49 protein-coding genes and 2 pseudogenes are annotated in these 52,591 nt (G+C 45.9%); 37 read left to right on the top strand and 14 right to left on the bottom strand.

Going from position 1 to position 52,591, the window contains the following annotated elements:
• The first annotated feature begins 216 nt into the window (after positions 1–216).
• On the top strand, positions 217–408 hold the full coding sequence (locus ABIX36_RS22665; protein ID WP_191191081.1) for a hypothetical protein: 192 nt from the start codon (positions 217–219) through the stop codon (positions 406–408).
• Between the two features lie 106 nt (positions 409–514).
• Here the strand turns inward: ABIX36_RS22665 and ABIX36_RS22660 are convergent, their stop codons facing one another.
• On the bottom strand, positions 515–1,009 hold the full coding sequence (locus ABIX36_RS22660; protein WP_348084447.1) for a hypothetical protein: 495 nt from the start codon (positions 1,007–1,009) through the stop codon (positions 515–517).
• Positions 1,010–1,127: 118 nt separating this feature from the next.
• Here ABIX36_RS22660 and ABIX36_RS22655 point away from each other — a divergent pair, with 118 nt between their 5' ends.
• On the top strand, positions 1,128–1,682 hold the full coding sequence (locus ABIX36_RS22655; protein WP_348084446.1) for a GNAT family protein: 555 nt from the start codon (positions 1,128–1,130) through the stop codon (positions 1,680–1,682).
• A gap of 147 nt (positions 1,683–1,829) precedes the next feature.
• On the top strand, positions 1,830–2,042 hold the full coding sequence (locus tag ABIX36_RS22650; RefSeq protein WP_133235335.1) for a hypothetical protein: 213 nt from the start codon (positions 1,830–1,832) through the stop codon (positions 2,040–2,042).
• Positions 2,043–2,094: 52 nt separating this feature from the next.
• Here the strand turns inward: ABIX36_RS22650 and ABIX36_RS22645 are convergent, their stop codons facing one another.
• Positions 2,095–2,577, bottom strand: a complete 483-nt coding sequence (locus tag ABIX36_RS22645; protein ID WP_348084445.1) for a CYTH domain-containing protein — start codon at positions 2,575–2,577, stop codon at positions 2,095–2,097.
• 103 nt (positions 2,578–2,680) lie between these two features.
• On the opposite strand from ABIX36_RS22645, the gene ABIX36_RS22640 reads away from it, so the two are divergent.
• From ABIX36_RS22640 to ABIX36_RS22625, 4 genes are all read left to right on the top strand, one after another.
• Positions 2,681–5,404: a carboxypeptidase regulatory-like domain-containing protein gene (locus ABIX36_RS22640; RefSeq protein ID WP_348084444.1), complete on the top strand. Its 2,724-nt coding sequence runs from the start codon at positions 2,681–2,683 to the stop codon at positions 5,402–5,404.
• Positions 5,405–5,529: 125 nt separating this feature from the next.
• The gene (locus ABIX36_RS22635) at positions 5,530–5,934 is read left to right on the top strand and encodes a DUF1761 domain-containing protein (protein WP_348084443.1); all 405 of its coding nucleotides are present in this window, start codon (positions 5,530–5,532) and stop codon (positions 5,932–5,934) included.
• 194 nt (positions 5,935–6,128) lie between these two features.
• A complete protein-coding gene (locus ABIX36_RS22630; RefSeq protein WP_348084442.1) occupies positions 6,129–6,998 on the top strand; it encodes an aldo/keto reductase in 870 nt (289 codons plus the stop codon).
• A gap of 89 nt (positions 6,999–7,087) precedes the next feature.
• Positions 7,088–7,507: a hypothetical protein gene (locus tag ABIX36_RS22625; RefSeq protein ID WP_348084441.1), complete on the top strand. Its 420-nt coding sequence runs from the start codon at positions 7,088–7,090 to the stop codon at positions 7,505–7,507.
• Positions 7,508–7,548: 41 nt separating this feature from the next.
• On the opposite strand, the gene ABIX36_RS22620 is transcribed toward ABIX36_RS22625, so the two are convergent.
• Positions 7,549–7,842 carry a YciI family protein gene (locus ABIX36_RS22620; RefSeq protein ID WP_348084440.1) on the bottom strand — a complete coding sequence of 98 codons (294 nt, stop codon included), beginning with the start codon at positions 7,840–7,842 and terminating at the stop codon, positions 7,549–7,551.
• 138 nt (positions 7,843–7,980) lie between these two features.
• On the opposite strand from ABIX36_RS22620, the gene ABIX36_RS22615 reads away from it, so the two are divergent.
• From ABIX36_RS22615 to ABIX36_RS22590, 6 genes are all read left to right on the top strand, one after another.
• Positions 7,981–9,156 carry a galactokinase gene (locus ABIX36_RS22615; protein ID WP_348084439.1) on the top strand — a complete coding sequence of 392 codons (1,176 nt, stop codon included), beginning with the start codon at positions 7,981–7,983 and terminating at the stop codon, positions 9,154–9,156.
• A 104-nt stretch (positions 9,157–9,260) separates the two neighbouring features.
• Positions 9,261–9,791, top strand: coding sequence for an RNA methyltransferase (locus tag ABIX36_RS22610; protein ID WP_348084438.1), 531 nt, complete (start codon positions 9,261–9,263; stop codon positions 9,789–9,791).
• A gap of 56 nt (positions 9,792–9,847) precedes the next feature.
• Positions 9,848–13,405, top strand: a complete 3,558-nt coding sequence (locus tag ABIX36_RS22605) for a TraB/GumN family protein (RefSeq protein WP_348084437.1) — start codon at positions 9,848–9,850, stop codon at positions 13,403–13,405.
• A 26-nt stretch (positions 13,406–13,431) separates the two neighbouring features.
• Complete coding sequence (locus tag ABIX36_RS22600; protein WP_348084436.1) at positions 13,432–14,091, top strand: YdeI/OmpD-associated family protein; 660 nt, start codon at positions 13,432–13,434, stop codon at positions 14,089–14,091.
• 168 nt (positions 14,092–14,259) lie between these two features.
• Entirely contained in the window at positions 14,260–14,631 is a 372-nt protein-coding gene (locus ABIX36_RS22595) for a BlaI/MecI/CopY family transcriptional regulator (protein ID WP_348084435.1), read from the top strand.
• Entirely contained in the window at positions 14,628–16,019 is a 1,392-nt protein-coding gene (locus tag ABIX36_RS22590; protein ID WP_348084434.1) for a M56 family metallopeptidase, read from the top strand. The genes ABIX36_RS22595 and ABIX36_RS22590 overlap by 4 nt, the downstream gene beginning before the upstream one ends.
• A 72-nt stretch (positions 16,020–16,091) precedes the next feature.
• On the opposite strand, the gene ABIX36_RS22585 is transcribed toward ABIX36_RS22590, so the two are convergent.
• Both ABIX36_RS22585 and gltB read right to left on the bottom strand, forming a co-directional pair.
• On the bottom strand, positions 16,092–17,573 hold the full coding sequence (locus ABIX36_RS22585) for a glutamate synthase subunit beta (RefSeq protein WP_348084433.1): 1,482 nt from the start codon (positions 17,571–17,573) through the stop codon (positions 16,092–16,094).
• Between the two features lie 2 nt (positions 17,574–17,575).
• The gene (gene gltB, locus ABIX36_RS22580) at positions 17,576–22,099 is read right to left on the bottom strand and encodes a glutamate synthase large subunit (RefSeq protein ID WP_348084432.1); all 4,524 of its coding nucleotides are present in this window, start codon (positions 22,097–22,099) and stop codon (positions 17,576–17,578) included.
• Between the two features lie 250 nt (positions 22,100–22,349).
• Here gltB and ABIX36_RS22575 point away from each other — a divergent pair, with 250 nt between their 5' ends.
• The 12 genes and pseudogenes from ABIX36_RS22575 to ABIX36_RS22520 all read left to right on the top strand — a co-directional run bounded on the left by ABIX36_RS22575 (position 22,350) and on the right by ABIX36_RS22520 (position 33,914).
• A complete protein-coding gene (locus ABIX36_RS22575) occupies positions 22,350–22,841 on the top strand; it encodes an HAD family hydrolase (RefSeq protein ID WP_348084431.1) in 492 nt (163 codons plus the stop codon).
• A 182-nt stretch (positions 22,842–23,023) separates the two neighbouring features.
• Positions 23,024–24,550, top strand: a complete 1,527-nt coding sequence (locus tag ABIX36_RS22570) for a hypothetical protein (protein ID WP_348084430.1) — start codon at positions 23,024–23,026, stop codon at positions 24,548–24,550.
• Positions 24,551–24,975: 425 nt separating this feature from the next.
• Positions 24,976–25,827, top strand: a complete 852-nt coding sequence (hisG, locus tag ABIX36_RS22565; RefSeq protein WP_348084429.1) for an ATP phosphoribosyltransferase — start codon at positions 24,976–24,978, stop codon at positions 25,825–25,827.
• A 103-nt stretch (positions 25,828–25,930) separates the two neighbouring features.
• Complete coding sequence (gene hisD, locus ABIX36_RS22560; RefSeq protein ID WP_348084448.1) at positions 25,931–27,220, top strand: histidinol dehydrogenase; 1,290 nt, start codon at positions 25,931–25,933, stop codon at positions 27,218–27,220.
• Between the two features lie 109 nt (positions 27,221–27,329).
• A complete protein-coding gene (gene hisC, locus ABIX36_RS22555; RefSeq protein WP_348084428.1) occupies positions 27,330–28,376 on the top strand; it encodes a histidinol-phosphate transaminase in 1,047 nt (348 codons plus the stop codon).
• Positions 28,373–29,521 carry a bifunctional histidinol-phosphatase/imidazoleglycerol-phosphate dehydratase HisB gene (hisB, locus tag ABIX36_RS22550; protein WP_348084427.1) on the top strand — a complete coding sequence of 383 codons (1,149 nt, stop codon included), beginning with the start codon at positions 28,373–28,375 and terminating at the stop codon, positions 29,519–29,521. Before hisC ends, hisB begins: the two co-directional genes overlap by 4 nt.
• 78 nt (positions 29,522–29,599) lie before the next feature.
• Positions 29,600–30,190 carry an imidazole glycerol phosphate synthase subunit HisH gene (gene hisH / locus ABIX36_RS22545; protein WP_348084426.1) on the top strand — a complete coding sequence of 197 codons (591 nt, stop codon included), beginning with the start codon at positions 29,600–29,602 and terminating at the stop codon, positions 30,188–30,190.
• 5 nt (positions 30,191–30,195) lie between these two features.
• Entirely contained in the window at positions 30,196–30,945 is a 750-nt protein-coding gene (locus ABIX36_RS22540; RefSeq protein ID WP_348084425.1) for a 1-(5-phosphoribosyl)-5-[(5-phosphoribosylamino)methylideneamino] imidazole-4-carboxamide isomerase, read from the top strand.
• Between the two features lie 48 nt (positions 30,946–30,993).
• A pseudogene (locus tag ABIX36_RS22535) lies at positions 30,994–31,338 on the top strand (DUF559 domain-containing protein); the annotation flags it as partial.
• Between the two features lie 69 nt (positions 31,339–31,407).
• Positions 31,408–32,163: pseudogene (gene hisF, locus ABIX36_RS22530) on the top strand (imidazole glycerol phosphate synthase subunit HisF); the annotation flags it as partial.
• Positions 32,164–32,317: 154 nt separating this feature from the next.
• Positions 32,318–32,905, top strand: a complete 588-nt coding sequence (hisIE, locus tag ABIX36_RS22525) for a bifunctional phosphoribosyl-AMP cyclohydrolase/phosphoribosyl-ATP diphosphatase HisIE (RefSeq protein ID WP_348084424.1) — start codon at positions 32,318–32,320, stop codon at positions 32,903–32,905.
• A gap of 106 nt (positions 32,906–33,011) precedes the next feature.
• The gene (locus ABIX36_RS22520) at positions 33,012–33,914 is read left to right on the top strand and encodes a WD40 repeat domain-containing protein (RefSeq protein ID WP_348084423.1); all 903 of its coding nucleotides are present in this window, start codon (positions 33,012–33,014) and stop codon (positions 33,912–33,914) included.
• 448 nt (positions 33,915–34,362) lie between these two features.
• Here the strand turns inward: ABIX36_RS22520 and ABIX36_RS22515 are convergent, their stop codons facing one another.
• Together ABIX36_RS22515 and ABIX36_RS22510 are read right to left on the bottom strand one after the other, a co-directional pair.
• The gene (locus ABIX36_RS22515) at positions 34,363–35,124 is read right to left on the bottom strand and encodes a C40 family peptidase (RefSeq protein WP_348084422.1); all 762 of its coding nucleotides are present in this window, start codon (positions 35,122–35,124) and stop codon (positions 34,363–34,365) included.
• A gap of 112 nt (positions 35,125–35,236) precedes the next feature.
• On the bottom strand, positions 35,237–35,590 hold the full coding sequence (locus ABIX36_RS22510) for a 4Fe-4S dicluster domain-containing protein (RefSeq protein ID WP_128531484.1): 354 nt from the start codon (positions 35,588–35,590) through the stop codon (positions 35,237–35,239).
• Positions 35,591–35,694: 104 nt separating this feature from the next.
• Between ABIX36_RS22510 and ABIX36_RS22505 the strand changes: the two genes are divergently transcribed.
• The 6 genes from ABIX36_RS22505 (at position 35,695) to ABIX36_RS22480 (ending at position 40,536) form a co-directional block, all read left to right on the top strand.
• The gene (locus tag ABIX36_RS22505; protein ID WP_348084421.1) at positions 35,695–36,717 is read left to right on the top strand and encodes an acyl-CoA reductase; all 1,023 of its coding nucleotides are present in this window, start codon (positions 35,695–35,697) and stop codon (positions 36,715–36,717) included.
• 120 nt (positions 36,718–36,837) lie between these two features.
• Positions 36,838–37,041 carry a fructose-6-phosphate aldolase gene (locus ABIX36_RS22500; RefSeq protein ID WP_128531486.1) on the top strand — a complete coding sequence of 68 codons (204 nt, stop codon included), beginning with the start codon at positions 36,838–36,840 and terminating at the stop codon, positions 37,039–37,041.
• Positions 37,042–37,044: 3 nt separating this feature from the next.
• Positions 37,045–37,728, top strand: coding sequence for an ATP-binding cassette domain-containing protein (locus tag ABIX36_RS22495; protein ID WP_128531487.1), 684 nt, complete (start codon positions 37,045–37,047; stop codon positions 37,726–37,728).
• Positions 37,729–37,936: 208 nt separating this feature from the next.
• Positions 37,937–38,527, top strand: a complete 591-nt coding sequence (locus tag ABIX36_RS22490; RefSeq protein WP_348084420.1) for a nucleotide exchange factor GrpE — start codon at positions 37,937–37,939, stop codon at positions 38,525–38,527.
• Positions 38,528–38,646: 119 nt separating this feature from the next.
• Positions 38,647–39,813 (top strand): molecular chaperone DnaJ, encoded by a 1,167-nt coding sequence (dnaJ, locus tag ABIX36_RS22485; protein ID WP_348084419.1) that lies wholly within the window; start codon positions 38,647–38,649, stop codon positions 39,811–39,813.
• Positions 39,814–39,918: 105 nt separating this feature from the next.
• A complete protein-coding gene (locus ABIX36_RS22480; protein WP_348084418.1) occupies positions 39,919–40,536 on the top strand; it encodes a hypothetical protein in 618 nt (205 codons plus the stop codon).
• A gap of 404 nt (positions 40,537–40,940) precedes the next feature.
• On the opposite strand, the gene ABIX36_RS22475 is transcribed toward ABIX36_RS22480, so the two are convergent.
• Complete coding sequence (locus tag ABIX36_RS22475; RefSeq protein ID WP_348084417.1) at positions 40,941–41,930, bottom strand: nucleoside hydrolase; 990 nt, start codon at positions 41,928–41,930, stop codon at positions 40,941–40,943.
• 89 nt (positions 41,931–42,019) lie between these two features.
• On the opposite strand from ABIX36_RS22475, the gene ABIX36_RS22470 reads away from it, so the two are divergent.
• The 3 genes from ABIX36_RS22470 to ABIX36_RS22460 all read left to right on the top strand — a co-directional run bounded on the left by ABIX36_RS22470 (position 42,020) and on the right by ABIX36_RS22460 (position 45,408).
• Positions 42,020–42,925: an ABC transporter ATP-binding protein gene (locus ABIX36_RS22470; protein ID WP_348084416.1), complete on the top strand. Its 906-nt coding sequence runs from the start codon at positions 42,020–42,022 to the stop codon at positions 42,923–42,925.
• Between the two features lie 3 nt (positions 42,926–42,928).
• Positions 42,929–44,182 (top strand): ABC transporter permease, encoded by a 1,254-nt coding sequence (locus ABIX36_RS22465; RefSeq protein ID WP_348084415.1) that lies wholly within the window; start codon positions 42,929–42,931, stop codon positions 44,180–44,182.
• Positions 44,183–44,460: 278 nt separating this feature from the next.
• Positions 44,461–45,408 carry an exopolyphosphatase gene (locus tag ABIX36_RS22460; protein WP_348084414.1) on the top strand — a complete coding sequence of 316 codons (948 nt, stop codon included), beginning with the start codon at positions 44,461–44,463 and terminating at the stop codon, positions 45,406–45,408.
• Here the strand turns inward: ABIX36_RS22460 and ABIX36_RS22455 are convergent, their stop codons facing one another.
• Complete coding sequence (locus tag ABIX36_RS22455) at positions 45,409–46,131, bottom strand: carboxypeptidase-like regulatory domain-containing protein (RefSeq protein WP_348084413.1); 723 nt, start codon at positions 46,129–46,131, stop codon at positions 45,409–45,411. It lies immediately after the preceding gene.
• A gap of 131 nt (positions 46,132–46,262) precedes the next feature.
• On the opposite strand from ABIX36_RS22455, the gene ABIX36_RS22450 reads away from it, so the two are divergent.
• Complete coding sequence (locus ABIX36_RS22450; RefSeq protein WP_348084412.1) at positions 46,263–48,242, top strand: M1 family metallopeptidase; 1,980 nt, start codon at positions 46,263–46,265, stop codon at positions 48,240–48,242.
• A 178-nt stretch (positions 48,243–48,420) separates the two neighbouring features.
• On the opposite strand, the gene ABIX36_RS22445 is transcribed toward ABIX36_RS22450, so the two are convergent.
• The 5 genes from ABIX36_RS22445 to ABIX36_RS22425 all read right to left on the bottom strand — a co-directional run bounded on the left by ABIX36_RS22445 (position 48,421) and on the right by ABIX36_RS22425 (position 51,076).
• Complete coding sequence (locus ABIX36_RS22445) at positions 48,421–48,993, bottom strand: Maf family nucleotide pyrophosphatase (protein ID WP_348084411.1); 573 nt, start codon at positions 48,991–48,993, stop codon at positions 48,421–48,423.
• Between the two features lie 50 nt (positions 48,994–49,043).
• Positions 49,044–49,565 (bottom strand): HAD-IIIA family hydrolase, encoded by a 522-nt coding sequence (locus ABIX36_RS22440; protein WP_348084410.1) that lies wholly within the window; start codon positions 49,563–49,565, stop codon positions 49,044–49,046.
• 100 nt (positions 49,566–49,665) lie between these two features.
• Complete coding sequence (gene iscX / locus ABIX36_RS22435) at positions 49,666–49,908, bottom strand: Fe-S cluster assembly protein IscX (RefSeq protein ID WP_348084409.1); 243 nt, start codon at positions 49,906–49,908, stop codon at positions 49,666–49,668.
• A gap of 33 nt (positions 49,909–49,941) precedes the next feature.
• Positions 49,942–50,274, bottom strand: coding sequence for a 2Fe-2S iron-sulfur cluster-binding protein (locus tag ABIX36_RS22430; protein WP_128531503.1), 333 nt, complete (start codon positions 50,272–50,274; stop codon positions 49,942–49,944).
• A 19-nt stretch (positions 50,275–50,293) separates the two neighbouring features.
• A complete protein-coding gene (locus ABIX36_RS22425) occupies positions 50,294–51,076 on the bottom strand; it encodes a DUF2520 domain-containing protein (protein WP_348084408.1) in 783 nt (260 codons plus the stop codon).
• Positions 51,077–51,161: 85 nt separating this feature from the next.
• Between ABIX36_RS22425 and ABIX36_RS22420 the strand changes: the two genes are divergently transcribed.
• Together ABIX36_RS22420 and ABIX36_RS22415 are read left to right on the top strand one after the other, a co-directional pair.
• Positions 51,162–52,082, top strand: coding sequence for an alpha/beta hydrolase (locus ABIX36_RS22420; RefSeq protein WP_348084407.1), 921 nt, complete (start codon positions 51,162–51,164; stop codon positions 52,080–52,082).
• Positions 52,083–52,118: 36 nt separating this feature from the next.
• Complete coding sequence (locus tag ABIX36_RS22415; protein WP_348084406.1) at positions 52,119–52,448, top strand: YbjQ family protein; 330 nt, start codon at positions 52,119–52,121, stop codon at positions 52,446–52,448.
• The last annotated feature ends 143 nt before the right edge of the window (positions 52,449–52,591 follow it).

Genomic DNA, 52,591 nt, shown 5'->3' with positions numbered 1-52,591 from the left:
CACAGGCGTAGTATCAGCATTCACCATAGCAACCCCGGTAAAACGCGATACCACCACCACCAAACCAGCTACTAAAAAAGATATTGGCCAGGCTGATACCAAAAAAGATATCGGACAGGCAGACACTAAAAAAGATATCGGTCAGGCTGACTAATTACTCCCCACAACATCATCACAACGAGCAAACAATAACAACAACCCCTAAAAATACAGATCATGAAAAAAGTAATCGTAGCAGCTGCATTAATATTAACCACAGGCGTAGTATCAGCATTCACCATAGCAACCCCGGTAAAACGCGATACCACCACCACCAAACCTGCTACTAAAAAAGACATTGGCCAGGCTGATACCAAAAAAGACATCGGACAGGCAGACACTAAAAAAGACATCGGCCAGGCAGACTAATTACAACGGCCATCTGCAATAGCCTGTAAATAAAAAATGCACCAGGAAGGCCCGGCGCATTTAAGTAATTTGAATAGGTAAGTGGCTGTATTAAAACAGCTATCCGCTATTTGCGAAACTTATCGCAGTTATCCATATTATATATAATAGTATAATCGGCTTTGTTATCCACCTGCTGGCGGCCGGTTTTAGCATCAACAGTAAAAGGCTTTTGTGCCAGTTGCTGCGACGACAGCTTAAAAGCCACAGTCATTGTATCGGTTTGCCCTTCCTGCATAAAACTCCACACCGCTTTTATTTTATCACCATCCAATGTACCCGATAGGGTTCCTTTCCGCCGGTCTTTTTCTTTTGGCAGCCAATTCATTTCTCCGCTTACTTTATTGGCATTTATAACCAAATGCACGGCAGTAGTATCCTGCGCGGCGGTACCATCGGTATGCACAAAACAGTACTCCATATTTTGAGCGGGCGTATTTGCTTTAGTCGCGTAAGAGGTATCTATTTTACCGCTGTCGGTTGCTATCGTATCAGTTCCTTTTTTACCGTTGCCCGCGCATGACGCCAATGCAAGTACACCTATAATAATATAACTCTTCATGGGTATCGTGTTTAATGTTTTACTACTACAATTATAGCTGTAAATAGTTCGGTTTTTTCTTTCGCTCCGGGGCGAAAACTTTTTAAATGCCCTATATTTACCGTATAAAAACACGCTGATGCTTGATGTTAATTTGCAGCCCTTCCCGGTACTTTCTACGCCTCGTTTAACGCTTCGCGCGGTAAATTTTGGCGATGCGGAAGCCATTTTTGCGATGCGTACCGACGCAGAAGTGTTGAAATATATAGATATAGAGCGCCCAAAATCGGTAGAAGCGGTATTTGACTGGATAAAAATGATCCACGGAATACATGAAAAAAACGACGGCGTTTTATGGGGAATAACCTTAAAAGGCAGCGAAGAAATGTTGGGCAGCATTGGTCTCTGGAACATAGAGAAGCTCCATCACCGTGCCGAAATTGGATATATGTTATCCCCTGCCTGGCAGGGCAAAGGAATTATGCAAGAAGCTTTAAAAGAGGCTGTTAAATACGCGTTCGATGTCATTTGCCTGCATTCGATAGCGGCCAGCGTAAACCCGGCCAACCAGGCATCTATAAACCTGTTAGAACGTAACGGCTTTGTGCGCGAAGCCTATTTTAGAGAGAACTATTACTATAAAGACAAAATCGTCGATTCGGCCGTGTATTCTTTAATTACAACAAAAAAATAACAACTATGCATAAAATTTGTTAGTTAAGTATAATTACATAACTTGCCTGCACAAAACCAATTGCCCCACTCTTAACCTAAATTATTATGCGGGGCGCAAAAACAAATTTTAATTAATACAGTTTACACTTAAAAAAACTTAAAAGACATGGCAGCACAATCAGGAGGCATTACCGCCTATTCAGTAAAAACCAAAACCAAAAATGTTCCAATGATCGATCCGGTTATCGATATCAAATCGGGCCGTTACATAGCTACAGGTAAAGATGCCGATGGCAACAAAATGGCAGCTATTATGGGCAAAGCAACTGCAGAAGGTCATATTGCATCAGGCGCAGCTACAAAAGGCTCTGGCTGGTAAATATCAGGTACTATAAAACAAGAAAACCTGCCACGCGGCAGGTTTTCTTGTTTTATATGCTTACGTCTCCCCAATTTTTATGAGGATTAACCGATAGGCTGGCATTACTGTACCGGTGATCATCGGTTACCTCCCGGGCTACCCAGTCGGGTCTCTCAAAGGCTTGGTCCTCCTGTTCCAGTTCTATTTCGGCAACTATCAGCCCATCGTTGTCGCCGCTAAAAATATCCACTTCCCAGGTGTTGCCCGCAAAATCAATTTCGTACCGCACCTTTTCTATGGCCGATACGGTGAGTCCGCTTAATATCTCGTTACCATCCGCAATAGGGATGGTATACTCATATTCGCTCCGGCTGATGCCCGTGGTGCTCCCCTTTAGCGTAAGATAGGCAGCCTCATCGGTTACGCGAATACGTACCGTGCGCTTATCATCGCTTAAAATATAACCCTGTTTAAACAGTTTCCCGGCCGGCTTTGCAAGCGCGTTCCATTTGGCGTGATCCACCAAAAACTTCCTTTCTATTTCTATCGCCATACTATTTATCTAACAATACTGTTATAAAATGTTAAATCACCATTGCTTTCAACACGCCGTAAAGCTAAATGTTTATATTAGCCCGGCTACATTTATATAACAAATGAACTTGAAAAGATCCGTACTGTTTATATTATCGCTGATAGTTTTCTCCCAGGCATTCGCACAACGGGATACCGTGAGTTTAAATACCATTGTTACCAAAACAACCAAGCTAATTACCTCCTACCCCTTCGAAAAAGTATACCTGCATTTAGATAAGCCTTATTACGCCGCCGGCGATACCATCTGGTTTAAAGCCTATGTCACTATCGATCAGCATTCGCCCACCATTTTAAGCAATATTGTTTATGTAGATATCGCTAACAACCAGGATTCTATAACCCGGTTCATCAAATTACCGGTGGTAAATGGCGTTGCCAATGGCAATATAGGCCTCACCCCGGCCGATTTTAAACAAGGCAACTACCATTTGAGGGCCTACACCGCCTACATGCGCAATTACGACCCGGATTACTTCTTCAACAAAAACCTTGTGATAGGCAACCCGGTAGATAAAGATATTGTTACCAATGTATCGTTCAGTTCCGCAGCAGCAGCTGCGCTCACAAAAGTTACGGCAAGCGTAGCCTATAAAGAAGCCCGCGAAAACCTGCCCCTGCTCAATAAAAAAATAAGCTGGACGGTTGTGGCCAATAACGAAGAGCTTTTTAAGGGCAAAGGTAATACCGATGATAACGGCGTTTTTAAAGCCGAGTTCAACGGAGACCCGGCTGCGTTAAAAGGTGCCAGTTTAGTAACCGTGATAGACTTGGGTAACCGTAAATCTGTCACCAGCACCTTCGCATTAAAAACTGCCGCCAGCGGTAAAGACGTACAATTTTTCCCCGAAGGGGGTGAGCTCATCATTGGTGTGCGATCTAAAGTTGCCTTTAAGGCCCTAAACAGCAACGGACTTGGTATTGATGTAAAAGGAACGGTTACCGATAATACAGGTGCCGTAGTGGCTAACCTTACTTCGCAGCATTTGGGCATGGGTGTTTTTGCCCTGACGCCCGAAACCGGCAAAACCTACAAAATAAACGCGGAATTTGCCGATGGCAACAAGGCCGTTTACGATCTGCCCCGCATCAAAGCATCGGGTATCAACCTCTCGGTATTTAACAACGACCCGGAGAAACTCAACATCAAAATATCAGCTAACGACGCTTACTTTCAGCTGAACCAGGGCAAGGTTTATTACATCATCGCCCAAAACGGCGGTGCGGTGTATTTTGCCGGGCAAACCACCTTAGAAAGCCCCATCTATAGCGCATCTATTCCAAAAACCAAGTTCCCCACCGGTGTGGTGCAGCTCACCCTGCTTACCGACCATGGCGTTGCCCTTTGCGAACGGGTAGCCTTCATTCAACATAACGACGCCCTTAACATCTCTATAGCCAGCGCGGCAAAAGCTTACAACATCCGCCAAAAAGTAAGGCTTAATATATTGGCAAAAAACAAGGCTCTGCCGGTTGCAGGTACTTTCTCGGTATCGGTTGTTGATGAAACAAAAGTACCTTTTGATGAAAATGCCGAAACTACCATTCTAACCAGCACCCTGCTTACATCGGAACTGAAGGGGTATATAGAAAAACCAAACTATTACTTCATCAGCAAAGATGCCAACGTTGCCGAGAACCTTGATATCCTGATGCTTACCCAAGGCTATAGGCGCGTATCGTACCGAAACATACTGGCCAACAAAGTGCCGCAAATAACCGTGTTCCCAGAGCAAAGTGGATTGGAAGTCAGCGGCGTACTGCGCAACAACACCGGCATGACGATTGCCAAAGGTTACCTGCGCCTGCAGGTACCATCGCGGAATTTTTATGCTGAAACCACTACCGATATGGTGGGCAACTACAAATTCTCAAAGCTTAACTTCACCGATTCGTCCAAAGTGGTTATCAGCGCACGGAGCAGCGCCAATGGCAAAAACCTTGTTGTTACCGCCAACCCCGAAACTTTTCAGTACCCATCAAAAAACAATATGGCCCTTGATGAAGTGACGAATATTGACAGTGCGTTTAAACCCTACCTCGAAAACAGTTTAAGGCAGTACAAAAACACGCACCAGCTGAAAGAGGTGGTGATCAAAGCCGATCCTATCAAAAAAACGGGGCATTCCGATTATTCGGTATTTACGGGCCTACCCATGCTGGCCGATCAGCAATTCAACGCTGCCAACATGCGTAACTGTACCAACCTGTACCTTTGCCTGCAAAGCATGATACTGGGTACAACCATTAATGAGAATAAGATCTATTTTATGAAGAACTACAACAGCCAGGATAAAAAACCGATCCAAATATTTGTGAACGGTATGCCGGTAGACCTGTTGTACCTTAACGGCGTACAGGTAAGCAATGTAGAATCGATAGAAGTATTTAAAAGCGCCGGCTTAAGCGGCATCGACGACCTGTACGGCACATCGGGTATTGTGGAGATCAACCTTAAAAAAGCGCCAAAGGGAACTAAAATATCCTTTGCCGAATTGCAGGAACTTATCCCTCCGCCAAATATTTTAAGCATAACCCCGGTTGGCTACGCCATAAACCGCGAGTTTTACGCGCCAAAATACGATGTACCAAAACCCGGCACCCTGGGCGGCGATCTGCGCAGCACCGTTTACTGGGCACCAAAAGTTACTACCGATAAAACTACCGGCGCAACTTTTATAGAGTACTACAACGCCGACGGGCACGGCACCTACCGCGCCACCATAGAAGGTATGGATGCCGATGGTAACCTGGGCAGGTATGTATACAGGTATACGGTTAAGTAAGAGATAAAGGCATAATTATAGCTTAAACACTTAGGCGTGCATAGCGAAGCCTCCCCCGGCTTCGCTATTTGCATTTATCCTTTTTTATTGCCTAAATTTATACAAACCTTTAATCCCAATTAATTATGGACATGAACCTCGTAAATTGGCCCGCCGTTGTTGTGGCCGGCCTATCAGCATTCGCCATTGGCGGCATCTGGTATTCACACTCTCTTTTTGGCAAAGCCTGGATGGTTGACAGCGGGCTTACCGAAGAACGAATAAAGGCAGGCAACAAAGGAAAAATATTTGGTTTTACCGCCCTGTTTTCCATCATCATGTCGGCCAACCTCGCTATGTTTTTAGCCGATGCTAAAACAGATCTGGCGTGGGGCGCAACAGCCGGTTTCCTTGCCGGAGTGTGGACATTTGGTGCCATAGCCACCCATAGCCTTTTCGAATTAAAATCCTGGCGACATATATTTATCAATGGCGGGTATAGCGTTGTTTCGCTTACGCTGATGGGCTTGATATTGGGCGCCTGGAGATAGGGCGCAACGAATTGTCTGAACCCGAATTTTAGGAATTAACGAATTCCCAGAAGCCCTTCTTATGTGTTAGCGGCAATTCTATTAATTCTTAAAATTCGAGTTCAGACATAAACAACATAACAGGAATATGTCCCCCACCTGAACAAAACAGCCCCCGGTATTGTTAATTTATACTGATAAACAATAACAGGATCATGAGTAACAAAACCGCATCTTTCCAAAAAACGTTCACCATAGGTGGCGATATCACCGTTAACCGAATTGGCTACGGTGCCATGCGCATCACCGGCAAAGGCATCTGGGGCCCGCCGAAAGATCACGACGAATCCATCAGAGTTTTAAAACGCGCGGTAGCACTGGGCGTGAACTTTATCGACACCGCCGATAGCTACGGCCCCAACGTATCCGAGGAACTGATAGCTGAAGCACTGCACCCCTACCCGACTGGTTTGCTCATAGGCACCAAGGGTGGCCTGCTGCGCACCGGGCCCGACCAGTGGCCGGTAGATGCCAGTCCCGAACATTTAAAGGAAGCGTTGGATGGCAGCTTGAAACGCTTGAAGCTTGATCAGATTGACCTGTACCAACTCCACCGCATAGACCCCAAAGTGCCCGCCGAAAAGACCTTCGCTTTTTTAAAACAGGCGCAGCAGGATGGCAAAATAAAGCACCTCGGCCTATCGGAAGTGGGTATTGATGATATTAAAAAAGCGCAGGAATACTTTGAGGTGGTATCGGTACAAAACATGTACAGTGTGGATAACCGCAAATGGGAAGGCGTGCTGGAATACTGCGAGCAGGAAAATATCGCCTTTATACCCTGGTTCCCGCTGAGTGCCGGTAATGTGGCCAGCGAAGAGATCTTACAAAAGGTGGCGGCAAAACATGGCGCGACCGTACACCAGGTGGCGCTAAGCTGGCTGCTTAACCATTCGCCAAATATATTGCTCATCCCGGGTACCTCCAGCGTGGCGCATTTGGAAGAGAACATGCAAACCGCCGGTGTTGTGCTGGATACCGAAGACATAGATGAACTGGATGGCATATCGCCGCCGGTTGGATAAACACCCATTGAATAAAATGGAAAAGGATGTCGAAAACGGGCATCCTTTTTTGTTGCTATACAAAGTATCCAAGCGTATTTTTGCACAGAATGAAAAGCAAAGAAGAAATACTGAATAACTACTATACGCAAGGTGCCGACGGCATGCCCGAAATTTCTGCAGATGGCCTGTTAAAAGCCATGGAAGAATATCGCCGGCAGGCAGAAGAAGCCGCTTTTAACGCCGCAAAGGAATATGAAGGCGGGGTAATTGGCGGTAAAGAGCTTTTCGAAACTTTTGAAGATTATAGAGCCAGCCTTGTTATCCCGGTTGCAACACCCACCGAGCCGGACGAATTAGCGCAGATCCAATTCATGGCCGATAGTATTTTGGAACTGTTCATCCCGCAGGACAAAACAGTCGAACAGATCTCCTTCGATATCCGTACCAACGGTAAAGAATACACCGTAAGTTACAATAAAACCCCGCAAGGTTACTGGGTTTTTGGCACCTACACCCCCACAGAATAGCTTTCGAGAACTTTTGACTTTTGACTTCTAACTTTTGACTTTTAACTTACCTGCGCTACTTTAAACGGCTTCACATCCACCGTTTCCCATATCTTTTGGGTGATGTAGGGTTCGCTTTGTTTCCAGGCTTCCAGCCCTTCTTCAGTCTCAAACTGCAGCACCATTACCGATCCTATCATTTTGCCTTCGTCATTTAACATAGCACCACCAAGTATATAGTTACCGCCTGCTTTTAGGGTAACGGCCCCATCCAAATGATGCGGGCGAACGCCCATGCGGCGGTCCAATGCGCCTTCGTCGGTATAATCGTATGCGGTTATGAGGTATTGATTCATGGCTGATTTGTTTAGTATAGAGGTAACAAGTATACGGTGGTTCTGTTTAGCGTGCAAATTAATTGTAAATGGTTGCAGATAAGTGTATAAAATAACTGTAAGTTTTACAATATTTGTTGTTGAAACCAATACACTATAATGAGAGAGCAACTACAGCAGGAATTTTTGGCACACTACGGTCATGAGCATCTATTCACTTATTTTTCGCCTGGCAGGGTAAACCTCATAGGCGAGCATATTGATTATAACGGCGGGCTGGTAATGCCCTGCGCGGTTACGTTGGGTACCTACCTGCTTATTGCCCCAAATAATGATGGCGTTTTCCGCTTTAAAAGCATGAATTTTAAGGAAACAGCCGAAATTGCCCTTGGATCGAGCAACGCCAAAAAAGAAGAATTTTGGTTCAACTACCCCACCGGCGTTATAGAACATTTTAATAACGATGGCAAAATTCTGCATGGGCTTGATATGCTGTATTACGGCAATATCCCCATTGCTTCGGGCTTGTCGTCCTCCGCTTCAATAGAAGTAGTTACCGCTTTCGCGCTTAACGATCTGTTTGGCTGCGGATACACTAAGCTTGAATTGGTGAAACTTGCCAAATGGGTAGAAAATAGTTACATCGGCCTGCACAGCGGCATTATGGACCAGTTCTCGGTTGCCTTTGGCGAAAAGAACAAAGCGCTGATGCTGAATTGCGATACGCTGGAATACCAGGCCGTAAACAGCAACCTGGGCGAGTACCTGCTGGCCATCATCAATACCAATAAACCACGCAAGCTTGCCGAATCTAAATACAACGAACGTGTGCAGGAATGCGCTACCGCCCTTGCCGCTTTAAAAACCGAGCTGGACATTAACTACCTCTGCGATATTGATACCGAAACTTTTAATAAGTATAAGCACCTGATAACCGACGAGGTTATTTTAAACAGGGCCACCCACGTAGTAGAAGAGAACGACCGCGTTAAACTGGCGGCAAAAGCGCTGAGTAATAACAACCTGGCCGAATTTGGCAGGCTGATGTACGCCTCGCACAATTCCTTAAGCACCCTTTACGAAGTAAGCGGAAAAGAGTTGGATACCATTGTAAACTTTTGCAAACCCAATAAAGATGTGGCAGGTGCCCGTATGACGGGTGCAGGCTTTGGTGGTTGCGCTATCGCTTTAGTAAAAAAGGATTCCTTTGCAAAATTCAGCGAAGAGGTAGCAGAGTACTATATCAAAGAGATTGGCTACGCGCCATCGATATACAGTTCTTTAATAGGTAATGGTGTTGGGCTTTTAAAAGAAGTGGTAGCGGTATACGCGTAAGTAGTGAGTGGTGAGCATAGGGTGGTGAGTAGTTGTTGATCCGCACCTTCTGCTCATCAATATACAACCACTCACCAGTCAACCATTCACCACTCACCAATCCCATGCGCAAACTTAAATTAGACGAACTTAACAGGCCCAGCATAGCTGAGTTTCAAGAACAGGACAAGCTGCCCGTTGTAGTAGTGCTTGATAATGTGCGCAGTATGCATAATATCGGTTCTATATTCCGCACCTCGGATGCACTTGCGGCAACTGCTGTATATCTTTGCGGCATTACCGCGCAGCCCCCGCACCGCGAAATTGAAAAAACCGCTCTCGGGGCAACCCAATCTGTTACCTGGCAATACTTTAGCAATACGCTAGAAGCGATCAAAGAACTTCGCGCCGATGGTTATAAAATAGTTGCCATAGAGCAGGCAGAGAACAGCATTATGCTGAATGAGTTTACGCCTTTGGCCGATGAAAAATACGCTCTCATATTTGGTAACGAAGTAAACGGCGTAAGCGACGAGGCCATGCAAATGATAGATACCTGTATTGAGATCCCGCAATTTGGCACCAAGCATTCTTTCAATATTGTGGTATCGGCGGGGATCGTTCTTTGGGATTTCTTTGCAAAATTGATTAGCTGAGCGCTCAACTCTGGCAATAATTACCTATTTTTAGCTAAGCCTAAAGCTGCTATCACATGACCACGCCCCTAAACGCCTCGCCGGTACGCCAAAAAAGAGCGACCACCAGCTATCTAAATGCCATCAAACCAATCTTATTAGTTCTTTCGCTGCTGTTTTTATCGGCCATTGCTGCCGTAGCGCAACCCAAAAGCAGTTATAATTTATTGTGGAGGATAAGCGGGAAAGGCTTAACCAAGCCTTCGTATTTATTTGGCACTATGCATGTTAAGGATAAGCGTGCTTTTGGTTTCAGCGATTCGGTAATGCTGGCGATGCAAAACTGCCAGGCTTTTGCGCTCGAAACGCATCCCGATACCATTGTAAAAAAGATGTTTTTGACCATGCACGGGCAGGATAGTTTGCGCAGCGTGCGCCGGCTGCTCAGCAAGGACGATTATGATAAACTCGCCGGGCGTTTCCAGAAAAAGAACGGCTACCCGATGGGCGATATCGACCCCATACAGGCAGAAGCCATGTTACAGCCCGAAAGAGCAAAGCCCGACGATAAGAAAACGTTTGTTGATGCTTACCTGTTTGGCGTTGCAAGGTCGATGAGTAAAAACACCTACGGCTTAGAGGACGGCGCAGGGCAGTTTGATGATTATTTCGGTGCAAACTCTCCACAACTTAAATCAAGGATAACCGAAATGCTGGAAGACGATGACGAAGAAGGACAACTCGACGATCTCGACGAACTGATAACCGCGTACAGCACCGGTAATTTGACTAATATTATTGACCTGTTGACGGATGATAAGCTCAACGACTCGATACTAATAGCCCGGAATAATGTGATGGTGAAAAGTATGCTGATGTATATGGCAAGCCAGCCCCTATTCACGGCTGTTGGTGTGGCACATCTCCCCGGGGATAACGGCATTATTGCCCTGCTAAGGCATGAAGGGTATACGTTAACCCAAGTTGACGCGACTTTTACCGGGGTAGCTAATAAGTTCAATACCGATTATACTAAGCTTAAATGGCAAACATTTACCGACGAGAACAGGGGTTATTCCATGGACCTGCCTTTCGCTCCTATCCAAACGGATGTGCTGTTGGGTATGAATACAGTAATATACCCCGATATAGCTAACGATATTTCCTTCGGATCCTACGCTATCCTCGAAGGATCGGCCACCAAACCTCTATCTGAAAAGGTTGTATTGGGCGCTATGCTGAAAAGGCTAAAGCTGGCGCGAACCAATCGCATTATGATTAACAAAGTGGTTGTGCTAAACGGCCTCAAAGCTACCGACCTAACCGTGTCTACCGGAGAAGGGACCGGGCTGCGTTACCGTATTTTTTTCAATAACAATATGATGTATTGCCTTTATGCAGGCAATACACTGGCCAATTTAAACCAGCCGTATGCTAACCGTTTTTTCAACTCCTTTAAAGCTTTTACCCCGATAGTACAGCACAGTAAGGGCTGGATAACGCTAAAAAACGACACGGCGGCATTTGAGGTAAAGTTACCCGGAAAGCCCCAGTCTATCGAGAAAATGGTGCCGGTTCAAGCCGGCCAACGCAATGCTACTTTGAAGCTCTACATGTCTATCGATAGCGTAAAATTCGAAAATTACCTGGTACGCTATAACGACTACCCCACCGGCATGTTTCTCTCCAGCCCCGAAAAAGCTTTTGAAGCGATAACTGCCGAGCTTAAAACAAAAGAGGTAAAGATTACCAGCATCAAAAATATTGTTAAAGATGATAACGAGGGGCTCGAAATAGATTTTACATTGAAGGGCTACAACTGCCGGGCACAATTATACACCAGGGGGAACCGCGTATATATGCTGCTGAAACAAAACCTGAGCCCCGGGGCACCCATAACAACCGACGACGACTTCTTCACGTCGTTTAAGTTTACGCCCTACCTTGTGCCAACTTTACACCCGTACGATATAGCGAACGGAAATTTCAAAAGTAAGATCTTCGATGATCTTAAAATAGTAAAGGATAGCGTCGCTGACTACAAATCCTTCTTTTACTCTGATGGCACCGTGTATTCGGTTAATCGTACATCGGGCGCGTTGTATGGGATAGAACATGCCAACATCAGCAAATATTACCGTGCAAAAAATGCAGATTCTATCTACAGCAGCTTAATACCGGAGTTTGTAAGCTATGCCGATACGCTGATAAAGGTTGATACAATAAAGGTTAACGGCATAACAGGCAGGGAGTTTATTACCCGGGTAAAAAAAGGCACACAAAAGCACCGCTTCCGCGTATTTATTGATAACGGCGATATATTTTACTTCAACGGCCATCAAAGCAGCCAGGAAATGCATGGCGATATTGAAAATGCTTTTTACAACTCTTTAGTTAAAACGCATGATAACGCCCCAATAGACCTCGCATCATCAAAAGCCCGGTTAATTACAAACGATTTAGAAGCCGCAGACTCGCTTACACGGGTGCAGGCAAAGGGTGCTTTAAGCTTTTATAAGTTCCAGAAAGATGAATTGCCATACCTGTACGCCGCCATTAAAAAACCAATGTCCGATGATTCGACCAGTTACGGGTCGCGGGGCAAGCTGGTGCGGGTGCTAAGTAAGGTGAATGACGGCACCACCACAGCCCAGCTGAAACAACTTTACCTTACGCCGGGCACGCCAAAAGAATTGAAATCGACTATTTTGAGTGTTATTACCGAAGCGGATAAAAAGAGTGGCTACGATACTTACCTGGACCTATTGACTAATTATGATGCGCCTGATCTGGATAACATGTACACGGCTATCAGCCCGTTAACGGATTCGCTTGAGTATGTTACCGCAAATTTTGACAAAATATTGCCATTGTTAAAAAACCCCCGTTACCGAAAAAACGTGTTGAACGTATTCAACAACATGCTTTACAGTGACAATAAAGGCAAATACACCGAGTTTATAAAAACCCATTTCGATGATTTAACTACCTACGCCAACGAAGATTTGAATGCTTATTTTGCACAGCAGGATAGTATCCGCAATAAGTGGTCATCGCCGGTATCTTATTACCTGGAGTTTATGAAAAACGTACAAGGCAAAGCCATAACCGCGCCTTTCACAGCCAAACTATTAAAAGACGACGCTGTAGAAGATAACCTGAGCGATGCCATAATTGCCCGTTTAAAAAACAACTTACCCGTACAACAGCCCGTAATTAACAAAATTTTAGATAGCGTATATTACCGGTACAGCTTCTTGAAAGAACTAAACGAGATAAAACAATTGAGCCGTGCTCCGCTCAAATACCGCACACAGGCCGGCTTTGCGAAATTATCGCTCACAGAGTTTATTGAGGGAAGCGATACGGGCAGCCCCGCAAATGTTGTTTTACTGGGCACTTTGCCTGAAAAGGGAAACACCTATTACGTGTTTAAATTCGCGGTTCCCGATTATGAAGAAGATGTAACCTACTTAGGCATTTGCGGGCCATACAAAACAGGCAGTAACGTACTCGATTTTAAAAGTTACCGCGTTTACACCACTTGGGAAGCCAAAGAAACCAATTGGCAGAAGCAAGCCAAAAAGATGATCCCTGAGCTTAAAAAATCCATAGCCGAAGATTTGAAAGATTAGTACATTTACTTAAAACAGCCAAGTATATGAGCCCTCTTGCCAAAAAACTCCTGATGAAGCCCGGCCAAACCTGGCTGATATTAGATCCGCCGGAAGATTACCTGGCCGCGCTTGAACCCCTGCCCGATGGCGTAACGCTTGCCTTCGAGTTAACAGGCGCGGTTGATGGCATTCAATTTTTTGTGAAAAACAGCGCGGAACTGGCCGCCAGCCTGGATCAGATGGCACCCATATTAAAGCCGGAGACGGTGCTTTGGTGCATCTACCCCAAAAAGAACAAAGGCATTGATACCGACCTTGAAATGATGAGCGGCTGGGAAGTGGCCAAAAAACACGGATTACGCCCTGTTGCCTCCGCAGCCATCAATGATGTTTATACCACCCTCCGTTTCCGCCCCGAAGTTTTGGTGAAGCATTCTGAATCGCGCAATGAAGCCATCAAAACAAACGATTACGCCAATTATATCGACCCGGAGAAAAAAACAGTGATCCTCCCCGCTGATGTTGCCCAAACGCTGGATGCAACACCCGGCACGCTTGCCGCGTTCAACAAGCTGGCCTACTCGCACCGTAAAGAATATGTGGTTTGGGTACTCTCCGCCAAACAGGAACAAACCCGCCTGAACCGCGTGGCCAAAATGGCAGAAATGCTGGCCGCAGGGAAAAAGAATCCGTCGGAAAAGTAAACGTGCAGGAATTTCACAAATCAAAACTTCGTTTTAACCACAGAGGGCGTGGCGTTAAATAAACTTTATTGCTCGACCCCCGCTTTCTAAAAAATATTTTCAGAAATACTTGCACTATTCAATTATTGCTCTACATTTGTAGAATAAAATATATACTTGTAGAGCAAAATGAAGTTATCGAAAGCCGAAGAACAGTTAATGGAGCACTTATGGAGACTGCAAAAGGCCTTCATGAAGGGTATACTGGATTGCTACGCCGAACCAAAACCCGCCACCACCACCATCGCTACCATGCTGAAGCGCATGGCCGATAAAGGCTTTGTATCCTACAAACTCTACGGCAACTCGCGCGAGTATTACCCGCTGATAGCAAAGGCAGAGTATTTCTCCAGCCATGTAAACGGTCTCATTAAAAGCTTCTTCAATAATTCGGCATCGCAGTTTGCGTCGTTCTTTACGCGGGAAACTAACCTCACCGCCACCGAACTGGAGGACCTCAAAAAAATCATCGAACAGGAAATTGATAAAAAGAAAAAATGATAGCATACCTCATCAAATCGGCTCTATGCTTAACGCTGCTGCTGGCCGCGTACCACCTTTTTTTAGAGAAGGAAAAAATGCACCAATTTAAGCGGTTCTTCTTGCTGGCAAGTTTGGTGCTTAGTTCGGTTATCCCCTTGATATCATTCACAACCAATGCGGTGCGATCTCCAATTGCCAATATTGCTCAATTCGAAAACATCGCGGTAGCGGCACCCAATGACAATGTTACCATCCAACCCGCCACCACGGTTGTAATCACCCCATCACCTGGACTGGTTTGGCAGGATTACATTTGCATAGCCTACCTGTTGGGCGCATCCCTACTGCTTATCCGCTTTATGGTAAACCTTGCGGCCATCCTCATCAAAACCCGCAGGAATGAGCGCGTATCTATACAAGGTGCTGTATTAGTTTTGGTTGCCCAAAAGGTTATCCCCAACAGCTTCCTCCATTACATTTTTGTAAATCGGGGCGAATACAACAACAATCAACTGGAAACCGAACTGCTAACGCACGAACTGGTCCACGTTCGCCAAAAGCACTCGCTGGATATCATCCTGATAGAATTGCTTAAGGCGGTGTGCTGGCTCAACCCCGTGTTTATACTCTACAAAAAAGCCATCCAGTTAAACCATGAGTTTCTGGCGGACGAGGGCGTTCTCCGATCTAAAACGGATATTAAAGCATATCAAAACCTGTTGCTCACCAAGGCGGGACTGTATTCCAACTACGCACTGGCCAGCAACTTCAATTATTCTGTAACCAAAAAACGATTGATCATGATGAAACATTCCACCTCCAAACTCAGGGCTGCGCTGACACAACTGGCGCTGCTCCCGTTGTTATTCGCATTGGTTTTTGTCCTCTGCGTTACCGCCGAAGCCCAACAGCAAGCCCCCGCAGGGAAGCCGACACCCGCTGAGTCATCTAAAAAGCAGGCCCCGATCGTAGCGCACCGCGACGGTGATATCTATCCCGATTCGGTGTTTATCCATTTCACCAATAAAGACGGCTCAAAATATATTAAACGCCTGAGCGAATTGCCCAAAAGCGAGCAAAAGGCCTTCCTACCGTTCACCCAAAAAACACCCCTTTCTGCCAGGCGTACCCCAGGCACCAAATTATTTAACAGTTGGAAGGATGGCAGTACCTACGGCGTTTGGCTGAACGAAAAGCATGTAAGAAATGACGTGCTGAACGATTACCAGGCGAAGGATTTTGTGCTGTACTATAGCAGCAAGCTCTACGGTGCCGCCAAAAAAGGCAGGGCATATGCTTACCAGGTAGACCTGTACACGCCCGAATATTACGACAAGATAAAGAAGCAAATTGATGCCGACCATAAGGCACGCACCCACATCAATATCTACTCCATGGTGAAATAGAAGAAATCCACTCAACCAAAAAAAGCGCCTTTTTGAGGCGCTTTCGCATTATGATGGGGTTTGGATTAGGGCTTAGTAAAACACCTGGTCGAACTGGTTCACGGCATCCTTGCTTTCCAGGTTGCTGTGACCCATTAAAAATTCGTCCACTTTACGTGCGGCTTCCCGGCCTTCTGATATAGCCCAAACCACTAATGACTGTCCGCGGCGCATATCGCCTGCAGCAAATACTTTACTTACATTTGTACGGTAAACACCTTCTTTGGCTTTTACGTTCTTGCGTTCGTCCAGGCCAACTTTTAGTTGCTCTAAAGCACCTTCAAACTGCGGGTTAAGAAAACCCATAGCCAAAAATACGCGCTGGCAAGCAATCTCGCGCTCACTGCCTTCCACTTCGGCAAATTTAATAGGGCGACCCATTACATCAATCTCCCAGCTAACATCGGCTACTTTAATAGCTCTTAGCTCACCGTTTTCATCGCCTAAAAACTCTTTTGTGTTAATTCCCCAGAAACGGTCAACGCCTTCCTCGTGGCTGCTGGTGGTTTTCATTACCATAGGGTAAGTTGGCCACGGCATGTTAGCGGTACGCTGCTCTGGTGGCTGTACCATCACCTCAAATTGCTTTACAGAACTTGCACCCTGGCGGTTTGATGTACCTACGCAATCGCTGCCGGTGTCGCCACCGCCAATTACTACTACATCTTTGCCCGTGGTGGTTATTTCTTCCCACTCAAAAGTGGTATTGCTAACACGTTTGTTCTGCTGCTTTAAAAAGTCCATGGCAAAATGCACTCCTTTAAACTCGCGGCCTGGGATAGGCAGGTTACGCGGAATGGTAGAACCACCTGCCAAAATAACGGCATCGTGCGTGCGTACCACCTCATCGGCAGCAATATCTTTACCAATTTCGGTATTGCATTTAAACAGGATGCCATCCTCTTCCATGATCTGGATGCGGCGGTCGATCACCCATTTTTCTAATTTAAAATCGGGGATACCGTAACGCAGCAAACCACCCGGGCGGTCGTCGCGTTCAAAAACGGTTACTTTATGGCCTGCTTTTGCCAGTTGGGCGGCAGCAGCCATACCCGCAGGGCCAGAGCCTACTACGGCAACCTTTTTACCCGTTTTAATAAGCGGGGCAGTAGGTTTAACCATATTTTTCGAATAAGCAACCTCTATAATGTGCTTCTCAATTTCCTCAATGGCAACCGGTGGTTTGTTGATGCCAAGCACACATGCCGATTCGCATGGCGCGGGGCAGATCCTGCCGGTAAACTCGGGGAAGTTATTGGTTGATGATAGTATCTGGTACGCTTCGCCCCAGTTTTTGCGATACACAGCATCGTTAAATTCCGGTATCACGTTACCCAGCGGGCAGCCGCTATGGCAAAACGGGATGCCGCAATTCATGCAGCGCGCGCTTTGCTGGTTCAATTTTTCCTCGGGGTACAAACCAACAAACTCGTTATAGTTTTTTAAACGCTCGGCAACCGGCGCTTTTTGGGGAAGTTCCCTGTTAAATTCCTGAAATCCTGTAGGTTTTCCCATAATTATCCTATAGCTTGTAATTGTTGTTTCTCTAAAACTCGTTTGTACTCTTTCGGGTAAACCTTAATAAAATCTGCCGAAGCTTTGCTCCAGTTTTTAAGGATCCCCTGGGCAACCTTACTGCCCGTTAGGTGGATATGCTTTTTCAGCAAGGCTGTAATTTGCTCCTGGTCAGTTACCGATAGCGGGTCAAGATCAACCATTTCCATATTACAGTTCTCGGCAAAGGTGCCCTTAGGGTTGTAGATCCAGGCTAAACCGCCGCTCATACCTGCCGCGAAGTTTCTGCCTGTTTCGCCTAATATCAGAGCACGGCCACCGGTCATGTACTCGCAACCGTGGTCGCCAATACCTTCTACAACCGTCGTAGCGCCAGAGTTACGCACCGCGAAACGTTCGCCCGCCATACCTCTTACAAACAGCTCACCGGATGTTGCACCGTAAAGCGCTACGTTACCAATGATGATGTTCTCCTCGGGCGCGAAAGTCGCGTTTGCAGCCGGGTAAATGGCTAACTGCGCGCCGGATAAACCCTTGCCCACATAATCGTTACCTTCGCCTTCCAGTTCAAAGGAAACACCTTTAGTGGTGAACGCGCCAAAGCTTTGCCCTGCCGAACCTTTGAATTTGTAGTTGATAGTATTATCCGGTAAACCTGCCGAGCCGTAGATCTTGGAAATCTCGTTAGAAAGCAGGGTACCAATGGTACGGTCTACATTCTTCACATCATAGGTAGCAAATACCGGCGTTTTATCTTCCAATGCGGCTTTCGCGTTTTCCAAAAGTTTCCAGTCTAAAATAGCATCCATACCGTGGTCTTGCTTTTCGCTGTTGTAAAGCGTCATGCCTTTGGTATTGTTTATTGGATGCAGGATGCCGCTCAGGTCAACCTTTTTAGCTTTCCAGCTTTGGATGTTATCTCTTACTTTTAGGAACTGTACGCGCCCAACCATCTCCTGGATGGTACGGAAACCAAGTTCTGCCATGATCTCGCGCAACTCTTCCGCCATAAAACGGAACAGGTTTACTACGTGATCAGCTTTACCGCTAAACAGTTTCCTTAATTCAGGGTCCTGTGTGGCAACACCGACAGGGCACGTGTTCAAATGGCATTTACGCATCATAATACAGCCCCCGGCAACCAAAGCAGCGGTAGCAACGCCCCACTCCTCGGCACCCAATAAAGCTGCTATAGCTAAATCGCGACCGGTTTTCAACTGACCATCCGTTTGTAACACCACGCGGCTGCGCAGTTTGTTACGTACCAAAGTTTGGTGTGCTTCCGATAAGCCAAGTTCCCATGGTAAGCCGGCATGTTTTACCGAACTGATTGGCGATGCACCTGTACCACCATCATAACCGGCTATCAGAATAACATCGGCATGTGCTTTTGCAACACCCGCGGCTATAGTACCCACGCCTGCTTTTGATACCAGCTTAACGTTGATACGGGCAGCGCGGTTAGCGTTCTTTAAATCGAAAATTAACTGCGCCAGATCCTCGATAGAGTAAATATCGTGGTGAGGAGGCGGAGATATCAAACCTACACCCGGTGTAGAGTGGCGTGTTTTGGCTATCCAGTCGTCCACCTTGTGGCCGGGAAGTTGCCCGCCCTCGCCGGGTTTCGCGCCCTGCGCCATTTTTATCTGCAGCTCATCGGCATTGGTAAGGTAATTAGATGTTACCCCGAAACGCCCTGATGCTACCTGCTTGATAGCCGAACGCATGGAATCGCCGTTTGGCATTTTTTCGTAACGTAATTCATCCTCGCCGCCTTCGCCGGTATTGCTTTTACCGCCAATGCGGTTCATGGCAATGGCCATAGTGCTGTGCGCCTCGTGCGAGATAGAGCCGAACGACATGGCACCTGTAGCAAAACGCTTCATGATCTCCTCTGCCGGTTCAACCTCATCAATATGTATGGCTTCGCGGTGGTGGGCAAAATCAAGCAGGCCACGGATGGTGTAATGCTTCTCTGTCTGCTCGTTTATTTTTGCAGCGTAGTTTTTGTAAACAGCGTAGCTGTTGCTGCGGGTAGCGTGTTGTAAAAGGTGAACGGTCTCCGGGTTAAACAAGTGAGCCTCTCCCCTGCGTTTCCACTGATAGATGCCACCCTCCGGCAGTAACCTAACATCAGTTTTACCGCTACCGAAACCAATTTTGTGTTTGCAAAGCGCTTCGCGGGCAATCTCGTCAAGGCCTAAACCGCCTATACGGGTTACACCGCCCGAGAAATATTTATCTACAACCGCTTTGTTGATCCCCAGGATCTCGAACACCTGCGAACCGTGGTACGATTGCAAGGTAGAGATCCCCATTTTTGAGAAGATCTTGAGCAAGCCATCGTTAACCGATTTAACGTAGTTTTTGTAAAGGGTTTTAAGATCGAGATTGGTTTCCAGGCTACCATTATCCTTCAGCGTTTCTATAGTGGAAAGCGCCAGGTATGGGTTAATAGCCGTTGCACCGAATGCCAGCAAGGTAGCAAAGTGGTGTACTTCCCAAACATCGCCGGTCTCTACAACCAAACCTACAGCGCCTCTGCGCCCTTTTTTAATTAAATGGTGATGCACTGCCGATACAGCCAAAAGCATTGGTATAGGCGCGTGTTCTGAGTCCACAGCACGGTCAGACAGGATCAGTACCTCAAAGCCATCATCCACGGCATCTTCGGCATAGCGGCAAAGCCTGGCTATACCTTTTTCCAGCGAACCGGCCATGCCATCGGCATTAAAGTAGGTTTGCAGGGTTTTAGCGTGGAACAGGCCGGTATCAATACTGCGCAGTTTTTCCAGCTGGTGGTTCTTCAGTATCGGGTGGTCTAAAACCACGCAATGGCAATGCATTTTATCTTCGTCAAGCAGGTTGCCGTTGTTACCAATAAAGGTAGCCAAACTCATTACCAAACGCTCGCGAATAGGATCTATCGGCGGGTTGGTTACCTGGGCAAAGAATTGTTTAAAATAGCTTGATAAATGCTGCGGTTTATCTGAAAGGATAGCCAAGGGCACATCGGTACCCATCGAGCCTACCGGCTCTTTGCCATCCAATGCCATTGGTTTAATGATGGTGTCGATATCCTCGCGGCTGTAACCGAATACCTGCTGGTACCGAAAAACAGAATCGGGCGATAAACTGGCGAAAGCCAAACGCGGCTCAGACAGTTCGCCAAGGCGAATTTTATAGTTATCCAGCCAACGGCCATAAGGCTGCTGAGAGGTTACTTGTTTTTTGATCTCGTCATCGGTGATAATCTTACCTTTTTCGGTATCTATCAGCAACATTTTGCCGGGCTGTAAACGGCCCTTGCGCAATACTGTACTTTCATCTATAGCTAAGGTACCCGCTTCTGATGCGGCAATAACGCGGCCATCATTGGTAATTACATAACGCAGCGGGCGCAGGCCGTTCCTGTCCAGCAGGGCACCAACCAGTTTACCATCGGTAAAGGTGATAGCGGCCGGGCCGTCCCATGGCTCCATTAAAGTAGCGTGGTATTCGTAAAACGCTTTTTTAACCGGGTCCATGTGTACGTTGCCGTCCCATGCTTCGGGTATCAGCATCATCATTACGTGTGGTAACGAACGCCCGGTGTGCAGCAAAATTTCGATAATGTTATCCAAACAGGCCGAATCCGACTGGTTGTTATCTATCACCGGTAACAACATCTCCATTTCTTCTGCCGTGAAGTAGGTAGAAACGTATGATTTTAAGCCCGAGTAGAACCAGTTTAAGTTACCTGTAAGGGTGTTGATCTCGCCATTGTGCGCAATTAAGCGGAACGGCTGAGCCAGTTTCCACGATGGGAAAGTATTGGTAGAGAAACGCGAGTGGATCATGGCAAAGCCCGATGCAATACGCGGATCTTTCAGGTCGGCAAAGTACTTACGCAGTTGGTAAGTAGTAACCTGGCCTTTATAGATAATGGTTTTGCAGCTTAACGAGGTGAAGTAAAAATACTCGCTCGCGGCAGGCACCGTTTCGGTAACTGTTTTGTTGATGTAGCGCCTTAATATATACAGCTTACGCTCAAAATCATCGGCGTTGGTAATATGGTGCGGGCGGGAGATGAACAATTGTTCAACGTCCGGCTCGGCCTGGCGGGCTGTTTCGCCAATAGCAGATGAATCTACTGCAAGCTTACGGTAGCCGAGCTTATGCAGCCCCATTTTCTCTATCGCATTAGTAATAATTACGCGGCATGCCTTCTTCAAGGCAGGCTCTTTGGGTAAGAATATCATCCCAACACCATACTCACCCGGTTCGGGCAGGTTGATCTCGAGGTTAGCACATTCTTCCATTAAAAATTCGTGGGGGAGCTGAATTAATATACCTGCGCCGTCGCCTGTTTCAGGGTCACAGCCGCACGCACCGCGATGCTCCATGTTCTCTAACATGGTTAACGCATCATCAATAATATGGTATGATTTATGTCCGTTTATATTGGTTATAAACCCAGTTCCGCAAGAATCGTGTTCAAATTCCGGCCGGTAAAGGCCCTGCTGGTTGCCATCGGTTTGATCCATTTTTTTATCCGATTTTTTGTAATTCGGGTAATAACGAAGTTAACGAATTATAATATTTTTATAATAACGCTATTAATTTTTTCAAATTTATTAAAACAATGCTATTATTAGGTTAATTTATTATTAAGCCGACAAAAAACGTAGGCTTTATATATGAAATTTTTAATTTTATCTTATTGTTTAATATGCACACATAGTAAATAAGCTTATTAAACTATTTTTGCCGAAAGCACATTACATCATATATTTTATGCCTGATAAGAATAAAGCAGTTTTTTTAGACCGAGACGGAGTGTTGAACAAAGAGATGGGCGATTACGTTTGTAAGCTCGAGGATTTCCACGTACTGGATAATTTTGACGCCTTAAAAGAACTACAAAACAGGGGGTATATGCTGCTGGTTGCCACCAACCAGGGCGGCCTGGCAAAAGGCTGGTACGATGTGCCCGAACTGAACAAAATGCACGCCCACCTTAAACAGGTTTACCACGAACAAGGTGTGGAAATAACCGATTTTTTCTATTGCCCCCACCACCCTGACTTTACCGGCGACTGCGATTGCCGCAAACCAAAACCCGGCCTGCTTTTTCAGGGGATCGAAAAATATAACATCGACCCATCGCTATCCTATTTCATTGGCGACCGCGAGCGCGATGTAGAGGCAGGAACCGCAGCCGGCGTAAAAGGTATATTAATAGACAGCGACCAACCGATAGCAACGGTGCTGGACCAGATAGCGTAAACACTGATTTCACGAATTAGCGCCCTAACCGGCATATTTTCGTCTTTAAATTCGCCCTATTCACTTAAAAAAAAAGCAGTTCTGTCAAGATTAACTGCTTAAACTTGGTGGAATTCGCTTTAATTGGTGCAATTCGGGTAATAATTTTAAACAATTTTATCTTTTTATGCTTTTACACGGTAATGGTAAAACCCAAATCCATACACGATTATAGTACCCTGATAGCCTGCGGCCTCGGCTTTTTCCTTATCTGCCTGTACACCAGTTACAGCGGTGTCGGCATCTCTCCCGACTCGATCATGTACACCAGCGCGGCGCGCAGTTTTGCCGCCGAAGGCACGCTAAAAACCTTCAACCACATCCCTATAGTAGATTTTCCGGTGTTTTACCCGCTGTTTTTGGGTATCATCAAAGTCATCAGCCGGGTAGATCCGGTAGCCTTTGGTGCAATGCTCAATTGCATCCTGTTCGCATCCTTATTATATAGCAGCGGCTGGATCATGAACCGCTTTGCACCCTCATCGCAATTATATAAATGGCTAATGCTGGTGGCTATAGCGCTAAGTCCTGGGCTGTTACAGATTTACTCCTACCTATGGTCGGAAACCTTGTTTATATTAGAGGTACTGTTTTTTATCATCGCATTCCGCCAATACTTAAATACGCATGCCGGCAAATGGCTGATAGCCGCGGCTGCCATAGCCGCCATTGGCTGCGTTACCCGTTACGCCGCGGTAACCATTGTGGGCACGGGTGGCCTGCTTCTACTGCTGGACAGGACGTTACCCATCAAAAAAAAGATAGGGCATATATTTATATATGGTGTGATCTGTATCTCGCTTTTAGTGAGCAATCTGGTATTCAACGCGTTTATGTCGGGAACGGTAACCGGCCCGCGCGAGCCTTCTATAACGCCCTTCATTAAAAACCTTTACTATTTCGGCACGGTGATGTGCGATTGGATGGGTCTTACACCAAGCCAATATTTTCTGGCCTTGCCTATTGCTACTGTTATGCTGCTGGGCTTTGTTGCGTCGCTGGCGTACAACTATTACCGCAGGCATTTAAACAGCTACGAGAATTTGGCTATTACTTTCTCGCTGGTGTATGGCTTGTTCATTATCCTGTCGTCTACCTTCTCGCGGTACGAGCGCATTAACAGCCGTTTACTCTCCCCTTTATATATAACCGCGTTGTGGGGTTATACCAGTTGGGTGCTGCTGTGGCTCAAAAGTATCAAACAGAAACGCACCCGATTGATAATAGCAACTATATCAATCCAACTGATGCTCGGCTTCATCGGCAAAGAATTTTATATAGATTATGACCGCTACAACGACCAGGTGAAGGACGACTACGGCGCCCCCGGCTACACCGACGCCAGCTGGCAGGAAAATGAATTTGCCAACTACCTGCGCACGATAGATAAAAAAATGTTCGACCCGGATGTATTGATCTATACCGATGCGCATGAAGCGGTGTACTTCTTCTCGGGTATATCATCTTACCTCGTTCCGCATAAATTCTTTAAAAACGATGTGAAGTTATTTTATAGCCGCAAACGTTTCTACCTCATCTGGTTCAACAACCTGGAGAACTCTGAACTCATTAATATAAAGGATATTCAAAAGGTGAAAACGCTGAAGCTGCTGAAGCAATTCCCGGAAGGGGCGATATATGAGTATGAGGGCGAGGTGACGAAGCCTTAACTAAGACTGCTTCCTCAAACCACGCCCCTATCATCCACACGTCATTGCTGTAAGGCACGAAGCAACCTCAGAACTATGATTATCATTGCATAAGGTTACCAACCTATCGGGAGATTGCTTCGTTCCTACCCATGACGTTTTTTTTAACGCAGGTCAATAATACATAAGCACTTATACATATTGCCACTTTGTTAAGGAACCATCATAAAAATTACTAAATTCCAATTTTTACGACTGAAAGATTTTGATTTTCCGCTCAAGTATCTATATTTGCATCGCTAATCTATAGTATTACTATACAAAAATGGAATTGTACAAACAACATCATCTGCATTTGCACCATCACCGCCCGGTGATGAATAGATAATGTATGTTTCTACGCGAAATAACAGCCCCATTTTATTATAGTACCTTAAACTCATTTTGTGAAAACACTAAAAATAGCGATCCAGAAATCGGGTCGGCTCAACGAAAAATCCGTTGAATTATTAAAGAATTGCGGCCTTAATTTTGAAAATTACAAGAGCTCGCTTATCTCTCCCGTATCAAATTTCCCTTTAGAAATTCTTTTTCTGCGCGATGATGATATTCCCGAATACGTTCAGGATGGCATCGCCGATCTGGGTATCGTAGGCGAAAACGTGATAGAAGAAACCGAAGTAGAAGTTGCCTACCTGCAGCGCCTTGGGTTTGGCAAATGCTCTCTTAAAATAGCGGTGCCAAATAACAACGACATAGCTACCCTTGCCGATTTGAACGGCAAAGCAATTGCTACCACCTACCCCGTAATTTTAGGCAAATACCTTAAAGAGCAAGGCATCACCTCTGATATCCGTACCATTTCGGGTTCGGTAGAGATCTCTCCGGGCCTTGGCCTGAGCGATGCTATCTGCGACCTGGTATCAACCGGCGGCACCTTAAAAAGCAACGGCCTAAAACCTTTTGCCGATGTAATGAGCAGCGAAGCGGTTTTAATTGGCAGCAAAGGCAGCGAAAACAACGACCTGATACAGGAGTTGATACAACGGATCCAATCGGTATTACGCGCTAAGGAAACCAAGTACGTGGTATTGAATGTAAAACGTGATAACCTGGATGCCGTGATCGCATTATTACCGGGCGTAAAAAGCCCATCGGTAGTGCCCTTGGCAGAGGCTGATTGGGTGGCGGTACACACCGTTATCCCCGAGCGAGACTTTTGGGACCGCATCAGCCAGCTAAAACAAGCCGGCGCACAAGGCATTGTCGTAATGCCGATTGAAAAGATAATATTGTAAGCCCCCTAACCCCCTGAAGGGGGAACAGAAGAATATAACGATGGATAACGATAATTTAAAATCAAGCTTTTCAAAAGCTCCCCCTTTAGGGGGCGGGGGGGGCTTGCCGATATTCAATTATTCGGATCTAACTGAAGCAGATATCGCTCGTCTCGTTCAACGCAATGTTGACCCGGCGAATGAGATCCGCGCTTTGGTGGAGGATGTGATAGAGCACGTAAAACAAAACGGCGACAGCGCCCTGGTGGATTACGCCCTTAAGTTTGATAAGGTGGAGCTGGATAAATTATATTTAGGCAAAGCCGAGCTGGAAGAAATTGCCGCGGCGGTATCTCCCGATCAGCAGGAGGCTTTGCAAACGGCTTACGCCAATATCTACAAATTCCACAAGGCACAGCTTAAAACCGAGGATAAGGTGGAAACCATGCCCGGCGTAACCTGCTGGCGCGAGTTGAGGGCGATAGAAAAAGTAGGCTTATATATTCCCGGTGGTACGGCGGTGTTGCCATCTACTTTTTTGATGTTGGGCATCCCGGCGAGGATAGCGGGTTGTAGCGAGATCGTTGTTTGTTCGCCCCCACAAAAAAACGGCAAGGTGAATGCCTTCATCGCATACGTGGCTTTGATGCTGGGCATTGATAAGGTGTATTTAGTGGGCGGTTCGCAGGCCGTTGCAGCAATGGCATACGGCACTGAAAGCATAACTAAAGTGGATAAGATCTTCGGCCCGGGTAACCAGTTTGTAACGAAGGCCAAGACTATTATCCAGTCGACAACCACCACCGCCATTGATATGCCGGCCGGTCCATCAGAAGTATTGGTGATAGCCGATGAAACCGCCAAACCTGCCTACGTAGCTGCCGACTTGCTGGCACAGGCGGAACATGGCATAGATAGCCAGGCTATATTAGTTTGCACCTCGCAAACCATCGCGGAGCAAACCTTAAAAGAAGTGGACAAGCAATTAGCCGTTTTACCCCGCGCCGAAATTGCCCGCCAGGCGATAGATAATTCCTACATCATTATCACCAATACTTTGGATGAAGCGATGGATTTCAGTAATGAATACGCGCCGGAGCACTTAATATTAGCTACAGAAAGCTGGAAAAAGCTCACGCCAAAGATCATCAACGCAGGTTCGGTATTCCTTGGCAATTTAACGCCGGAGAGCGTGGGCGACTATGCATCTGGCACCAACCACACGCTGCCAACCAGTAGTTATTCAAGAGCATACTCAGGCGTATCGGTAGATTCATTTGTAAAAAAGATCACCTTCCAGTTTTTAACAAAGGAAGGCATCCAAAATATAGGCCCGGCGGTAGAGCTACTGGCAGAAATGGAAGGCTTGCACGCGCATAGGAATGCGGTTTCAATCCGTCTTAATAATAAATAACGTCATTGCGAGGTACGAAGCAATCTCCCGATAAGCAGGGCGATATGCAAAGTTCAGAGATTGCTTCGTACCTCGCAATGACGGGTTGACCATTTAGAATACCAAAACAATGTACGACATCAATAATCTCCTTCGCCAAAACATCAAAAACCTAACCCCCTACTCTTCCGCACGTGACGAGTTCCAGGGAGAGGCCAGCGTGTTTTTGGATGCGAACGAAAATGCTTTCGGTTCGCCGCTGCCTGCTGCTTACAACCGCTACCCGGATCCTATGCAGCATGCTATAAAACTACGCCTGAAAGATATAAAAGGTCTCCCCGTTCGCAACATTTTCGTGGGCAACGGCAGCGATGAAGCCATCGATATCCTGTTCCGCAGTTTTTGTAACCCGGGCGTGGATAATGTGATCATCGTACCCCCTACCTACGGCATGTACCAGGTTTCGGCAAATATTAATGATGTGGAAACCAAAAAAGTATTGCTTACGGACGAGTACCAACTCAACCTGGAAGGCATTGCCGAAGCAATAAACGAGCGCACCAAACTCATCTTTATCTGTTCGCCAAATAACCCTACCGGCAACTCCATCAACCGCGAGGATATAGAAACCCTTTTGGCCAATTTCAACGGCCTTGTGGTGGTAGATGAGGCTTATATCAACTTTAGTCGCCAAAAAAGCTTTATACAGGAACTAACCGAATACGCCAATTTAGTGGTGATGCAAACCCTTTCCAAAGCATGGGGCCTCGCCGGTTTGCGCGTTGGTATGGCTTTCGCAAGCGAGGAGATTATCGAAGTAATGAACCGCGTAAAGCCGCCTTACAATGTAAACGAAGCGTCGCAGCAGTTAGCGCTGCAGGCCCTGCAAAACGTGCAGCAGGTAAACGATTGGATTAAAGAGACCCTTATACAGCGGGATAAACTGGTGATCACGCTGAAAACGATGGATTTTGTGCTGGATATTTACCCATCCGATGCCAACTTCGTTTTGGTTAAAACCACCAACGCAACGGGCATTTACAATTACCTGGTAGAAAAAGGCATCATTGTACGTAACCGTACCAATGTGGAACTTTGCGAAGGTTGCCTTCGCATTACCGTTGGCACGCCCGAAGAAAATAAAACACTGCTATCAACTTTACAGCAATACAAATGAGCAAGCTGCAAAAAATACTCTTTATAGACCGCGACGGTACCATCATCAACGAAACACCTGATGAGCAGATAGATTCCTTCGCCAAGCTTACTTTTTACCCCGGCGCGCTGCAATACCTGCCAAAAATTGCCGCTGAGCTTGACTACGAACTGGTAATGGTTACCAACCAGGATGGTTTAGGCACTTCGGTTTACCCTGAGGACAGCTTTTACCCGGTACATAACCTCATCATCAAAACATTTGCAAACGAGGGCGTGCATTTTACTTACGAGGCTATTGACCGCACTTTCCCGGTAGATAACGCCCCTACCCGCAAACCTGCAACAGGGTTGCTAACCCAATACCTCGACGAGACCAAATACGATCTTAAAAACTCCTTCACCATTGGCGACAGGAAAAACGACGTACTGCTGGCCAAAAACCTGGGTGCAAAAGCTATCTGGATCAACAATAAATCCGGTCTGGGCGATGGAGAGTTTCAACCCGAAATTGATAGCGATATTGCCGGTGTGGTCGCCCTGCAAACCCTCAGCTGGAAGGCTATTTATGAGTTTTTGAAACTGGGCGAGCGCGTTATAGAGCACCGCCGTACTACCAAGGAGACAGATATCTACATCAAACTAAACCTTGATGGTACGGGCGAAGCTAAAGTTTCAACCGGTCTGCATTTCTTCGACCACATGCTGGATCAGATAGCCCGCCACGGCGGTATCGACCTGGAAGTTATCGCCAAAGGCGACCTGCATATAGACGAGCACCACACCATAGAAGATACCGGCATAGCACTTGGCGAGGTGATAGCCACGGCCTTAGGCAATAAAATGGGCATTGAGCGCTACGGCTTTTGCTTACCGATGGATGATTGCCTGGCACAGGCAGCCATTGATTTCGGTGGGCGCAACTGGATCGTTTGGGATGCTGAATTTAAACGCGAGAAGGTTGGCGATGTACCTACCGAGATGTTTTACCACTTCTTCAAATCGTTCAGCGATGCCTCAAAAAGCAACCTCAATATAAAAGCCGAAGGACAAAACGAACATCACAAAATAGAAGCTATATTTAAAGCCTTTGCCAAAGCCATTAAAATGGCGATAAAAAGGGACGTGAATAAGATGATTTTACCCTCTACAAAAGGACTTTTGTAAAACAGATACAAGAGCCAAGAATCAAGAGACAAGACATTTGTAGCTCTCTTGATTCTTGTCTCTTGACTCTAAAAAGATATGATTGGAATAATCCGCTACGGCGCCGGCAACATATTTTCTCTTACTGCTACATTAGAGCGGCTGGGCATTGCCTACGGCATGATCAACACCGAGGCCGACTTTGAACTGTACGACCGCTACATTATCCCCGGTGTAGGCCACGCGGGTGCTGCCATGCACAAACTGGAGCACACCGGGCTGGTACCTGCTATCAAAGCGCTCAATAAGCCTACTTTGGGTATCTGCGTAGGCATGCAATTGCTTACCAGCTACAGCGAAGAAGGCGATAGCGATCTGCTCGATCTGTTCCCCATTAAAACGCTTAAGTTCCCGGCCACCCATGGTTTTAAGGTACCGCATACTGGTTGGAACCAGGTTTTCCCTGAAAAAGAAAACCCACTTTTTGCAAATATTCCAACGGGATCACACTTTTACTTTGTACATTCATACTTTATTGAGTATGACCCATTATACACTTTATCATCAACAAATTACGTTAATAAGTTTTCGGCATCAATTTGGCGGGATAATTTTTATGGCGTACAGTTTCACCCCGAGAAATCAGGCGCCTACGGCGAACAACTATTAAAGAACTTTTCAAAAATCTAAAAGCAATGTATATAATCCCCGCCATTGATATTTTAAACAAAAAAGTTGTAAGGCTGCGCGAAGGCGACTACGGCCAGGTAACTGAATATGATGTCACCCTCGAAGAAATGATAGAGCGGTACCAAAGCAATGGTACCAACTTTATTCATATCATCGACCTCAACGGCGCAAAAAACGACTTTAGCAATCAGCAATACCTGTTTGATGTGATTCGCAAAACAGATATGCAGGTACAATATGGCGGCGGTATCCGCAGCATTGATAAGGTAAAAGAACTGATAGACGCCGGCGTACACCGCGTTATTGTTGGTACGCAGGCCATTACCAATCCCCCCTTCCTTCACGATTTGAGCAAAGCCATCTGCGGTCGCGATAAATGCAGCGACCAGGTGGTAATCGCTATCGACGTGTTGGATGAAGTGATAAAATACTCTGGCTGGATGGAAAGCTCACCGCTTAAACTGATGGATTATGTAGATAAGTGCCTCTCTTTAGGCTTCTTCCGCTTTTTATGTACCGATATTGATAAGGACGGCAAACTGGCTGGCGCAGGCATAGAACTGTACGAAAAACTGCTGGACCATTCTCCCTTTATTAAACTAATCGCATCGGGCGGTGTAAGCTCCATGGCAGATATCGAAAAGCTAAACAATATCAAAGTAGAATCGTGCGTGGTAGGCAAAGCCATCTACGAAGGCCATATCAGCATCGAAGAAATAAAGAATTGGAATTTGGAAAGTTTGATGTCGATATAACCCCCCGCCCCCTAAAGGGGGAGCTTTTGAATTGCAACCTAAACTGCTATGAGCAAACGACTGTTTTTAAGCGCCGGGCCAGAAATCTTTGAAAACGCCAAAGCCTTACGATACAACATGACCCATGCCGAAACAGTATTATGGGGATATCTAAAAGGTAATCAACTCGGTGTTAAATTCAGAAGGCAGCATCCGTTGGGCATTTACATAGCAGATTTCTATTGCCATCATCATAAACTAATAATTGAACTGGATGGCAGCATTCACAACCTACCGGAAATAGCTGCAAACGATATACAAAGACAAAAAAACTTAGAAGCTGATGGCATCAGATTTTTAAGATTTACTAACCAAGAAATTTTCAACGATCTCAATAAAGTTTTGACTACCATAAAAGAAGACTTAAATTCCCCCTTCAGGGGGTTAGGGGGCTCAGGCTCCCCCTTCAGGGGGCGGGGGGGGCTTGCCAAGCGCATAATCCCCTGTCTCGACGTTAAAGACGGCCGCACTGTAAAGGGCGTAAACTTTGTTGACCTGCGCGACGCAGGCGACCCGGTTGAACTCGCCTGGAACTATTCCCAGCAAGGCGCCGATGAACTGGTGTTTTTAGACATCACCGCCACAGTCGAAAAACGCAAAACCCTGGTAGAACTGGTAAAAGCAGTTGCAAGGCAAATCAATATCCCCTTTACTATTGGTGGTGGTATTATGGAAATTGCCGATGCGGATGCCTTGCTGAATGCAGGTGCCGATAAGATCTCCATTAACTCCGCAGCGGTACGTAACCCGGCTTTAATAGATGAACTGGCCAAAGCTTTTGGTGTGCAATTTGTCATAGTTGCTGTTGATACCCGCGTGATGGGCGATAAAAACATCGTCCACCTAAACGGCGGGCGTTTACCAACCGATAAACAAACTTTAGACTGGATCCTGGAAGCTGAAAGCCGTGGCGCAGGTGAGATACTCCTCACCTCTATGGACCATGACGGCACCAAAGCAGGCTTTGACAACGGACTTTTAACACAGGTGAACAACGCGGTAAACATCCCGGTGATCGCCTCGGGCGGTGCCGGTTCAGTACAGCATTTTGTAGATGTGTTTGAGCAAACCAATGTGGATGCTGCTTTGGCAGCCTCGGTATTCCACTACGGCGAGATCCTGATACCAGATCTGAAAACCGTTTTAAGGCAGAATAATATTGAGGTGAGGGAAATATAATCCATCTTTACCCACGCGTCATTGCGAGGTATGAAGCAATCTCCCGATAGGCAGGGCGGACATGCAAAGCTTAGAGATTGCTTCGTACCTCGCAATGACGTAACGTTTAAATTACCCGTTGGCGGTGTCCTCACCGCCAACAAACAAACAGAAAATGAACATCGATTTCGACAAAACAAACGGGCTTGTACCCGTAATTATACAGGACGAGCACACGCTTGAGGTGTTGATGCTGGGTTACATGAACCAGCAAGCTTACGATAAAACAGTGGCCGAAAATGTGGTTACATTTTTCTCCCGATCAAAAAACCGCTTGTGGACCAAGGGCGAAACCAGCAAAAACTACCTGCATGTAAAAACCATGCATATAGATTGCGATAACGATACCCTGCTGATAAAAGTGAGCGCCGATGGACCAACCTGCCACACCGGATCGCGCAGCTGTTTCCAAACGGAATACAACCAGAACTTTATTATGCAGTTGGAAGGCATCATTGCCGATAGGTATGCCAACCCGGTAGAAGGCTCGTACGTAAATAAATTACGCGCGAAAGGCCTCAACAAAATTGCCCAAAAAGTGGGCGAAGAAGGCGTAGAAACCGTTATAGCCGCCCTTGCGGAAACGGAGACCGACCTCATCAACGAAGCATCGGACCTGGTGTTCCACCTGCTGGTCTTGCTTCGCGAAAAGAATTTAACACTGGAGCGGATAGCTAAGAATTTAGAGGAAAGACATAAGTAGTTCATAGCTTATAGTTCATGGTTCATAGCAGCTCCAATGTACCGGCAGCGGCTAAGAGCAACACGAGCTACCATGAACTATCATCCATGAACCATGAACTAAACACATGCACGTAATAAAAACCGCAGAACTCACCGGTCACAGCAATCCGATATTTACGCTGGAGCTTTCGCAAAAACCAGGAGTATTGTTTACCGGTGGCAACGATAGGGGGCTGGTAGAATGGAACCTGGCGGATAACAGCTTCATCAAAGTGATGTTCCCGGTGCCTGCTTCTATTTATGCTATCCATTGTCCCGAAGGATACCCGCTGCTATTTGCCGGGTTGCGTAGCGGCGATGTGCTGGTTTTCGATTTTATTGAGCAGAAGATCACACATCGGTTACGCAAGCATATCAAACCTATTTTCGATATTAAATCCATCAGCAAAAAAGATGAGTTGCTGATTGCTTCCGAAGATGGCACCGTATCCGTTTGGAGCCTTAAAACAATGGATTTATTGCATACCATCACGGTTTCTAATGACACGGTGAGATGTATCAGCGTAAATCCTATTGCAAACCAGGTTGCCTTTGGCTGCCGCGATAATAGGGTGATGGTTTACGATTCGGAAGATTACAGCCCCATCAAAGCACTTATCGGGCATACCATGGCGGTTTTTTCGTTGCAATATTCGCCTAATGGAGAGTACCTCGTTACGGGTGCAAGGGACGCACAGGTAAAAATTTGGGACAATAAAACCTATACCCTGATACAGAATATCCCTGCGCATCTGTTCGCAGTAAATCATATCGCCTTCCACCCTACCCGGCCTTATTTTGCTACGGCAAGTATGGATAAAAGCATCAAAATTTGGGATGCCGCCGATTTTAAATTACGCAAGATCATCAACCGCGAAAAGGGCTACCCATCGCACCGCCTTTCTATCAATAAGCTGGCCTGGAACAGCGACGAATTGCTCTCCGTAAGCGATGACAAAACCATAATGCGCTGGCAAGTGGATTTTTAGATCAGCCCGGTTATTCTGACTAATTCCCTTTATTAATTATTCTGTAATTTTTTTTCAAAAACCGTCACCTTCACACAACAAATTACGTATAAAGTATGTTAAGTTAATATAACAGCGAAGTAAATTGTCCATTATGCTTTTGCTGATAATAACCAATTGTAAGCAGTAACTCATTAACTGCATTAGAGCTAAATACCGGGGAGATGAAAAAGATGCGATTTATTAAAAATGAGCCTAAGAGGTTTGTTTTTTTAGTTCTGGTCATATTAAGCTTATGCTTATCTACACAATACACTTTTGCGCAAGGAAACACTGGAAATATATACGCCGGGAAACTGGCTTTTATAAATGCATTCGAGGTGTTTTTAATAGTAGGCGCATTAATGCTTATTAATTTCGTTTTGTTTCACAGCAATAAAAACACCGACCGAAATACAGAATTATAGGCTTAGAGGAAACGTTTGATCACGTTTAGCTTGTGGGTGTACCGCTTCAACTCTTCCGACCAGATGCCCTCGCTATCCAGCAGATCAATTTTTACTCTGCCCGATGCGTGTATAATTTGCCCATCATTAAGTACAATACCCACATGCGTTATTCTCCCTTCGGGGTTATTGAAAAAGGCGAGGTCGCCCAGTTTGGATTGCGCCAGGTTTTCAACCAACTGGCCTTTGTTAGCCTGCATCGAGGCATCGCGCTGCAAATTCAACCCGCATAACCGGTAAACTACCTGGGTAAAGCCAGAGCAATCTATACCGAAATGCGTACGGCCACCCCATAAATACGGCGCGTTTAAAAAAGAGCAGGCAATGTTGGCAATACGGTCGGTTTCGCCAATTTCGCCTATGATCTCAAATTTTTGGTTGCCTATATAACAGGTGGTTCCCTTCAAAAACGCCAGTGAACTGCCTGCAGAAAGGTAAATTATCGAGTTATCTGCTATTTTCCAGGCTTGGGTAACAGCCCGGTAGGTAAGCGGCGCAGGGTTACGCTGCAGATCTTTATACGCAATATGCCCTAACGAAACAAACTGCAGCTGGTCTATCCAACCGGTGTAGCTATCAATGGCGGTTGTTATTTTGGCCCATTTATTACCATATTCTGTAACCTCAAACGCTTCGCCAAACAAAAGTTGCGACACCAACTCGCTACGATCGCTGGGTTCAGCGCGCATAGGTACGATAGCAATATTGCAAATGCCGTATTCCATTTTTTTACAAGAAGTAGTATGATGTTCTCAGGTTAATAACGTGTCAAGGTAACAAAAAAAGGGGAAGCTTGTTTTGCTTCCCCTTTTGTAACAATATTGTTTCTTAATATTGTTACCCGTTAGCGTGCAGCCAATCTTTTTTGGCGTGTAATTCCTCTTCTGTCTCGCGTACATCCTCATCATCCACACAGCAATCAACCGGGCAAACCGCGGCACATTGTGGCTCATCATGAAAACCAACACATTCGGTACATTTATCGGGCACTATGTAATAAATATCATCAGAAAGGGCAGCTTGTGCTTCTTCTGCATTCAATGTATTACCATCGCCAAAATCAATAATTCCTTTTAAGTCCGTCCCGTCAGAAAAGCGCCAGGCGGCACCAGCGTCATAAATAGCATTATTGGGGCACTCTGGCTCGCAGGCTCCGCAGTTTATGCATTCATCGGTGATTATAATCGCCATATTTTTTAAATAATCTTATATTCTCAATTAACTTTGCCCCCGCTATGGAAAGCACGCAAATATAACAAAAAAACACTTTAAGGGTTTAGCTCCTTAACATATATATGTCAAAATTAGAGATAAATAATACCGTAAATACATTTTCTGAACTCGGAAAACGCCTTGCGGCACCCAATGAGGCCTTGATGGAGGTGATCAACACCGAGCGCCAGTACAATGCCTGGTTTACCCCAGAGAGTGTTTTAGAAGCTGTAAAGGCCAATGGCGGGATGCTAAACAGCAGCGATCTAACAAAATGGCTCGGCACTTACAACATCACCGAAGGCAAAGGTAAAAAGATTGGTTTGGTACTTGCCGGCAATATCCCGCTGGTGGGTTTCCATGATGTACTCAGTGTATTGGTGAGCGGCAATCACGCTTTAATTAAAGCCTCATCCCAGGATGCCCGGCTCATTAAATACGTGCTGAATTTACTGGTGGAGATTGACGAAAGCTATCAGGATCAGTTCAGTTTTGTAGAGCGACTGGTTGATTTTGATGCCATCATCGCCACCGGTAGCAACAACACATCGCGTTATTTTGAGTACTATTTTGGCAAGGTGCCCAACATTATCCGCAAGAACCGTAACAGCATTGCGTTGCTTACAGGCAATGAAACAACGGAAGAACTGCACAGCCTGGGGCGTGATATATTTGATTATTACGGACTGGGTTGCCGTAATGTATCTAAGGTGTTTGTGCCCGAGGGTTACGTGTTCAATAAATTTTTTGAATCGATAGAGGATTTTAACCCGATCATCAACCATCATAAATACAACAACAATTACGATTACAATAAATCCATTTACCTGGTAAACCGCGATGAGCACCTGGATAATGGCTTTTTATTGCTCAAGCAGGATGAGCGCCTGGTATCGCCGCTGGCAGTTTTATTTTACGATACCTATACCGATTTGGCATCGGTACAAAAACAGCTGGAAGAACAAAGCGAACAACTGCAATGTATTGTAACCACGGCCCCGCTGCAAACCAAAAACCAGGTGGTAACTTTTGGCAACAGTCAGCACCCGCAATTATGGGATTATGCCGATGGCGTAGATACGATGGAATTCTTGGCAAATCTTTAAAATAACAATACCTTTGGGGGGAAGGGGTTCATAGTTCATGGATTATAGTTCATAGCAAAAGCGAGCATCTCCTATGAACCAAGAACTATCATCTATGAACTATCACCCATGAACTAACGCATGTATATTATAAAAGTAAAAGGCGTTGCCAAAATACCCGATTACGTGCAGCTGCGGGATGATAAGTTTACGCTGCTGGCCTATTTTAGGGTAGACAGGCCCGATAAATCGCTGGATAAAATTGGGCTGGGCGACAGGCAAGATTATATTATGGGCATTGTTAACGACCTGCCCTTTGGAAAGATATTAAAATTAGAGCTATAAAAAATGATTGGAAACTCTATTATAAAACTCAATAACGTTGATATTTTTCAGCAGAAGCACCTGGTGTTATCAAACGTTAATCTGCATATTGATAAAGGCGATTTTGTGTGGCTGATAGGCCAGACAGGTTCGGGCAAAAGTAGTTTACTGAAGGTTATCTATGGCGACCTGAGTGTTGCCAGCGGAACCGGCCACGCCTGCGGATACGAGCTGAGCAAACTCGCCAGCAAAGAGATCCCCTACCTGCGCCGCAAGCTGGGGATCGTTTTCCAGGATTTTCAGTTGCTTACGGATAGATCGGTAGAGCAAAACCTGCATTTTGTACTGCGGGCCACCGGATGGAAAGATAAAAAGGAGATCTCCGATCGTATTTTAGATGTGTTGGAAAAAGTGGGCCTCCGCTCCAAATTAAAGAAAATGCCGCACGAACTTTCCGGCGGCGAGCAGCAGCGCGTAGTAATTGCCCGTGCCTTGTTGAACAACCCCGAAATTATACTGGCCGACGAACCAACCGGCAACCTGGACCCGGATACTTCAGAAGAAATTGTACTGCTGCTAAAACAAATCAGCCAAATGGGTACCGCCGTGGTAATTGCCACACACGATTACCATATCATCCGCACCTTCCCTTCGCGCATTATTAAATGCGAAAACGGCAAGGTATTAGAGGATGTGCAGATAGCGTAGGCAGTAGGCCTCACCCTGCCCTCTCCAAAGGAGAGGGTTTTTTTAATATTTTAAAGTCCTCTCCTTTGGAGAGGATTTAGGTGAGGCTTCTGCCAACTGAAACCTGCCAACTGCCAGCCGCAAACTGCAAACTTTACATAAAATTTTAATGTATTCTGACATGCTGTCGGTTTTACACCGGTGGCAAGATACTTGATTAGCACTATTCATGAATTTTAACGACATGTTGAAGAAAAAAAAGAAGGAAAATTCAGAAACACCTGAAAATACAGTGGAAATAACAAACGAAAATAACCCGGGCGACGAACAGGAAGTAGCCCAGCAGGAAGAAACTACCGAAGTTACCATTTCGGCAGAAGATAAATTAAAGGACGAACTGTCGCAGGCCACTGATAAGTATTTACGCTTATATGCCGAGTTTGATAACTTCCGTCGCCGCACCGTAAAAGAACGCGAAGAGGCCCGTAAAACAGAAGGTAAAGAGCTGATCGTAGCTTTATTACCGGTGCTGGACGATTTTGAGCGCGCCCTGCGTGCTACCGAAAATGCTACCGAGGTAGCGCCGGTACGCGAAGGTGTTATACTGATACAAAATAAGTTAAAGAATATTTTAACGCAAAAAGGCTTAAAAGAAATGCAATCTATCGGCACTGAATTTAATGCCGATATACACGAGGCCATTACCAGCATCCCCGCCCCTACAGATGATATGAAGGGCAAAGTAATTGATGAAATGGAAAAAGGCTACGAGCTTAACGAGCGCGTGGTACGTTTTGCCAAAGTAATTGTGGGAGCGTAAGGTGGATAGCGGATTTCGGATGTTCGATTTCGGATTTGTCCTGAACCAACTATTCCCGTATCCTAAAATATTTATACTAAATCCGAAATTGAAAATTCGAAATCCGAAATAAGAAGACTATGGCTAAGAGAGATTATTACGATGTGCTTGGGGTAAGCAAAGGCGCTGATGCTGATGAGATAAAAAAAGCATATCGTAAAATGGCTATTAAATATCACCCCGATAAGAACGAGGGCGATAAAGCAGCTGAAGAAAAGTTTAAGGAAGCTGCCGAGGCCTACGAGGTGTTGAGCAGTGCCGAAAAACGCCAGCGTTACGACCAATTTGGCCACGCGGCCAACGCATCATCGCCAAATGGCGGTGGTTATGGCGGCGGCAGCATGAATATGGACGACATATTCAGCCAGTTTGGCGATATATTCGGCGGTGGCGGTGGCGGCGCGTTCGAAGGTTTCTTTGGCGGCGGCAGGCAGGGTGGCGGTGGTCGCCGTGTTGCCCGTGGCAGCAACCTGCGCATTAAAGTGCGGTTAACCTTAGAAGAAATTGCCAACGGTGCCGAAAAGAAGATAAAAGTAAACAAGCAGATCATCTGTAAAACCTGCGAGGGCAGCGGCGCTAAGGATAAAGCATCCTTCAGCACCTGTAAAACTTGTGGCGGGCAGGGTTCTGTACGCAGGGTTACCAATACTATTTTGGGCCAGATGCAAACTACCAGCACCTGCCCTACCTGTAACGGCGAAGGATCTACCATTACCTCAAAATGTACCGTTTGCCATGGCGACGGTGTGGTACGCGGCGAAGAAACCATCACCATAAACGTACCTGCAGGTGTAAGCGAAGGTATGCAGCTAAGTATGGCTGGCAAAGGTAACGCGGCCCCGCGCGGCGGTGTACCGGGCGACCTCATCATCCTGATAGAAGAAGTACCGCACGAAACCCTTAAACGCGATGGCAATAACGTGATATACGATCTGCATGTAAACTTTGTTGATGCAGCCATAGGTACCAGTGTAGAAGTACCTACTATAGACGGTAAAGCAAAAATTAAACTGGAGCCGGGCACCCAGGGCGGCAAGATCCTGCGCCTTAAAGGCAAAGGCGTACCGGAGGTAAACTCTTACCACCGCGGCGACCAACTGATCCACATCAACATCTGGACCCCCAAGGCATTAAGCCGCGAAGAGCGCGAAATGTTGGAAAAACTGCAAGGGTCACCCAACTTTAAACCAAACCCGGGTAAGAATGAGAAAAGCTTCTTCGAACGGATGAAGGAATATTTTGAGTAGTTTTTGAGGTAAAAGCTTAAAGGCAAAAGGTAAAAGGAAGCCCGGGGTTAGTTTGACTCCGGGCTTTTTAGTTGCTGTATTTTTGTTAAATTAGGCAGATAGATTATGATGAAACTAAGCCTGAGGAAAACTTATTGTGTTATAGTTATTACACTGATATATATAATATTAGTTGCTTTATCCGGCATGTTTAAGATTACCCATACGCCGTTGAATAATTTCAGCAAGCTTATAAATAACTTTTTAATCCAGGGTGCATATTTTATGATGATGATGTATTTGGCATCGATTTTAAAATCAATTCACGAAAAAAAAACCATTGTTACAGCCGTCCTTATCTACACTTTTTTTGATGCAATTACTTTTTTGCTGCGTACATTCTTATTTGGATTTTCGGTAATACATGGCGATATGGCGTTGAATATTATAACTTTTGTTGTTACCCTATATTTCATCTTACAAACCTGTAGCGTTAAACACACAGATTTTTCATTCCCCTTTAAAGCGTTCGGTATAATCGTGTTGTTTTCACTTATATTCAGAGCAATTGCTGCCACTTTATTCATTATGCACTGGGCTGGTAGCAACATGTTAACCTTTATGGTTATAGCAGAATTGCTTATACCAATACCCATGCTTATCATTTTCTATAAAACCTTGCGATACCTTAAAAAGGGCGGTGTTTTAAATGACTCGACCGCAGACACGATCGAATTGTCCTGATGCGACGAGAGATGATTCCTCAACACGTCATGTCGAATTTATTTTGGCACCCCATCACAAAAGTCTGCGATTGCAAGGTCGCCAGCAACAGGTTACTTGTCCCGTGGGGTTCTGAAACAAGTTCAGAATGACGTTGGGGTGACTTGACTTGTCCTCAAAAAAGTGTTTCACTATATTTTTCTGATAACTCCAGTTTTTACATAACCAATTAAAAACAAACAACTTACAGCTAATATATAAACAACAGGGGTGTTCCAAAGTGTTTCACGAAAAACTGTAAAATACTGGTAATCAATATTGTTTTAAAAATAAGTGTTCCACATTTAAATTGGAACACTTGCAACCGGTATAGGATTATTAATTTAAAAACCCTCCCCCCTGTTGCGGTGTCTCACCGCAACCATTCACCGCCGCGGCTGATGCATGATTAGCTCATTTATCAAGTTCTCCACTTGCCTGGCCGGCATCTTCTCCACCAGATAGAAATGCCCTTTACCTGCATCATTCCAGGTATTGTTGCCGGCATCCAACACTTTTACCCTGCCGGGATGCAGGGTGTAGTAGTGGGTATATCCGCGTACGGCAACCAGCACTGCAGTTTCGTCCCAGCTTTTGCGGCCAATGCTGTCTTCTTTGGCCATGGGGATACTCAGGCTAAAAACATCTTTTACGGGTGAGTTTTTTATGGAAGTATTATGTATCAGCGTCAGGCCAACCTTTATCTTCTCTCCTATTTCAAAGCCGCTTAATATTACCGGCGTTGGCCAGTGATCAAACGCGTTTTGGCTGGCGGGTGCATCTTTCATTACATTAAACTCCCAACCCTCGGGGAATTTGCCAGCCATGCTTATCAATTGTTTCACCTTTTTGGCTACCAGTTGCCTGCCATCCAACGGCGAATATTTATCGGGCCCGGAGAGCAGCAGGTTACTCATATTGGTTAAAAAGCCAATGGTTACTATGGTTACGTTTTTATCCGGCTGGGCCGAAAGTATTTTGCGGTAGAGCGTTATGGCGTCCTGTGCTTCGACATTGCTTTTTAGTTTATGGGGATATTTGGCCAAAACGGTATCTGTCCAGTGCTGAAAGTCGCGCAGATCCAAAGCCTTCCCTTTGGGTACACCAATGGGAATATTGGGCCGTTTAAAATAGGTATTGAACACATCCAGCACGCCGGCAACACCTTCATAATTGGTACTGGCCATGGTGGCTAATATTTTGGCTTCGCCCCTGTCGGCAAAGGCATGGAGCATGGCTATCGCGCCCACATCATCATAATCAGGCCCCATATCGCTGTCAAAAATAATACTGACGGGCTTTTTGTTCAACTGCTGGCTCTTTGCATTCATCGCGAAGCAAAAAACAACTATGGTAAGCAATATGGGTTTATACATGGCTTTTTATTTAACTAATATATAAATTTAAATGTGTAACAAACACACGCGGGCCAAATCTAAATAATCATAAAACACCACCCACAAACATGCTAAGCATACGCAACATTGTTAAGCAATACGCCGGTCACCGCGCGTTAGACGATGTGAGTTTAGAAGTAGAAAGCGGCAAAATATTTGGCCTGCTTGGCCCAAATGGCGCCGGTAAAACTTCCCTCATCCGCATTATTAATCAAATTACCGCTCCCGATTCGGGCGAAGTGTACTTCAACGGGCAAAAGCTCGACCAGTCGCACATTAACCGTATTGGCTATCTGCCCGAAGAACGCGGGCTGTACAAAAAAATGGAGATCGGCGAGCAAATGATTTACCTTGCCCGCCTGAAAGGCCTTAGCCGTGCCGATGCTACCGCCAAACTCAAATTCTGGTTTGAGAAGCTGGGTATGGAAACCTGGTGGAAGAAAAAGATAGAAGAACTCTCTAAGGGGATGCAGCAAAAGGCGCAGTTTGTGGCCACCGTACTGCACGACCCTGAGTTGATCATTTTAGATGAACCCTTCAGCGGTTTCGACCCGGTGAACGCGGAGCTGATAAAAGATGAGATATTGGAACTAAACAAAAAAGGTGCTACCATCCTGTTCTCTACCCACCGTATGGAATCGGTAGAGGAACTTTGCGACGCCATTGCGCTCATCCATAAATCGCATAAGATATTGGATGGCCGCGTAAAAACTATCCGCAACTCCTACAAAAACGACACTTACCTGGTAGAATACACCGGTGAGCATTTAGATTTTAACGGCACACAACCGTTCGACCTCATTAGCGATGTGCCCGGAGAAGATAGCAGCCACACCATCAAAATAAAGCTGAACAACACCACGGCTAATGATGTGCTGCAATACCTGCTGCCCAAAACCCGCATCAATATGCTGCAGGAAGTTATCCCCAGCATGAACGAGATCTTCATTGAAAAAGTGAACCAAATTAAATAAGCCATGAATAAAGTATTACTTATTATACAGCGCGAGTACGTAACCCGCGTAAGGAAGAAAGCCTTTATCGTGATGATATTTGTGGTGCCTGCGTTGCTGTTGGGTATGTCGGCACTGATTGGTTATGTTGCTAAAAACAACCAGGAACTCAGTAACGACCAGTTGGTTAAGGTGATTGACGAAAGCAACGCTTTCGAAGGAAAATTCCACAACCAAAAGCATATTAAATTCGAACCTGCCAAGCAATCCATAACAGATGCTAAAGCCGGGTTACAGGAAAATGAGGACCTATCGGTATTATTGATCCCTGCCGACTACGCGAAAAAGCCCGTACAGATCTTCTCTAAAAAGAAACCCTCCTACCATCTCACCGAAGAGGTAGAAAAGCAAATGAACAGTATTGCATCTACCAAAAGTATGATAGACCATCATATAGATACCGCTTTTCTGAACAGCATCAACAAAAACCGCATCTCGGTAAACCCGATGGAGGTTACCGCAACCGGCACTAAAGATGCCAATGTGGGCACTACCATGTTTGTCGGTATAGCCTGCGCCATTTTAATTTACCTGTCGTTATTCATTTACGGCGCCCAGGTAATGCGCGGTGTTATCGAAGAAAAAACGAGCCGTATCATCGAGGTGATCATCTCTTCGGTTAAACCTTTTCAGCTGATGCTGGGCAAGATCATTGGCGTAGGGCTCGTTGGTTTAACCCAATTCGGGGCATGGATTCTGCTTTCTGTAATATCGTCAAAAATTGCCGGCCACGCGTTTTCCGGGCCTGGCAGCCCGATAGCTGGCGCATTAGCAGTTATTGCAACTATCCCTTTTGGCTACATCATGGGCTGCTTTATTTTCTATTTCCTTACGGGATACCTGCTTTACAGCGCATTGTTTGCAGCGGTAGGCTCCGCAGTGGATAGCGAAACGGAAACACAGCAGTTTATGTTTCCCATCACTTTGCCATTGCTGTTTACTTACCTGCTATCGGTAACCGTATTGTTCCAGGCGCCGGATAGCCCGCTGGCGGTTTGGTTATCCATTATACCGTTTACAGCACCAGTAGCCATGATGGTGCGTATACCTTTTGGTGGCGTAGCACCTTGGCAATTAGCGCTTTCCATGTCGCTAATGGTAGTTGGATTTTTATTTACCACTTATGTTGCCGCCCGTATTTACAGGGTTGGTGTACTGATGTATGGCAAAAAAGCAAGCTTTAAAGAACTGGCCAAATGGTTCTTTTATAAAGAGTAATCATTTTTTTAGACGGGAAGGGATGGTGCGATTCCCCTCTTGAGAGGGGTGCAGGGGTGTGTTAGCCACGATGCAATAAGGCGAACTTTTAGCCTGCATACCGCATAACACACCCCGCCACCGCACACTCCCTCCCGCGCCCCTCTCAAGAGGGGAAATAAACGTAAGGGGATATTAGCAATGCTGCATTCATAGATAATCTTTACCCAAAACCGCATCATAAATTCAAAAATCCCTTGCGAAAGCCATACTTTTGCGGGGATTTTTAATTGCTACCCATGCCCAAACAAAACAACTCTTCTGCCAAACGCATCGCTGTGATGGATCTTGGTACCAATACCTTTCACCTGCTGATAGCGGAAGCGGGGGCCGATGACTTTAAGGTTATTCACCACCAAACCGAAGCGGTAAAAATTGGCGAGGGCGGCATCAACAAAGGCGTTATCCAACAAGCCGCTTTTACCAGGGGCATTAAGACCATGCAGGATTTTAAGAAACGTATAGACGAAGCCGGTGCAACCCAGGTGCGGGCCATAGCCACCTCTGCCCTGCGCAGTGCCGCCAATGGTAACGATTTTATAGCCGAAGTGGAAGCTAAAGCAGGGATACAAATAGAAATTATTAATGGAGAACAGGAAGCCGCGTTTATTTACGAAGGGATAAAAGCCAGCGGCGCGCTTACCGATGAAAACGCCCTTATTATAGATATCGGTGGCGGCAGCGTAGAGTTTATCATCGGTAACAATAAAGAAGTGCTTTGGAAGCAGAGTTTTGAAATAGGGGCTGCAAGGCTGATGGACAAGTTCCATAAAACCGACCCGATACCGGTGATTTCCATAAAAGCCATGACCGCGTACCTGAACCAGCAATTAGCTGATCTGTTTATCGCCGCAATGCAGTACAAGCCCACTGTTCTTATTGGATCCTCGGGCGCGTTCGAAAGCTTTGCCGAGGTGATAGAACTGGAAAAGAGTAAAGCATTCGACATTAAAAAAACAAAATCCTACGAGTTTGATACCGACGACCTGCTCGAACTCATCGAGCGCCTTATCAAATCAACCCATGCCAAACGCGCCAGTACAAAAGGCATCATCCCGGTACGGGTGGATATGATCGTAACCGCCAGCCTGCTTACCATCTACATTATGCAAAAACTGGGATTGGTAGATGTGAGCATGTCTACCTATTCGCTTAAAGAAGGGGTACTGGCGGGGATGCTGGGTTAATTAAAAAATATTTTTTATTTCAAACCACCACCGTTTGTAAAAAGGTTGCTTTATAGTTGTATATACTACAATACCCAAAGCAACGCTTACACTGTTCTCAAATACCGGGTTTATTATTATTTCGCGTTTTTTATCTAAGTTAACAACTGGTAGATCTATTGCTGTGTAGCCTATAGTGCTTACCGTAACCCAGGTAGCAGATGTCGGCGCCCGCAAAGTAAACGAGCCATTTACCGTCGTTTGCGTACCAATATTTGAATCTTTTATCCTCACCGATGCGCCTGGTACAGGCAAGCCGTCGTCCTTGGCAATTACCACTCCTTTTATAGTGATATAGCTGGTGGTGTCGAGTTGGGCTGTCTTACCCATCAATTCTGGCGCAACAGGTGCTTGTTCTGTTTTTGGCGGCACTTGTGCCTTCGCGTTTACAGCCGGGAACAGCATACTAAGCGAGGCCGCCGCGATAAAACCTTTCCAGGTAAAGCGTTTTCTGCTTTTAATTTCCAGCTGATGATTAATGGCTGCCAGTTTGCTGCCGGTTATGCGTCCGCAGGTGTTTTTGTGCGATGCGAGGTAGGCGATAACATCTGCATTCGGCATCGCTGTAAAATCGATTACAGTTTTACAGCAGCTTCGGCAATGTCTGCCGTTTTCTGCGGCTGCCATTTGCGGCCAACTTTCGTGGCAGGGTGTGGGGATATTGATGCTTTTGATGGGCTGCATACGCTGGTTTTATTACAGGATGCAAAACCCGCCTGCATTCCATAAATGTTTTAAAAAGTTTATCCTTTTTTAAGCATAAAAATAATATTACAGGCAAGCTTTGTATCTTGCTGTGCTTTTTACCCAATCCTATGAAAACCACTTTTATCTCCGCCGCGTTATTATCTTTAACCATACTATCCGCGCAGGCGCAAAAGAAAAACCCCAACGATACCGTTACCAGTAATTATCAGCCTGCGGCCTTATTTTCTACTCTGCCTTTTACCGAGAAGGGAAATGAGTTCCATTCGCCCAATGGCGAGCCGGGGCCAAAATACTGGCAAAACCGGGTGGATTACCAACTGGAGGTAAAGTTGGATACCGTGGCTAAAACCATCAGCGGTTCGTCAACAATCAACTATACCAACAACAGTCCCGATGCCCTGCAATACCTGTGGCTGCACCTCGACCAAAACACCTATAAAAAAGATGCCCGCTCCAACTTTGTAACCGGCTTTCCCGCGCCGGATCATACTACGGGTTATCAAATCGAATCGGTATCCCTGCTGCAAAACGGTAAGGCTACCAAGCTGAATTATGTAATTACTGATACCCGGATGCAGGTACGTCTGCCATTGGCGGTAAGTCCGAAAGGTGGCAAAATAAGCTTAGTAATTAAATACCATTACACCATCCCCGGTAGTTTTGGCGGACGGACAGATTACATCGATACCAAAAACGGCAAGATCTACGAGATTGCCCAGTTTTATCCCCGCATGTGCGTGTATGATGATATGCGCGGCTGGGACACCGCACCTTTTTTGGGCAGCGGCGAGTTTTATTTAGAGTACGGCGATATAGATTATAAGGTAACGCTCCCTGCGGATATGATCGTAGCCGGCTCAGGCGAGTTGGTTAACCCTGCGGAGGTGCTTACCGCCAAACAGATCAGCCGCTTAGCCTCTGCTAAAGCCAGCGACAAAACCATCATGATCCGCACTGCAGCCGAAGTTACCGACCCGTCATCGCGCCCGGCGGGCAAAAGCTCGCTCACCTGGCACTTTAAAATGCTGAACACCCGTGATGTTGCTTTCGGGGCTTCTAAGGCTTTTATTTGGGATGCTGCAAGAGTTAACCTGCCGGGCGGTAAAAAATCGCTTGCTATGTCTGTTTACCCTGTAGAGAGCGCCGGCAAAGAAGCTTGGGACAGGGCTACGGAATACCTGAAAGGTTCGATAGAATATTTTTCCGAAAAATGGTTTGTGTACCCCTATCCGGTTGCCGTGAACGAGGCGGGTATTGCAGGCGGCATGGAGTACCCCGGTATTGTTTTCGATGGTATTACCGATAAAGGCAAGGATCTGTTCTGGATCACCGCCCACGAGATAGGGCACAACTGGTTCCCGATGATCGTTGGCAGCGATGAGCGCCGCTTTGCCTGGATGGACGAAGGCTTTAACACTTTTATAGATGTTTATGCCTCAGATATGGTAAACAAAGGCGAGTTCGGTCCGAAACGTGACAGCGAGTACGCCGAGAATAGCGGCAACCCCGCAGATGAGATCATCCCCTTTATCACCGACCCGGAAGCGCCCAGCATGATGACCGCACCTGATGCCATACCTGAAAAATACCGCCACCCTTACACCTATTTCAAGCCCGCCTTCGGTTTAATATTGCTGCGCGAACAGATCCTGGGTAAAGACAGGTTTGATTATGCCTTTAAAAACTACATCCACAAATGGGCCTACAAACACCCGCAGCCCGATGATTTTTTCCGTTCGATGGAAAACGGCGCGGGCGAAGACCTGAGCTGGTTTTGGAAGGGGTGGTTCTATAATAACTATAAATTGGATATCGCTTTGATAGACGCTAAATACGTAGATAAAGACCACACCAAAGGCATCAAGGTAACCATTGCCAACAAAGAGCTAATGGCTATGCCATTCACCGTAGAGGTAAAACTAAAGGACGGCAGCAAGCAACGCACTTATTTCCCGGTAGAAACCTGGCTGCAGCAAAAAGTGGCAACTATCACTATCCCTACAACCCAGGATGTAGAAAGCGTTACCGTTGACCCGGATAATGCCCTGCCGGATGTGAACAGGAAGAATAATGGGAAGAAGTTGTAATGATTTCTGGGCTTGGCACCCTCTCCGCGCGTCATTGCGAGGCACGAAGCAATCTCTAAACTATGCATGAACGCAATGCATGTCGCCAACTTGCCTATCTGGAGATTGCTTCGCGCCTCGCAATGACGCGGTGGGACTTGAAACCGTGGATATAAGAGAGAAGCGAAGTATCGCTTCTCTACGGGAGAAGATTTTTCAACTGCTGATACACCTTCTCTGTAGGCAAACCTACCACATTGGTATACGAACCGTTGATCCGCTCTATGCCGATGAGCCCGATGCGCTGCTGGATGCCGTAAGAGCCGGCTTTATCGAAGGGTTGGTATTCTTCCACATAACTCCTGATTTCTTCATCAGTAAGCTTACGGAAAAACACTTCTGACATATCGTAGAATTTGTTATATTGGTGCTTATGCAGCAGGCAAACGCCGGTATAAACCTGATGTACGTTACCGCTTAGCTTGTGCAGCATTTCTATAGCGTGTTCGGCATTATCGGGCTTGCCCAGGATCTCACCCTTAATACAAACAATAGTATCGGCTGTAAGCACTACCTCATCAGTAATATCTTCGTCAAATGCTTCGGCTTTCTTTTGGGCAATGTAAAGGGCTATTTCGGCCGGTGTAAGTCCGTCGGGGTAAGATTCATCCACCTCCTTTAAAACCACCCGGAAATCAATATCCATCAGTTTCAAAAGTTCCTGCCGCCTTGGCGATTTGGATGCGAGAATCATTTGAGGAAAACCACTCATACAAGAAAACTTTTGACTTTTGACTTTTTACTTTTGACTTTTTACTTGAACTACCAGCTGTACGCCTGTTCGTTCATCCATTTGCCTTGTATCTTCATCACTTTTTCTATGATATCGCGTACGCAGCCTTTGCCACCTGCGTAGGGTGATACAAAGGCGCTAACGGCTTTTATCTCTTCGCAGGCATCAGCCGGGCAAACCGGGAGGCCTACCATTTTCATCACGCCAAGGTCAGGGATATCATCGGCCATATATAACACGTTTGATGGGTGTATGCTTTTTTCTTCCACGTAGATCTTAAACCTTTCGGTTTTGGTATTCGCGCCAAGGTAAACATCATTAATACCCAAACTATTTAAACGGAACAGCGCGCTTTTACTGCGGCTGCCAGATATCGCTGCCACATTGTAACCACTTTTTACGGCCAGCTGCAAGGCATATCCATCCTTAATATTAAAAGAACGGCTCTGTACACCGGTTTCGGTCACCATGATCGATCCGTCGGTCAATACGCCATCCACATCAAAAATAAAAGTGGTTATATCTTTAAGCTTGTTTAAAAAGGATTCCATTATATATGATTACACCGATTATATTATGATTTCACAGATTGGGGACCGATTGCACATTTCATCTGCACATTTGAAATTTGCACATCTGCACATCCAACTACTATTGATTATCCCGCCATTCGTATACCCAGGCACTTTGGATCTGCTCCAGGTGGCCCTCGTTAGATTCCTCGCGCGTGCCTGCAAAGTTGGGGAGGGAAAGTACCCACTCCAATAGTTCCGTAAAACGGATGCGGTAGATCTTCGATTCGCCAAAATCATCGCCGAACTTTTCGTACAGGCTCAAGGCTATATCTTCGTGGTCGGCCCAGTGTATTGGCAGGGCGAATTTATCGTCGTTCATTTCTTGCTTGTGAGTGATCGTTTCTATATGTAATTAGTGGCCCATAAAGCCCGATTGATCGGGCAGGGTAACTTCAATATCGCCATCTATAATAACGCACTGGCAGCCCAGGCGCGATGTAATGCGCGGATTTACGGCCCTGTCAATAAAGTCTTCTTCCTTATCAGAGATCTCCTGGATGTTATCCATCCCTTTATTAACATATATATGGCAGGTGCTGCAACCGCAAACGCCACCGCAATTGTGCTGTAAATCTATGCCGTTTTCCAGGCATACGTCCAAAACAGATTCCCCTTCGGCAATTGGCAGTTCAATGGTATCATGGTCTGCCTCTTCAAAGTTGATCTTTATCTTAAAAATATTCATTTTGGCAAAAGTAACAAAATTAACTATCCCTGTTACCTGTGTTACTGTTTTTGATAATATCCTGACTTAGTAGCAGGTAAATTTGCTGCAATTCATCCTTTCCATCCAGCATTTGCAGGTGCGCCTGCATGGTCTGCTCATCTTTACGCACCGCGGGTCCGGTTTGAACCGTGGCCGGCGGATGCGCCTTTATCTTATCAGCGGTCTCCAGTATCAGCGGGCGCAGCATATCAAAGCTCATATCATGCTCCTTTAAAAGCGCTTCTGACACGGCATAAAGGTGATTGGTAAAATTGCAGGCGAACACTGCGGAAAGGTGCAATATTTTGCGCTGCGCGGAATTTACCCGGTAAACATTATTGCTGATGGTTCGGGCAAGCTCTTCCAGTTGCCTGGTTATCTCTTCGGTAGCGCCTTCAATACACATGGGTACATCCCAAAAATTGAGCTCTTTGGTTTTACTAAAGGTTTGCAGCGGATAAAAAGCACCGGCATCTACAGTAGAATTCAGCAGCATTTGCAGTTCAACAGCGCCCGAAGTATGTACTATCAGTTTTTTAAACGGGGACAATTGGGGCACAATTTCCTTTATCACGTCATCCTTAACAGCGATTATAAAGATGTCGGTTTCACTGTCAATATCCTTAAGGTTATCAATGGCAGCTGCACCAACATGGTAGCCCAGCATAGCAGCATTTTGCATATTTGGGCTGTAAACCTGCACCAAACGGTGGCCGGCATTTTTAAACGCCGCAGCCAGGTGTGTGGCAACATTGCCCGAGCCGATAAGGGTGATGCGCATTAGTTTTTATTATACATGTGGTGCAAAATTAAATATTTCCGTTACTTTTATTTCGTAAACCAATAATCCTTATTCCCCCGCAAAAATGAAGCTTCTTAAGCGTTTTGTTACTTTTCTTTTGGTGCTTATTATTTTAGGAGCAGCCGTTGCCGCCATTTTTTATTTCACCCAAAATAAAGAAACAAAAGAGATTACTTACAACCTGCGTAAAAACACCAATGGCAGTTATGTAGAACTAAGCGGCGGCGTTACCCACTATGAGCTTGACGGCCCCGACTCCGGTAAAGTTGTTGTGCTGGTACATGGCTTTAGCGTACCGTATTATATATGGAATGGCACCTACGAATATTTAGCCGAACACGGCTTCCGCGTATTGCGTTACGATGAATTTGGCAGAGGCTATTCTGACAGGCCCGACACCGTTTATAATAAAGCACTTTATCTGGACCAGTTAAAAGAATTGATGCAAAAACTGGAGCTTAAAAAACCGGTGAGCCTGGTAGGCGTGTCATTCGGTGCCGCCGTTGTTACCGATTTTGCCAACGACTATCCCGACATGGTGAGCAAAGTTGTATTGGTAGACCCGGCCTACAAATTTGGCAAGCCCGACTTTATATCATACATCACCACTTTTAAAGAAATAATTAATGCCGATAAGCGCGCGCTTGGCCAGATGGAGGATTTTAAATACCCCGACAGGCACCCCACCTGGGTAGAACAATACACCCCGCAGATGGAATATAAGGGCTTCCGCAACGCGTTGGTTTCTACGCAATACAACTACTTATTCAATGCCCGCGAAAGCTATGCGGCCCTTGGCGCGAAAAATAAACCTGTTATGCTGATATGGGGAAAAGAAGATAAAACAGTGCCCTTTACGTTCAGCGATTCGGTAAACCGTGTTTTAAAATCGGAATTTTTGCCTGTTGAGGATGCCGGCCACCTGCCTTTTATTGAGCAGGGCGAGATTGTGAACCCGGCTTTAGTAACATTTTTAAAGAAATAGTATCTAAACGTTAAATCAATCATTACAATATTAATTATGGACACTTCACTCATCACCACCAGCAACACGTTAGAAGGTTACAAGATCACCAAACACCTGGGCGTTGTGCGCGGCATCACCGTACGCAGCCGCAGCGTTGTGGGCAATTTTGCAGGTGGCATACAGTCGCTTTTTGGCGGCAGGCTTTCTGTTTATGTTGAGCTTTGCGAAAACGCCCGCGAAGAGGCCTACCAGCTATTGATACAACACGCCCGCGCGATAGGCGCTAATGCTATCATCAATATGCGCTACGATGCCAATGAAGTAATGCAGGGCATTACCGAAGTACTGGCCTACGGCACCGCAGTTGTGGTGGAGAAGGTTTAAGAAAACCTCACCCTGCCCTCTCCAAAGAGTAATAGCCTATCATTAGACAGATTTCATAAAACGTTCCGCTGGAACGTGAAAATTGCCGTTATTTTTTCTACCCATGAGACGTTCCTCCGGAACGATTTTGTTTCTTCATCCCT

Origin of the sequence: Mucilaginibacter sp., assembly GCF_039925265.1 — a bacterium.
Taxonomy (GTDB): domain Bacteria; phylum Bacteroidota; class Bacteroidia; order Sphingobacteriales; family Sphingobacteriaceae; genus Mucilaginibacter.
This window is presented reverse-complemented; position numbering and strand designations above follow the sequence as displayed.

Excerpts from the sequence above, each read along its gene's own strand:
- ABIX36_RS22665 (WP_191191081.1), top strand. The coding sequence starts at position 217 with ATGAAAAAAGTAATCGTAGCAGCTGCATTAATATTAACCACAGGCGTA.
- ABIX36_RS22660 (WP_348084447.1), bottom strand. The coding sequence starts at position 1,009 with ATGAAGAGTTATATTATTATAGGTGTACTTGCATTGGCGTCATGCGCG.
- ABIX36_RS22655 (WP_348084446.1), top strand. The coding sequence starts at position 1,128 with ATGCTTGATGTTAATTTGCAGCCCTTCCCGGTACTTTCTACGCCTCGT.
- ABIX36_RS22650 (WP_133235335.1), top strand. The coding sequence starts at position 1,830 with ATGGCAGCACAATCAGGAGGCATTACCGCCTATTCAGTAAAAACCAAA.
- ABIX36_RS22645 (WP_348084445.1), bottom strand. The coding sequence starts at position 2,577 with ATGGCGATAGAAATAGAAAGGAAGTTTTTGGTGGATCACGCCAAATGG.
- ABIX36_RS22640 (WP_348084444.1), top strand. The coding sequence starts at position 2,681 with ATGAACTTGAAAAGATCCGTACTGTTTATATTATCGCTGATAGTTTTC.
- ABIX36_RS22635 (WP_348084443.1), top strand. The coding sequence starts at position 5,530 with ATGGACATGAACCTCGTAAATTGGCCCGCCGTTGTTGTGGCCGGCCTA.
- ABIX36_RS22630 (WP_348084442.1), top strand. The coding sequence starts at position 6,129 with ATGAGTAACAAAACCGCATCTTTCCAAAAAACGTTCACCATAGGTGGC.
- ABIX36_RS22625 (WP_348084441.1), top strand. The coding sequence starts at position 7,088 with ATGAAAAGCAAAGAAGAAATACTGAATAACTACTATACGCAAGGTGCC.
- ABIX36_RS22620 (WP_348084440.1), bottom strand. The coding sequence starts at position 7,842 with ATGAATCAATACCTCATAACCGCATACGATTATACCGACGAAGGCGCA.
- ABIX36_RS22615 (WP_348084439.1), top strand. The coding sequence starts at position 7,981 with ATGAGAGAGCAACTACAGCAGGAATTTTTGGCACACTACGGTCATGAG.
- ABIX36_RS22610 (WP_348084438.1), top strand. The coding sequence starts at position 9,261 with ATGCGCAAACTTAAATTAGACGAACTTAACAGGCCCAGCATAGCTGAG.
- ABIX36_RS22605 (WP_348084437.1), top strand. The coding sequence starts at position 9,848 with ATGACCACGCCCCTAAACGCCTCGCCGGTACGCCAAAAAAGAGCGACC.
- ABIX36_RS22600 (WP_348084436.1), top strand. The coding sequence starts at position 13,432 with ATGAGCCCTCTTGCCAAAAAACTCCTGATGAAGCCCGGCCAAACCTGG.
- ABIX36_RS22595 (WP_348084435.1), top strand. The coding sequence starts at position 14,260 with ATGAAGTTATCGAAAGCCGAAGAACAGTTAATGGAGCACTTATGGAGA.
- ABIX36_RS22590 (WP_348084434.1), top strand. The coding sequence starts at position 14,628 with ATGATAGCATACCTCATCAAATCGGCTCTATGCTTAACGCTGCTGCTG.
- ABIX36_RS22585 (WP_348084433.1), bottom strand. The coding sequence starts at position 17,573 with ATGGGAAAACCTACAGGATTTCAGGAATTTAACAGGGAACTTCCCCAA.
- gltB (WP_348084432.1), bottom strand. The coding sequence starts at position 22,099 with ATGGATCAAACCGATGGCAACCAGCAGGGCCTTTACCGGCCGGAATTT.
- ABIX36_RS22575 (WP_348084431.1), top strand. The coding sequence starts at position 22,350 with ATGCCTGATAAGAATAAAGCAGTTTTTTTAGACCGAGACGGAGTGTTG.
- ABIX36_RS22570 (WP_348084430.1), top strand. The coding sequence starts at position 23,024 with ATGGTAAAACCCAAATCCATACACGATTATAGTACCCTGATAGCCTGC.
- hisC (WP_348084428.1), top strand. The coding sequence starts at position 27,330 with ATGTACGACATCAATAATCTCCTTCGCCAAAACATCAAAAACCTAACC.
- hisB (WP_348084427.1), top strand. The coding sequence starts at position 28,373 with ATGAGCAAGCTGCAAAAAATACTCTTTATAGACCGCGACGGTACCATC.
- hisH (WP_348084426.1), top strand. The coding sequence starts at position 29,600 with ATGATTGGAATAATCCGCTACGGCGCCGGCAACATATTTTCTCTTACT.
- ABIX36_RS22540 (WP_348084425.1), top strand. The coding sequence starts at position 30,196 with ATGTATATAATCCCCGCCATTGATATTTTAAACAAAAAAGTTGTAAGG.
- hisIE (WP_348084424.1), top strand. The coding sequence starts at position 32,318 with ATGAACATCGATTTCGACAAAACAAACGGGCTTGTACCCGTAATTATA.
- ABIX36_RS22520 (WP_348084423.1), top strand. The coding sequence starts at position 33,012 with ATGCACGTAATAAAAACCGCAGAACTCACCGGTCACAGCAATCCGATA.
- ABIX36_RS22515 (WP_348084422.1), bottom strand. The coding sequence starts at position 35,124 with ATGGAATACGGCATTTGCAATATTGCTATCGTACCTATGCGCGCTGAA.
- ABIX36_RS22510 (WP_128531484.1), bottom strand. The coding sequence starts at position 35,590 with ATGGCGATTATAATCACCGATGAATGCATAAACTGCGGAGCCTGCGAG.
- ABIX36_RS22505 (WP_348084421.1), top strand. The coding sequence starts at position 35,695 with ATGTCAAAATTAGAGATAAATAATACCGTAAATACATTTTCTGAACTC.
- ABIX36_RS22500 (WP_128531486.1), top strand. The coding sequence starts at position 36,838 with ATGTATATTATAAAAGTAAAAGGCGTTGCCAAAATACCCGATTACGTG.
- ABIX36_RS22495 (WP_128531487.1), top strand. The coding sequence starts at position 37,045 with ATGATTGGAAACTCTATTATAAAACTCAATAACGTTGATATTTTTCAG.
- ABIX36_RS22490 (WP_348084420.1), top strand. The coding sequence starts at position 37,937 with ATGAATTTTAACGACATGTTGAAGAAAAAAAAGAAGGAAAATTCAGAA.
- dnaJ (WP_348084419.1), top strand. The coding sequence starts at position 38,647 with ATGGCTAAGAGAGATTATTACGATGTGCTTGGGGTAAGCAAAGGCGCT.
- ABIX36_RS22480 (WP_348084418.1), top strand. The coding sequence starts at position 39,919 with ATGATGAAACTAAGCCTGAGGAAAACTTATTGTGTTATAGTTATTACA.
- ABIX36_RS22475 (WP_348084417.1), bottom strand. The coding sequence starts at position 41,930 with ATGTATAAACCCATATTGCTTACCATAGTTGTTTTTTGCTTCGCGATG.
- ABIX36_RS22470 (WP_348084416.1), top strand. The coding sequence starts at position 42,020 with ATGCTAAGCATACGCAACATTGTTAAGCAATACGCCGGTCACCGCGCG.
- ABIX36_RS22465 (WP_348084415.1), top strand. The coding sequence starts at position 42,929 with ATGAATAAAGTATTACTTATTATACAGCGCGAGTACGTAACCCGCGTA.
- ABIX36_RS22460 (WP_348084414.1), top strand. The coding sequence starts at position 44,461 with ATGCCCAAACAAAACAACTCTTCTGCCAAACGCATCGCTGTGATGGAT.
- ABIX36_RS22455 (WP_348084413.1), bottom strand. The coding sequence starts at position 46,131 with ATGCAGCCCATCAAAAGCATCAATATCCCCACACCCTGCCACGAAAGT.
- ABIX36_RS22450 (WP_348084412.1), top strand. The coding sequence starts at position 46,263 with ATGAAAACCACTTTTATCTCCGCCGCGTTATTATCTTTAACCATACTA.
- ABIX36_RS22445 (WP_348084411.1), bottom strand. The coding sequence starts at position 48,993 with ATGAGTGGTTTTCCTCAAATGATTCTCGCATCCAAATCGCCAAGGCGG.
- ABIX36_RS22440 (WP_348084410.1), bottom strand. The coding sequence starts at position 49,565 with ATGGAATCCTTTTTAAACAAGCTTAAAGATATAACCACTTTTATTTTT.
- iscX (WP_348084409.1), bottom strand. The coding sequence starts at position 49,908 with ATGAACGACGATAAATTCGCCCTGCCAATACACTGGGCCGACCACGAA.
- ABIX36_RS22430 (WP_128531503.1), bottom strand. The coding sequence starts at position 50,274 with ATGAATATTTTTAAGATAAAGATCAACTTTGAAGAGGCAGACCATGAT.
- ABIX36_RS22425 (WP_348084408.1), bottom strand. The coding sequence starts at position 51,076 with ATGCGCATCACCCTTATCGGCTCGGGCAATGTTGCCACACACCTGGCT.
- ABIX36_RS22420 (WP_348084407.1), top strand. The coding sequence starts at position 51,162 with ATGAAGCTTCTTAAGCGTTTTGTTACTTTTCTTTTGGTGCTTATTATT.
- ABIX36_RS22415 (WP_348084406.1), top strand. The coding sequence starts at position 52,119 with ATGGACACTTCACTCATCACCACCAGCAACACGTTAGAAGGTTACAAG.